The organism is Pricia mediterranea, from assembly GCF_032248455.1.
Classification (GTDB): Bacteria; Bacteroidota; Bacteroidia; order Flavobacteriales; family Flavobacteriaceae; genus Pricia; species Pricia mediterranea.
In genome coordinates this window covers 1535514-1593184 of the sequence record NZ_JAVTTP010000001.1, presented here as the reverse complement: position 1 = coordinate 1593184, position 57671 = coordinate 1535514, and the positions used below count along the sequence as shown (strand labels likewise).

Sequence of the window (57671 nt, the reverse complement as noted above, 5' to 3'; positions counted from 1 at the left end):
ATTATTTTTTTATGGTAATTTGAATTGTTCAAGTCATCTTTATTTCTTAGCCAATCTATGGTTTTATTAATCTTTTCTTTTGCGAAATCACCAAGAAGTCCATCTTCAACAAAAAATGAATCTGCTAATAAGTCTGTTATATTTGCAGCAAAGGATTTATTCGGATGTGATGAATCACTATATTCCAAAACTTCCGTTTCTTCCGTTATTGCATTTCTTCTCAAGTAAATAATGTTTTTGTTCGGTAGGTCAGACAGTGTTAAAGGGTCGTGAGTCGTAAATAAAATTTGAACTGTGGGGGAATTCTCGAGAGAACTAAAAAAATATGGAATTGTTTTAGCCATTGAATTAACAAATTTCTTTTTCCATATGGGATGAAACCCCAAGTCGGCCTCATCTAACAACAAAATGTAATTTTCAGCTTCATCTAAACTTTTAGTCTCACCACCTAACCTGTTAAATAGAAAATCATATAATCTAGAATAAAAATTTAATAGAGCCAGCTCTCCCGAACTCAGCCTTCTTCTTGATGGCATATAATTAATAAATCCATCAATTAAACTTCCTTTATTTATTTTCTTGCTTTTTTTGATAAAAGAAGAATAGTAGTTAATAACATTTATTAAGAATTCCCTTTGATACTTGAGTATAATCGCCGCCTGTTCATTGGACACGAAGAAAACATTGGTTTCAACTTTGCCTTCTTCAGAAATATTTTCAATTAGGGAATACAATTTTTCCAAAAGATTAGAAATTGGTATCGTTAGAAAAGGTTGTATCTCATCAGATCCGAATTTCAATTTTGAATTATTGATAAAGGTTAGAAAAGAGTTATAAGCATCTAAATGATTGCTATCCCGGGTAAATGTTGTGTATGAGAATTCTCCCTCCGATAAGTAATGATTTTGCTTCTCCATCTGTCTCTCAAGCACGGATAAAACATCTCTTAATATATGCCTTTTCAATAAATATTTATTTACCTCTATTTGATTTGAGACTCGACTCTGAGATTTAAATTTTCTTACTAGGTGCCAATCATCTAGTTCTTTTTTTAGTTTTTCCTTTATTATTTTAAGAGCTGGTCTAAATGCCCTGGGAGTATTCCATTCCCCACCAACCTTGTATCCGTTAATCAACAATCTAGCCTCGCCAAATTCTGGAAAATCAAATAGGTTTTTAAAAATTTTGTCCTTACTTACTAAATCTGAAGACAGGAACGCGATTTGACGTAGCGAATTTTTAAAAGTCAACTCCTGATTGACCGAATAGTTCAAACTGGATTCTGCGGTAGTTTTATTCTGTAAATCACGAATATCTTCTTGTAAAACTTTATCGAATGAGATATCGTAGTTATCAACATTATCAAATCTTGGATTGTAACGATAATCAAAGTGTGGAGAGTAATATATAGTTTTAAATTTGCTGTTTGACCTTTCTTGATTTATTGAAAAAGTATCGTCTCTGGTCACAAAACTTAACGTTTCTTGATCAACGTCCCAAATAGAACTCACCGTCTTCAATTCATTTCCGGTAGCCGTTTCAAAAAATAAGTATATATTGTTTGAAGGCAATGCATAAGGATTTTCAATGAACAATCTCCTAATGGAATCAAATATTGATGATTTGCCGGCCCCGTTTTGACCCACTATAGCATTTACGTTTAAAAGCTTAGAATCTAAATTGGTGACGTCGAAGAAGCCTTCTATATAATCTTCATTTAAGGTTCTGTCAACCTCTACTTTGTTTCCAGTCTTTTCAAGACTGTAGATGAATTGACCACCCAAATTGATAATTTGAGGTTTTTGAATTAAGTATTCGTGATAATCTAAATAAATTAATGCTAGTCGCATATCTAAAGGATACTTTTGATTTTTTTTGGTCCCTAATTCTTTCTAATTAACCTGTTAACGATGAATTCAGCACGGTTATACAATTCATCGTAGGTCAATATTTCAACATTTCGACTGTTCTTTCGGTAGAGTTCAAATGTTTTCTTCTTGATTCTGGCTTCCTGATAATTTTCAGCACTTTCTAATTCAGTCCAACTACCAACTATCAAAATAGTCTTAGAATCATATGCTTTTTCAACAATTAAATTTCCCTTGCTATCTTCCTGCGGTTTGTCAAACTTTATTAGTCCAGCCGCTTTTTGTTCTAAAATTTGAGAACAAGCGTTTTGTAAATCTCTAGAAAGTGACCAGGCTCCTGAACGATTCTTATCTTTTCCAAAAAGAGGTGTAGTAGGTTTTTTAAGCTCAATGAAGGTTACAAATTTAGAGTCTGATAGTAAAAAGTCTGTGATAACAGCATTGCCGCCAGACAAATCTTGTTCTGAAACATTCCCCTCTTTTTCTAGTATCCTTTGAAATTTATAGTCTATTCCCAATCCTAAAATCCATTGATTACGTTCGAAAAAGGCTTGCCAAGTGGTTTCTTCCTTTGCCTTCGGTAAGTCAATAAGATCTCTATACTCTTTCCAATATTCTGAATTTGATAGTAATTTCTCAAAATAGTCAAGGCCTCTTTTCCTAAATGCTACATTTACGATATCACGAGATGTGATGATTCCTTCTTCTATTACTGATTCAACGACCTGTTGACCGCCTTCTTTGGCAAGAAGTGTTTTTATAAGTTTGATATTTTCAGGGGTAAGTTCAGAATCGGCAATTTTGATTCGTTTCTCGGAAATCGCAGATAAATCAGTTTGATTCAAAAAACTCAAAAAAGCTTTGAGTTGAGCTAAATTAAATTTGCTAAAACCTACTTTCTGCTTCTTATCCTTTCCAATAAGTTTAATGATTTCAATTCCCTCAATATCATTTTTCTCTTTTATATATACGGCCTTAAGCATGGTTCTAGTGGACAGCCTTATTTCAAATCCTTCCTCATCTTCATGTACTACTTGAAAAAACCTTCCTTTCTCAAACTCATGACTGTACAAGTGATTTGGTTTTGAGTTATTGATAATGTCGTCCTCAGTAGGTACAAGACCAGTTCTTCTATTTCCTAACATATTATTTATGTTCAACAATTCTTATTTCCTCTTCAGTTAGTCCATAAAGTTCATACACCATTGCATCGATTTGTTGCTCAAGGGAGTCAATTTCGGCTTGCAGGTCTTGGGCCTTTTTCTTGTTTTGTTCGAACAGATCGAGCCATTCAAATTCATCAGCCCTTGTAAGAGTATCGACAGTAGGTTGATTTTCTTTTTGTCTATCCCTATTAGTTGTTTTTATGGCCTTGTTCAATTCCTTGATGAACTCCCCAAAATCCAAGTCTTGCCAATTTTCTAGATTTTTGGATGTCTTTATAATTTTGTACGAAGAAATAAAGTGTCGAATAAACTTATCGATTAACTCTTTATGTGAATTATGCGCATGTTGTAATCTATCAACAATAATCTCGAAGTCGTTTTTGGATTTATCATCTGGTAATGCTATTGGGATCAATGATAAATATTGATAGATAAACCTCAAATAGCCGCCTCTAACTTCAGGTGAAATACTTTTGTAGAAAAATGTTATCAGCTTTGAGTTTAGAATTCCGAGTAAATACAAATCTGCATTGCCGATTATGTAAGCAGTATTTACAAGGTAATAGTTATCAGACCTATCTAAAACAAAATTCCCTTGCTTTGAAATATCTGGTAATAATAGCTTTGGTTTATTAAATTCATCATAATAAGCGCAAGATCTTAGTTCCCACCAATAATCTCCTTGGTCTGATCTTTTTTCGGCTTTCTCTTTAAATGTTTCCAAGTGATTAGAAATTCCAGGGAAATTAGCCCTTAAATATTCCCAAGGATTAACATCTATTCTGTTTTCATTCGTCCAGCCACTAGGAATCAAAATGAGATATGTGTCTTTAAAGTCAACAGCATACCGCTTAATGTCTCTACCTGCCAAAAATGGTTTTATTAATTCAATTGCTTTGGAATTGTTACTAATAATCTGATTTTTCTGTTGCTTATCAATCACAAAAGCTTCGTTTAGTCCAGTTTTAATTCCATAGAAAATTTTAGAATCAGTGAAGTCAAGCAATTTTTTGCCTACTACCTTTAGTTTATTAGTTAGCTTACTGATAGACTCATCAACTAAAGACCAAGAGCTTTCAGATAGGTTATTATGTATAACATTAAAATGCGTTTGATCTACTAGCAAATTCAAATCAGGAAAATCTAAATTTTTAGGTAGTGTTACCCTAAACTTTTTGGTTGGACTTTCTGGAGCGATTGTAATGATACAGGGATAAGCAGCTACATTTTTAAAAACGTTTAAATCCCCGAAATCAATGATTTCAATGATGCGTTTCGTTCTTAACCAATCTCTTAATGGTTTGGCATAATTGGCCTGCATCCATTTATTTGCGACAATAATGCTATAAAGACCTTTATTCTTAACTAATTTCTCAACGCTCAACTCAAAGAAATATGTGTATAAATCTGCTGTCCCTTGATAGACATCATAATGCTTTTCTAAATAAGGCTTAACATCCTTGAACAACTCTTGTCTCACATAAGGCGGATTCCCAATAACCACATCGAAACCGCCGTTTATAAACACTTTTGGAAAAGCGTTTTCCCAATCAAAGGCTTTATCTCCGGCAACAGCTTTACTATTTATCAAGCTATTTCCACACTTAATGTTGCTGCTCAAATCATTCAATTTCCGTCGAGGTTGGGCTGTGCGCAACCAAAGTGAAAGCTTGGCAATCTCAACAGACTCTTCATTGAGGTCTACACCGTAAATATTGTTCTCTAAAATGGTATTTTCAATATCAGGGAATTGGAAACCACCACCTAAAACTTTTGCCTTAAGCTCGTCTATATATTGATGTTCTTTTATAAGAAAATCCAATGCTTGATTAAGAAATGCACCAGATCCGCAAGCAGGGTCACAAATAGTCAGTTGTAACAGCCAATTACGGTATTCATCTAAAATGCTGACCAACTTTTGAATAAAGAATCCCTTTCGATTTTTACGCCCTTTAAAATATTCTTCTTCCTTAAAATCAAGTTCTATTTTCTTTTCATCACACAGTTTACCTACCGTATTTTCTACGATGTATTTTGTGATGTATTTGGGCGTATAGAAGACGCCATCCTTTTTACGCTTGCTTTTTTGTTTGTCGAACTCGGCACCTTCGATCTCTGCGTTGACGCTTTCTATCTCGTTCAGCGAATTTTCGAAAATATGACCAAGTATGTTTACATCTACTTGACTCTCAAAGTCATATTTTGCCAGTTTTAACGTATGTCTGTACAACAGATTATCATCGATTTCTAGACCATCAAGAATCGTATCCGGTTTAAAAAGTCCACCATTATAGGCGTAGATTTCCGCCCTGCTAGATGTTCCCTTTCTACCAGTATCTAAATAGTTAAAATATTGTTTGAACAGATTATATAAAGGGCGTTCATCACCAAAGTCCATGTCGGCTTTCCACTTTTCCAGTATTTGTAGTGTAGAATTGGGCGTAAGCAATCCTCTATCCTCCGAAAAAAAGACAAATAGAAAGCGGTCTATCAGTTTTTGTGATTTCTTAAAGAGGGCCAGTTTTACATTTTTGTCAAGACTTTGTAATTCCTGTTGATAGGCAAGGTCGGTTGTTATCTCCTCTAGTTCCTGTTGTCTTGCTGCTCTAATTTTCTTGACATTCCGTTTTACCAAATCACGGAAAAGCTCCCTTTTAAAAAGTGAGTAGTCTTTGTAAAATTCCTCGGTTATCTGCTCCTCCTCGACCAAGGAGTCTTGTTTAATTTTAAGAGGTAAGGCGTTGAGCAAATTGTCTTTGTGCAAGCACAGATACAATAGGGCAAATCTTTCCTGTGTCAGTTGGAAGAGGTCGAAAGGCTCATGCTCTGTGGCATCATCAATATAAAACCTTAATTTTTCGAAATTAGAGGTAATCACATACCGGCAACCTTTATGGTTTACCTTATAGTCGAACGCCTGACGGCGTATACTTTCCAAATCCTTTGTATTAGTGCCCTTTAGTTCCACTACGGCAAGTGTTGTATCATCTTTCAGGATGGCACCATCTGCCTTGCGATTGTTCTTTTCGTTTTTATACTCGGTGGTTAGATTGTACTTGGGACTCGGATTTATGGTGTAGTCGAGCACATTCACAAACAATTCGGTAAGAAAAGTAGCTTGAAATTGCTCTTCCTTGCTACTACGTATATTTTCTTGTATCTCAGCGTTGAGAAAATATTTTGAGTATTTCCGATAAGCTTTTTCAACTGCTGTCGGATCCTGTTGAGATAGGTATTTTTTAAGTACCGATGTTTGAAATAGTGGCATTAATTTTTGGTCAGGTTTAGATTCTTAAAAATAGATTATTTTTCTGATTGAAGGAAAAATCTAACAAGAAACGGTTGTGTAAAATACCCTACGAACTAAGCGAAAAATTATTAACACTTTTTCTTATGAGGCTTATATTCGATTAAATAAGACAAAAAATATTGTTTATTTAGTTATATTTGAATGAAATAAGAAAATAATGATTGAAAAAATATCTAAATCACAAGTTTTAGAACGTATTCAGTTTGAAAATTACTGGTGGCGTAACAACGGTATTGAAGAAGATTATAATGCCATGCAACGCCGATTGTACTTTGATATTTTCAAACCTATGGTATTTGACCGATCCATTAACAGGGCCGTTGTACTAATGGGGCCAAGAAGGGTCGGGAAAACCGTGATGCTACACCATACCATTCAGGAGCTGATAGAAGAGGGTGTGCCCGCCCAAAAAATAATTTTCATTACGGTTGAGAATCCAATATATACGAACATCGCATTAGAAGAGCTTTTCAAATATGCCTTGGAAGCTATTGGAAACCAAAACCCTAAAGACTGTTTCGTGTTTTTTGATGAGATACAGTATTTGAAAGATTGGGAAATTCATTTAAAAACATTGGTGGACAGTTACCGCGGCACAAAATTTATAGTATCCGGAAGTGCCGCTGCGGCCCTAAAGTTTAAAAGCAACGAGAGCGGTGCAGGGCGTTTTACGGACTTTTTATTGCCCCCCCTTACTTTCTATGAATACATACACATCAACAACCTACAGCACCTGATGGTCGAAAGCAGTTTGCTATGGAAAGGGAAGGAACAAGACTTTTATGATACCGTAAACTCTCAATTGTTGAACGAGCATTTTGTGAAGTACATCAATTTCGGAGGGTATCCTGAAATCATATTCTCTCCTCAAATGCAAAAGAACCCAGGGCGCTACATAAAACAGGATATTGTGGATAAAGTACTGTTACGCGACCTACCTAGTTTGTATGGTATTAAAGATGTGCAAGAATTGAATAGGCTCTTCACTACTATTTGTTTTAATACGGCCCATGAGTTTGAATATGAAGAATTGAGTAGAACTTCTGGTGTAAAGAAACACCTGATAAAAACTTATATTGAATATTTAGAGTCCGCTTTTTTGGTCAAAAAAATTAGTAGGGTGGACCAGAGCGGAAAACGTTTCAAAAGAGAGGTAAAGTTTAAAATGTACCTCTCAAACCCATCCTTGTACGCCGCGCTATTTACACCATTGGCGATTACCAATGAAAAACGAATGGGCGACTTGGTGGAAACAGCAATTTACTCACAATGGATGCACCGTGATTGGTTTAATCCGTATTATGCCCGTTGGGGAAAAGGAGAGGTGGACATGGTGGGAATTGATGAAGGCACATTACAACCTATTTGGGCTTTGGAAATAAAATGGAGCAATAGATATGAAGAAAAACCTAGCGAGTTAAAAAGCCTTATTGATTTCTGTAACTCGAATAAATTAACTTCTGCATTGGTTACAACAATTGATGTCAAAACCCAGAAGGAGTTTCAAGGCGTAACCTTGCAATACGTGCCTTGTGCTACCTATGCGTATAATGTTGGAAAGAACACCTTGGACAAAAAGAAATAAATTTTAGAAACTGAAAATGGCAACAAACCACAAGGCGGTAGAGTGATATCGCCGACTAATTTTTCGCCCTTCCTGAAAAATCCGTCCTTTGCCAAGTTCTTTATACAATTTGATAGATTCGATGAATTGGGTTCGGGAATCCTTAATGTAAAACAAGTATATCAAAGCCTATTCGGGTAAAGACAATCCCCAGTTTATTGAAGGTGCTACGTTTAAAACTATAATACCAGTTACCGCGGTGGCAAATGCACTTACAAGTGATGACGGAGCTATTGTCGGAGTAAATGTCGGAGCAATTGAGGGAGCAATTGAAGGAGTAATTGAGGGAGCAACTGAGGGGGTAAAAAAACGTCTTGTTTCAGTAATATCTAAAATTTATGACAAACCCAGTATCAAAGCGGTTGAACTTAGGAAAACTCTGGATGTTTCAGAACGAACGATATTATCCGACCTTAAGCGATTGGAAGGTTATCTTGATTATAAAGGAAGTAAAAAAACAGGGGGATATCATTTGAAAAATAGCATTAAAAAATTACTCGATGCTGCCAAAAATTGATATTGGATAAATTGCAGGATAAATTGCAGGATAAATTGCAGGATAAATTGCAGGATAAATTGATTGATTGACTAATACTGTTAATCCCCAAGACCTTTTTCATAAAATATTCTTCAGGTTTCATTCTGGCTTTTCTACAAGTTTTAGTAAAAGCATAAATAATTGCTATTCTCTATTACAATTTACTGCCGTTAATCTGATATTGAATTTATGTACTTTTTGAGAATTTCCTTTTTACGTCTTCTATCAGCATATCGTAGCATTCGGCTTTCATTGACGGTATACTTTGAAATTGCTGCCATAAAAATCGTTCTCATTTCTGCTCCCTGTTGCGCAGAAAAAATTACGTCGTCACAAAATATATCTACCAACATTTTTTCTATTGAAGTAGTGTTCACTCCATTGATGGTTTGAGTAGGGGCTTCCGTTACTAAAGATGTAATGATTATTGAATCTTTATTATCGGGAAGATACTTGTCGAGTATGTCATTCGTCGGGTCAATGAATACTGAATAATTCGCTTCTTTTAGAAAGTAAAATACAGATTGCGTGGCTTCTTTTTCAACTTCAACCAATATATAAAAGCTGCCCGATTGGTGGGGCATAAATTCGTTCAAAGCTGAGGTGTTCCAAATACAAATTTCCAAATAAGGAAATTCCTTTTGAATCTTGGAATAAATCGATTTCAACTTCGAAGTAATTTCTGGGATATAATTTTTCCCTTCTCCGGTTTCAAACTTTCCCCTACCAATCCTATTAAGAACCCCCATTTGAACCAAGGAGTATACTCTCCAGTTAATGGTAGTCTGCTTTAATTCAGGCTCCAATTTTCGATAAAAGGCCGAAATATCGGCTGTTTTAAAAGCCTCATGAGTTTTGAAATGTTCCTGTAATTGGTCAATTTGTAATTTAGCGTTAGCGATGATTGTTTAATTTCGCATAAAAATACAAAACTATATTACGGCAGCAAAGCCAAAATACTGCCGATAATTGGTCAATAATTATATTCGATTACAAACAATAATCATCTATTTCTTCAAGTATTTGTTCTGAGCTGTATTTATCGATTAGAGATAAATCCAATTCCGTAGCAAAATTGATTAAAAAGTTCTTCAGCTCATGAATGGTGTCTTGTGTTAAATTGCTGTCGTTAGGTTCGTAAATTTTATAGGCTAACTCCCTGCCAAATTTTTTGTCGAATTCACTCTCGTTGAACGTGTTGTCATCACATTCAAATTCGTCTAAATAGCGTAGGTATTTTTGGTTCAGCACCCAAAAGTATAGAGCGGTACGTTCTTCTTTTTTGAGAGCTGCAAAGAAATTCCATACATACGCTGAAAGCTCAAGTTCAATTTCAGGGGGTTTGGTATCCATGCCATAGTAATTGACACTTTGAATTAAATCGGTGACAACTTCAGCTTGGTTCCCTGACTTAAAAGCAAATTTCATCAATAATTTTTTCAGGACTATTTTTTTGAGTGTAATCGATTACGACGGCATTCATTTCCTCTGTTACTAATAATTGATCGTCAATCGTAATCATGATACTATTGGTATATTTTAAAATTAACCTAGTGTGAAGATTTATATTTCTCAAACGAAGCTAATCTTTAATTCGTTCTAATCATCACTATTTGCAGCTTTCTTCGTGGGCTATAATACGCCAGAAAAGAGTTGACCTTATTTTACAACAGCCTGTTTTACTTCATGTAACAATTTTTGTAAATCAACAAGTTGAATTTTCAATTTGTCAGGCTGGTTTTGCCCCAAATGGGCTTTTTTGGTCAACTGGTTGATGTTGTTGCCCAATCTACTTAGTTCAACGTAAACTTTTCGTTCATAAGGGGAAACTTTAAACCTAGGTAATGGTTTACAAGTTATTCGCATCCGTATGTAATCTGCAATTGAGAGTCCACATGATTCTGCATTATGAGCCACAATAAGATAATTATCTACCGTAGTTCTAAAACTAATATGAATCGATTTTAGCGATTCTATGTCTTTTTTTGGTCTTGCCATATTTTATAATTGTGGGGAGAATACCCAACAAGCTTGCAAACAAAGTGCGCAGTTTTTGTATACAAAAACATGGCTTGCTACATGACCTCCGATTAAAATTTAGTTTGAACAGCATTTAGGTTTTTATTTGATGCCCTCAAGATGATATTCCCCTCATTTCTTGGATGAGTGTATCAATGTCATCAGGATGAAATAGAACCCTTCCACCAAGGGATATTTTTTTCAATAACCCTTTTTCTATCCAAGCGTATATTGTAGGTCTTGTTACCTGAAATTTCTTTACCAAGTCGGCAATGGTCAATAATTTATCTTCAGAAGGATTTTCCTGAATGGAATTTTCAACAGGAATAGAATTGCTCTTTTGAAAAAATTCAGCGGGTACATATTCTTTTATCCCGCTATCATCCATAATAAATATTCGTTTCATAATGCTATGATTTTAAGGTTTACTTTATTGAACAAACCTAGCAGTATTGAACGGTATTTTATCCGTTTGCCGTACATGCAATTATGTACGGCAAACAGATAGAAAGAAGAGTGTGAATCGGTCGGGGAATGTGAAAGATAGGGATGAAAAAGCCAAAAAGCTTTTTTATCGCTATCGTTTTTTTTCGAGGGGGTGGTCAAAAAACGATAGTTTTTTGACCACTTCCGCAGAAAGGATGTTGTTAGGGGAAAGAAAAGAAATTGGCTTTATGCCGGAAAGTTTGCGGATACTAAATCGAAGTTCTCCTTCCCCTAACCACAAAGGTCAGGTTTTAGAAAGCCAAGAATTGCAATATTGTATTATATATTGCTATAGTCATATGTTCATATGAAGATATAATCTTATATAGCATTGAAGCCATATAGCAATGGGAAAAGTCAAGAAGAAGATTTTGCTTACCGAATTCCATTGAAATTCAAATTGCAACGGCATATATTTCTTCTTGAAACGAATCGATATTGTCCCAAAAAAGGTCAATTTACGAGAATAATAAAAAAGACCACAAACGGGACTAATTGACAATGGATTTTTTAAAATGCGAAATTGCGATTAAAAAACGACCTTTTTATGAGACAGTTATTTTTTCGACCAATTCTTTGAAAGTTAAGTTGAATCATCATAGCTGCATAAAACACGTATATGTTTTATCCGCTATATTTGGTGCACAATGAACATATGTTTATTATGCCTATGTTGTCTCTCATTTAAATCAACCTATGACCAAGAAATCAAAAATCGCAAAACATAGTTGGTGGATTCTTGGAATCACAGGACTAATTCTCGGATTAATTAAAGGACAGGGAAATGAAACTTGGATTTATATTGGGGTTGTAAACGGAGCTTTTTGGGGTTGGATTTTGGGGTTGATTATGGACTACGTTTTAAATTCATACTTCTACGAAGAACCTAAAGAAAAAATATCACAACCAGTTTTCATTCGGAAAGACCAAACACCGAAAGTCCATAAACCTTCAAATCATAATAAATACACTCCCAAAACCAACGAATTTGAAACCAAAAAAACAATTACTGAAAAACAAACCGATTCTGTCGAAGAACCTAAAATAGAATATAAGGTAAAAGAGAATACTTCAGAAATAAAACAAACACCAAAACAAGTAGCAAAAGAAATTCTGCCAAGCCCTTCAAAAGAGGTAGAGTCGGTATTATCTAATGTTAAATATGTCAATTACAATTTAACCTTTCCAGAAAGCGAATCTAATTTTCCGATTATTAAAGTACCGACAGAAAATTGCGTTGTACGTTCTCATAGGTTTGGCTCAACCAAGAGACGTGGTTTTAAAGAAGATTCTTTTCAAAGAGCAATTGAGTATTTTTTTGCCGATAATTTTGATATTTCAGGCAATATCAGATTAAACACAGGACAAAAAACAAGACCTTTTGAACCAGATATTGCTCTTATTGGTCGTTCAAACCATAATATTAGAATTGATATAGAAATTGACGAACCATACGCAGGAATAACGAGACAACCCACACATTGCTTAGGCGATGATATAAATCGAGATAATTACTTCAAAGACAGAGGTTGGATTGTAATACGATTTTCAGAATATCAGGTTCATACACAAGAAAAAGAATGCCTAAAATATATAGCAGAAATTATTCACTCAATTAATCCAGAACTGAACATTCCAGAAGAATTAAAATTAACTGGGAAAATAACAGAACAGAAAGTTTGGGATATTGTTCAAGCCCAAAAGTGGGAAAAAGCAAAATATCGAGAAGAATATCTAAATCACGTATTCAAGATAACAGAGGAACAAACGGAAACATTAAAACGGGACTTTGATAACCAAGAAAGAGAAGAAGAAAAACTGGTTAATCCAACCTCATTTGGAAAGGAAGATATTGGTAAAAATATTAGCTTTAACAAAATCAATAAGCATCCACACGACAGCCGAATCAAGTTCTATTCTGAAAAGCACGTTTATACTATCGATGGAGTACCCGCACCATCGGCAAGCACAATAATTAGCCGATTTTTTCCTGAATTTGATTCGATCTATTGGTCTATACGTAAAGCACCCGAATTAGGAATGACACCTAGTGAGGTTGCAAAAATGTGGGCAGACAAAGGAAAAAAAGCGAGAGACGAAGGCACATTCCTTCACGAACAAATTGAAAATTACTACTTGGGTATTGACTATGAAGAAACAGAAGAATTTGACCAATTTTGGAATTTTATTAATGACCACGAAGGTTTACAACCTTATCGTTCAGAATGGAGAGTTTATGACGATGATTTAAATATTGCAGGAACTATTGACTTAATTGTTCATAATGGAATTACTCACGACATTTACGATTGGAAACGCAGTAAAAAAGTGGTAAACACTTATAACGGGCAACCTATTGAGCAAAATCAATGGCAACAAGGTGTAGGTGGTTTAAGCCATGTTGACGACACAAGCTATAACCGATATTGTTTGCAACAGAGTCTCTATAAATACATTCTTGAAAAAAATTATGGGATAAGGATTGATAGTATGTATTTGATTGTAATGTACCCTGAAAATGATAATTATTACAAAATAAAGGTTCCTTATCTTAAAGCTGAAATTGAACACATATTGGAAACCGTGTGAAGAAAAAACGAGAGATAACAATGTAAAAAAAATAGGGCAGGAAGGTGCTTAAATAATGTGTTGGGCGTATTTGCAAAGTCGCCAAAGATTTGGCTTTTAGAAAATTAAGGTAAAAACAAAATACAAAAGATTCGGCTTCTGGCGAAACGGAAAGAACATCGCTTACCACTTGTCCTACTTTTCTTATACGAGCGGTTAGCAGCAAGTTAAACTGACATTGCGTTCATAAACACATAATTATAGAATTTGAATGTTAACGTACGTTGAGCTTATAGAATTAAGAGACAAACTCATAAATAATGAGATTGGGATAGAACTTGCAAAAGAGCGATGTTGGAAAGACTTCAAAGAAGGACAACGTTCTTGGCATACAAAAGACTGGAAAGAAAGAAGGCTGAAATTCATTAAAGAAAAATGCCAAATATGCAGTAGTACAGAAACTTTAACGTTACAGCATCTGTCTCATCCAAAGAAATACAACGAATATTTAAGAGAGATAACTAGAACCTACACAAATCACTACATAAATAGCAATTCCGAAATTGATAAATCCCCATATAGAAATCACATATTAGACAATTATGAATATGTGCCGATTCCATTGTGTCCAAATTGTATGAATAAAAACCCGGGCGAAAGGGTAAGAAAAATTCCAAAATATCGATGTGCGGATTGTAAGCACGAATTTGAAGAAGCGATTTATAGGTCGGCAATCGAACTGATTTCTATTTTCTTCAAAGATGAGGACGCATATGAAGTGCGAGATAAGTGCTTTGTTTCAAATGATAAATGGAAAAACAAACATAACCTATCAAATATTAAGTATTGGTTTCAAAGAAATATAGCAAAGAATAAAGACGCTGAATCTATTGAAAAAAAAGCGTTTATACTTTATCTAAACGATAACATTAAATACCTGTCCTTTGAAGATACAATAACAGCTTGTAAAAAATGTGCTTCTAACTATGACTTGTACAAAATGGAATTATGCCCAAAATGTAAGGAGCACTACAAGGGAATTCAATATCCAACTTGTATTCAATGTTTGCCAGAAGAAAAACGAAAAGCGGTAGAGGAAAAAATTGAGTTCGGTAAACAATGGCGAGAAATGGAAAAAAGACTTGGAATTGACTAATAAATTAAAATTAATAAAACCAGTTGCTAATAACTATAAGTAATTGCTTGTTCTCGCCTACTTCTGAAAATCCTCACGGATTTTTAGCTTGGTGTGTACTTGCAAAGTTTATTGCTGACCCACGCAACTACTCGAGCCGAGGCCGTTAAAATCTTATTTTTATCAAAAGTGTTGTAAAGGGAACGTTTTACCGGGCTACTTTAAAAGTATAAGCAATTAAACCGTTCCAACACATCTAGGCTAACCCCCAAGCTTCCTTCAATTTTTGAGCAGCCTCATAATTGGATATTTTCAGGTAACGTCGAAAGGCCTTTTCAGACTTGTGCCCTGAAATTTTCATAATAAGTTGTACATCAATACCATTCAAATAGGCGTTGGTGCAAAATGAGCGACGACAGGTATGTGAACTTATAAGCTTATACTTTTCTAAAAGCTGCGCCTCTTTGATGGTTCCCCGTTTGTGTTCGATTTCAACTTTTTGGTGCAGCTCTGCCGCATCGCCCAATTCCTTTATTCGTCTATTAAAGGTGAAAGAATCAATATCGGGTGCATACCCCTCGTATTTTTTCAATATTGTTTTGACTTGCTTTCGAAGTGGTATCACAATTCGTCCAGAGGTTTTCTTTTGCCGGATATTTAAAAATCCTTCGTTGTCCAAATACTCAGGTCGGATTCTTGAAATATCCGAAAATCGAAGTCCGGTCAAACAACCGATGACGAAAAAATCTTTAACTTTTTCAAGTTCCTTCTCTTCTTTACAATCCACATTTGCAATAGCCTGAATTTCATCATCGGATAAATAAATATGGTCTACTTCTTCTTGAACTACCTTGAATGCCGATAAATCGATAGGCTGAATACGATTTCTGCGCATACGGTCGTTTAGAAAGGCCTTCAGGTTCTTGACCAATTTACCAATGGTATTGTTCTTCATGCCAATACCGCCGTTTTTTAATGGGGCATGATAAGCGAGGTAATCCGTCCATTCCTGGTAAAAATTATAATCAAAAGCATTAAAGTCAATGATGACGCCCGAGAACTCCTGAAATCCTTTTAGATGCTTTGTAAGGGAATTATAATCTTTAATGACATCTTTGACCACCTTACCCCTTTTACTTTCTAAATAGTCCTCGAATTCGTCAAAGAAGTCCTGTAGCGGTTTTTGGTTGATCGAGGGTTCGCCATCTTCGAACTGTTTTTTAAAGAGTTTTTTAGAAAGCGGTTTGTTTTGGTTTTGATAAGTAGAAACGATTTGGCTGGCCAAGCTGTCCATTTGTGTCAACTGAACAAATTCAGAACCCACTTCTTTTGACTTTTTAAGGAATGATTTTTCCTTGTTCCAATACTTGGCTGGAATCTCAATTCCTGTATCGATTTGAATTCTGGAATTGCGATTTTCATAGTATCGTAATTTGACACTATGGTTTCCGTTTAAGTTCGGTTTATCAGATATGTAAAACTTATAATTGTACATCAGCGTGCCGCATTCGTGCCGCATTTTTCATGAAAAGTAGTGTTTTATAGTGTAAAATAAAAATCTATATACATTTAATATACTGATAATCAGTAAAATAATGTATGTTAATGAAAAGTTAAATTGCTATGGAAGCATCCCGTCCAGACCGCCAAGTAAATAAAGGGCTTCCAAGAAATTGGAAGCTTTTTTATTTTTGGGTTGCACGCAGATTGCACGCGGTTTTTTGATCTTTTCTAGATTAATTATATTCTATTCCATCCCAATTCAAAAATCAGGCTTAAATATGGGACTAGCTTCGTTTGAAAAAATCATAGAACACTTTTAGGACTCACTCATCTAATTTTTCCCTATTAAAGTGGCGAAAAGGTTTTATTTAAAAGTTTTGGGTTAACTAAGAGAACACTTATACAAGCTCTATGCTAAGGATGATTCTTTCTATCAAGCCTTTTTTTGATACCATGAAACGAATGATCGACAATCCTAATTTAGGGCAGGCTTATCATTAGCTGGGTGAAACTGGTTTTTAAAAACTAAATTTCACTCAATATGTTCCAGCCATGCAGTTATTTCCTGGGTGTGGATACGGTAATTTACGATTTCTTGAGGCAAACTCTTTACATCGGAAAATTGAGAAATAAACTTGTTCGCTTCGGTCACCGAAGAAAAATAATCATTTTGAATAAGCTTTTTTGATAAAAGAGTGGCGATTTTGGCTAAATCGGAAGCTTTGAATTCCGGGTGGTACTGTACCCCAAAAAACGACGATTTTTTATAATCAAAAGTCAATGCCTGTACCTTAGAATGGGTGTTATAGGCCAAAACTACGCCGTTTTCGGGAATTTTTACTACTTCATCAAAATGAATGCAGAGTGCTGAGTAGTTTGAATTTCTTTTCGGAAAAAATGGACCGTCAGTAGCGGCTTCTGTCAGCATGATTTCCTTGGCGATTCCAAACTCCAATCCGTTTTCACCACGTTTTATCTCGCCACCTGCTACCGTTACGGCTATCTGTAATCCCCAACAACTTCCGTAAATAGGTGTCCCACTTTCAAAAACGGTCTCCGCAAAATCAAGTTGATCGGTAACCGAAGGTATATTTTCTGTTACGCTTAAAGCACTTCCGGTCCATAGAACCCCATCATATCCTGTTAACTGTATAGCAGTTGGTAAACTTTTGGGGCCGTCGGCGGGAAAGGCCACTTCTGTTTGTACGTTAGGACATAAAAAGTCGAGCATTTCCTTGAAAATAACGTGATAGGGCTTTATACCAAAAGCTTGCCTTTGCGCCCGTGCTTCTTTATTATTGCCCTCTACAATGAGTAGCTTCATGCTATAAAATGTTTAACTCGCCGTTTACCGCCGCTTTAAATAACTTCTCCAGATCATCCTCATTCAAAGGCTTGGCATTTGAAGGGGTAGAGGGATCTTTGAAAGCCATCTTCCCGATTCTTTCGGCTTCATCGTCGTTAATTCCGATCTCCTTTAGTGTATGGGGTATATTTAACTCTTTTCTTAGTTGTAAAATGTATTCAATTATTGCATCGGTACCCTGTTTCTTTAGTTCCAACACCTTGCTCAAGTACACCATTTTTTCTTCAATTGCGGATTGATTTTGCTTTAGGGCATAAGGCAATAAAATTGCATTGAGCAGACCATGTTCTTTGTTATATATCGCTCCCAATTGATGTGCGATCGAATGCACGGACCCCAGTCCTTTTTGAAATGCCGTTGCGCCCATAGAAGCGGCAACTAACATTTGGCCCCTAGCCTGGACATCGGTCCCATTGTTAAATGCCTTTGGTAAATACTTTGATATTATCCTAATAGCTTCGATAGCGATTCCTTCGGCCATAGGATGATATCCTGGGGCAATATAGGCTTCGATGGCATGTACCATGGCATCTACTCCCGTCCAAGCAGTAATATGAGGGGGCAGCCCAAGGGTCAGTTCGGGATCTACAATGACTGTTCCTGGCAACATTTTGGGATGGAAGATTATCTTTTTCGTCTGTGATCTTTTATCTAAGATTACAGAAGCTCTTCCTACTTCAGATCCGGTTCCCGCGGTGGTGGGAATGGCAATTATTGGGGCTATTCCGTCTATTTCGGCACGGGCCCAATTATCCCCCACATCCTCAAAATCCCATAGGGAGCGGGATTGTCCTGACATAAAGGCAATAGCCTTGGCCGCATCGAGTGCAGATCCCCCTCCAAATGCTATGACCCCGTCATGGCGATTTTTATTGTAGTGGAGTACCCCTTTGAGCACATTGGCTTCCGTAGGGTTGCCCTGTACCGAGCTGTATGTGGTAAAATCTATGTTCGCTTCCCTTAGTATTCGTTTAACCTCTTCAAAAACATCCAATTTCACCAATCCATTATCGGTAACCAAAAGGGGTTTTTTGATTCCTGATTTTTGACATGATAAAGGAAGGTCTATTATTCTGCCAGCTCCGAACCATATTGTAGTCGGAAAATTCCAATTTGTATTCATTAACTCCATTATTACCCCTTTGCTTAAACTTTCAAAAAAATTGAGGAATCCCTTCTTATTACTTTATTTCGCGAAAATGGAAAGATTTTACCTTGGTCAGGTGGTCGTATCCGAACTTCGAGAGAGTAACGCCTCTTCCCGAATTCTTGTAGCCGGTCCAGGCCAGGGCGGGATCTAGATAATCACAGCGATTCATAAATATAGTACCTGCCTCAACCCGGCCCGCTATGCTTTGTGCTTCGTCCATATCGTCTGTCCACAGGGAGGCGGTAAGGCCGTATTTAGAATCGTTCATCAATCCAATAGCTTCTTCATCATTCTTAACTTTCATGATTCCCACTACCGGACCAAAACTTTCTTCGGTCATCACCGCCATGTCGTGATTCACATCTACTAAAACATGGGGCGATAGATACGGAGTCCCTTTTTTGGAAGAAGGAAACAAGGTTTCGTCTATCAACGATCTTGCCCCTTTATGCAAGGCCCGTCCGATCTGTGCCCTTACAAAGTCGGCAGCTTCCGTTTTCACCATGGGCCCCAGATCGGTATCCTGCTCCAAAGGATTGCCCAGAATGTATTTCTTGGCCAAGCTAACAAAGCCGTCGATAAATCTATTGTAAACGGCCTCATGGACATAAATTCTTTCAATGCCGCAACAAGATTGCCCGCTGTTAAAGAACGACCCGTCCAACAAATTTTCGATACTGTGCTCCAAGTTGGCATCGGCCCTTACGTATGCGGGATCCTTCCCCCCCAATTCCAGTCCACAGGGGATGAACGAGTCGGTCAGGGCGTGCTGTATCGCTATTCCTCCTTTTACCGATCCCGTAAAGCAAACACCTCCTAGTTTGGGATCTGCAATCAGCCGGGCCGTATTCTCATGGTTTAAATGTAAAATTTGGAATACACCTTTGGGAAGGCCTGCCTTAATTGCAGCTTGGGCATAGCGTTCCGCGACCAAGGGTGTTTGAAATGAATGCTTTAACAGTACCACGTTTCCTGCCATTAAAGCGGGAACTATGGCGTTTACCGAGGTCAGGAAGGGATAGTTCCAAGGGCTCATTACGCCTATTATACCAAGGGGAACCCGTTCGACGAATCGTTTTCCCATGCTTTGCCCTTCCGGCACAAAGGGATGTAGAGCCTCTTCGGCGATTCCGATCATATAGTCGGCACGGTCCTTAAACCCGTTGATCTCCCCGGGAGACTGGGCGACGGGCCTTCCCATCTGCCATGTAATCTCGGTTGCGATATCCGCTTTGTCGGCCACGATCGCTGCTACAAAAGAGGTCACGAACGTAGCTCTTTCATTAATGGACAGAGCGGCCCAATCGGGAAATGCTCTGTGGGCCAAGCTGATAGCATTTTCGATGTCTCTTGTGCCGTGTTCGGTGGTAGAGCGGTATACCGAGCCATCTATGGGTGAAATAGTGTCCCTCATGTCTATATGATTTCAAAATATCGGTTCAGTTGCCAATCGGTTATGGCCATACGTTGCTGTCGGTCTTCCCATTCACGGGTGTACGCGTAATGGTCCACAAAGGCATCCCCGAATAGGTTACGGGCAGCCTTTGAATTTTTAAACTGCTCGGCGGCCTGGGTCAACGTTCTTGGCAGTTGTAGCTTATCGGGAAAGTTGACATCATAAGCGTTTCCGCAAACAGGCTCCAAAGGTTCTATTTTGTTTTCAATACCCCATAGGCCGGAACCTAAGGCCGCTGCGAGAGCCAGATGTGGATTAATATCGGCAGCGGAGACCCGGTATTCTACCCGTTGTGATTTTGCGCTTCCGGGAATGGCCCTGATTGCACAGGTGCGGTTATCGATTCCCCAGGATGCATCGGTGGGGGCCCAAAAGCCTGGGATAAGCCGAGTATAGCTATTACAGGTCGAGGCTACCATAGCCAAGACTTCGGGCATCAAATGTTGCTGCCCGCCGATGAACCAGCGCATTACATCCGACATATTATTGGTTTTGTTTTTATCATAAAATGCTGCTGTGCCATCCTTTCTTTGAAGAGAGATATGGATATGACCGGATTGTCCCGGATACCTTGGCGACCATTTGGCCATAAAACCGGCCATAATATTTTTTTGTTGCGCCCAGACCTTAATAAATGTTTTAAAAAGAACTCCGTTATCCGCGGATCTCAGAGCCTCGGAATGCTCAATGGCACCCTCGAAAACCCCCGCCCCGGTTTCCGTATGGAGTCCTTCCAAGGGCATTCCCATTTCCTCGGTCAGGGTCATTATTTCATGGTATAAACTGGCGTGGGAAGAGCAGCGTAGTACGGAATAGCCAAAATTGCCTGGGGTAATCGGTTCTAAATTGTTGTAATTTTTATCCCTGGCGGATTTTGGTGTTTCGTTGAATAGAAAAAACTCAAATTCAAAGGCGGCCGTAACCGAATATCCTAAATCGTCCAATCTGGACAAGGTCTTTTTTAGGATTGATCTGGGACAGACCTTGGCTGCTTCGCTATCCGAAAAATCCGCAAGAAGAATTACCGACTTGTTATCTTCGGTGGGAAGCATCCTTAAACTGGAGGGGTCAATTGTAGCCATTGTATCTGTAAAGCCGTCCTTCCACCCCGTGAAGGAATCTTCCCTGTACAACTCATCGTTGGAATCCCATCCGAAAACCACATTACAGAATCCAAAACCTTTATCTAAAGCAGATAGAAACTTGTTTTTGTTTACATATTTGCCCCGAAGCACGCCGTCCATATCGACGACGGCCAATTTTACATTTTTAATCTGATTGTCCTCAATATATTTCTTGACCGTTTCGATATTCATTCTTGGTTCATTTTTTTCATACTATCCGTGGTTTGCTAAAATGGGACAAATCGACCCATAACGGGTTAATTTTTCTCAAGCACTTTAATTTAGTTGTTTTTTTTGGTTCCATGCTCCAGCGCAAATTCCTCCTCAGGGGAAAGAATTAGACGATGTCTGCCTCTCATTGCAAAATATATCAGCCCAATTGCCAAATACGCCATGGCAATGAACACCGCCGTTCTGTAGGACTTGTCCTGGAGTTGAAAATAAATAATCAAGGCGGCCAGAAAAATAGTGACCCATGCCCCAAGATTACCGAGCGGACTTACGTAAGGTCGCTCCATATCAGGTTTTCTTCTTCGCAGTAAAATGAACGACCCACATTGCAGGATATAAGACAACATTGCACTAAAAACCGCTATATTCAGTAAGGCTCCGCCTATGAATACTCCGCTTTCCTCACCTGCCAGAAACCGTGTTATCAACAAAACTGCGAATCCTATGGCAGAACCTAAAATCAAGGCTGTATAGGGGGTTTTTCTTTTACTGTGTGTGACGGAAAAAAATACTGGAAAATAACCGGCTCTCGACAGGGAATAGATTTGTCTCCCGAACGCGAAGATTATAGTATGAAAAGATGCTATTAATCCAATAGAGGCTACAAGAGCCAGGATTTTGGCAATATTGTCGCCGAATAAAACCTTATAACCGTCTAACAGAGGTTCTCCCGATTGAGATAATGCATATGACCCTAGAGGAGTCGAAGCATTTAACCACAACATTAAAAATGCAGATATAATTAATGTTATAATGCCATAGGTTAGTCCTTTAGGCATGTCCTTTTCCGGATCCATGGATTCTTCGGCCGCCAATGGTAACTGCTCAATGGCCAAAAATAACCAAACCGCAAAAGGCATCGCCTTTAGGGCCCCCGACAGACCAAATGGAAACATTTCCCCTCCGCCACCTTCCAAATGTTCGGCTTGAGCGTTCGCTCCTGCTTTTATATCCAATGCGTACCGGGTAAAATCCACACTCCCTACAGCCGATACCCAATAGACCATAAGACAGGCTAATGCCAACAATGTTAGTGCCACGGTAAAGCGAAAAGACATCTCTACGCCCACTATGTTCAGACCGGTGAATACCAAGTAAAAGCCAAACCACCAGAAGGGCAGCATTTCAGGAGTGGTTCCGAAGATGCCGGACATATAATGGCTGAGAAAGAAGACGATTACCGCTGGGGTCAAAATAAATTCCAGGTTTTCGACCAAGCCGGTGAAAAAACCGCCCCAAGGGCCCATTGCCGATCTTGCGAACGAATAGGCCCCTCCGGTATGCGGCAGGGCGGGCGACATCTCGGCGACACTTTGGGTAAGACCGACATACATTAATGCCACCAAAATAGTGGCAACGAACATACCGCCCCATCCACCGGAAGCCAGACCAAGGTTCCATCCCGAAAAATGACCTGAAATGACTGCACCCACACCAAGGGCCCAAAGTGACCAGACCCCTGCATGGCGTTTAAGTTCTCTGGACTCAAAGTAGCTTTTGTCCATTTTCTTATACTTCACGCCTTTTGCCATGTTGGTGGTTTAAAAATTAATGGTCGATTATGGAATTGATTTTGGAAATCGGATTTTGACCCGACCGGTAATTAAAAAATATTTAATAGTCTAAGAATTCAAACTCTGGGCCCATCTCGTCTTGGTTTGTTTTCATGTTCAAGAGTTTTGTGACGGACGCTGCGATCTGGTTCGTATATAATTGTTCATTTGCAGTAATCTCTCCTTTTGCTGCCACTCCTTTCCCGAAAGCTATAACCCAGACTTCATCCGCTCCTTTAACGTCATCTCCGTGATGTTGCCACGTCTCTAAAGGATTGGTTCCGCGCCCGTGGTCCGTGGTAATAATGAACGTGGTTTTGCCATTGTAATAGGGATCGCTTTGGACAAACTGCCACAATTCTTCAATAAAACCATCCGTTCTGTGTGCCGACTCCAAATAGGCCTGATAATTTCCGTCATGTGCAAAGTCGTCCGTCTCCCCATAAGCAATGTAAATTAAATCGGGATGGTTTTTTTTCATTTGTTCCATGGCGTATCCATGGGTAAAGGCGTCAAGACGCACTGAGCCCCATGGACTTGGGACCCTAGTTTGCATCCGGTTCAAAAACTTTTCCTTTTCGGTCAAATCGGTGCCTCGAGCTGCTTCAAACCCTGCATTCACCGGAACCCCTGAGCGTTTCTCATTGATAATGTATGGGAAAACGTCCCAGCTACCGAAGGCACTGACCTTTCCTTTATACTCGGGAGTAGAATTCGCTTTTTCCAAGATGGTCATATTCGGATTGTCTATCTTATCATTGCTTGAAATCCTTTTATCATCGGCTTTCCCCGTCAATATTTCGTTATACCCTGGATAGGAGAACCAATGGGTATTTGTGAGGTTCATTTTGCTTTCCAGCCGTCTGTTCCCGTGTAACTGCCCATTTTTCTCAACCCAATCCCAAACGAAAGGCATTAATTTCTGCCTTCTTTTCGTTGCTGTTCCATGCCAATACTTATTTTTCAAATCTGTAGTATCGCTAACATATTTTTGGTTCGTGATAAGCAGGGAATCCGCTCCGGAAAACAGCTCTTGCCAACGAAATCCATCCAAGGTTATCAAAATGACCTTTGGGTTGTCATTGGTCTGCGCTTGTAATTCGGACAGTGGAAAGCTGCTAAAAAACAAAATACACGTTGCAAAGAATATTTTCATGGTCAGGGTGTGTCAGAATTTTAATTTAAAAAAAATAGGTTGCGCTTTACAGGCAGAGTTCGATAAAGACTCAAAAGGGTTCTCAATCAATAGTAAGCAAGGTGTTAGTTGCTATCCGTAGTATCCCACCAAAGCCTGGTGTTTAAATCATCTCCGCCAATTTGGTTTACGGCTTCCTGATAGTTCGCATTATTGGTGGATTTAACTTCATTGGGATACAGGAACCGCACGGGAACTTGTCCGTTATTGGCGGCGTCTTGACCGGGTACAATTTCTGGCATACCCGTCCGCCGCCAATCGGACCACGCTTCAAAACCTGTGTAAAAAAGCGAAATCCATTTTTGAAGGGCAATTTTTTCCAACCTTTCAGCCGTAGATCCTGCGTAAACCACATCGTTCTGGGCAATATAGCCATCAAGATCAAAGCTCTGAAGATTGGCCGCTATTTCGTTCCAACCCCCTGCGACTATCCTATCGGTATAATAGCCAAACGACGCTCGTATTCCTTTTTCATAATATTGTCCGGCCTCCCCCAAGGAAATAAAACCCCGCTCCCTCGCTTCCGCCAGAATAAATTGAAGTTCCGCATAATCCATTAGTATGGTCTGTGAGGCCGTAGGGGAAGCATTTTCCTCGTCGCATGCCCGACAAGTCAACAAAACTCCCAAACGGGAGATGTAATTAGAACCTGCCTCGGCCGGATTCCCGGACGGACTATAGGCCAGTGCAGCGGCATCGTCCAACCCGTTGGGCATCCCTACGTAGTCATCCAAATTATCCGAATAAATACCTTCTCCCGATGCGGATGTAGGCTGCGCGTATACGATCAAACGTCTGTCATTCAATTCCTTTAGACGCGTTTCCAAGGTCAAGCTCAGCCTAACTTCGTCAAAGCTTCCGGAACGGGTCTCGAATTTAGGTTGGGGGTCGTCCGAATTCCATTGGACGGCGGCATTATCTTCATTACCCTCAAAAACAGGGTAGGTATCCGGGTCATTGACTATCTCGTTCATACCAGCTACCGCGGTTTGGTTATCTACATTGCTTATCCGCATCAAATGTCTTAGTCGCAGTGAATTGGCAAATTTCCGCCATTTATTCACATCACCGCCGTAGAGAATATCTCCTGAAATATTGTCCATACCCGTTAAAATCTGATTCGCACTTTTTAGATCCGCAAGAATTCCGCTGTATATTTCCTGCTGTGGGGTGAATTCCGGGGTAATGTTACCCTCACTAATCCCTTTTGTGGCATTCGTATATGGTACGGCACCATAGGCGTCGGTCAAGTAGGAATATATCCACGATTTTACGATTAGGCCTACTCCGTAATAATTCTGCAAATTCGGATTTTCCTTAGTCTCCCTTAGAATGTTTTCCACGTCTCGCATACTGTCATAAGCATCGAAATATGGGTCGTTCGTGGGCGACCAGTTGTATCTATCTCCAGAAGTGAACTGAAGCCTAGCGCCGTACTGTACCACCGTAAAACCTTCATCCCATCCCTGATCGCCCCAGTTATAAGCCATTTGGCGGATGACGCCCGGCAATAAAAGCTCCGGTGAGGCCTGTTCTGGGAAATTCGGGTTTTGATTGATTTCTTCAAAGTCTTCAGTGCAACCCCAAAAAGTTACTACCGCCAATAGCACAATGAAAAATGTTCCGGTCCGTTTCTGTATGTTTTTCATATTCTTTGGTATTAGAAATCAATTTGTAAGTTAAAGGTGTATGACCTGGTGCTGGGATAGGACATGTTTTCAATCCCTGGTTGTAAAGTACCCCCGGCAAGGGCGGAGGTTTCGGGATCAAAGTGAGGGTTTTCCGTCCAAAGCAATAGGTTCCTTCCCGTCAGGGAAAATCGGGCCTTCGAAATAGGGAGTTTGTCCATAAAACGTTCGGGTAACGAATACCCTAAAGTAACCTCTCGCAGTTTGGTATAGGAGGCGTCATATTTGGCGGCTTCTATATTGTCCCGTTCGTAAAAACGGTTATTGTAGGTTCGGGCATCGACATTGATTGTGTTGGGCGAAAATACGCCCGGTGAAGTTTCCTGTACTCCTTCCGCCACTATTCCCGTCTCCCGCCCTTCCAGCGTTTCTTTTAACTGTCCCGCAGTGGAACCTATGATCTTTGTAAAAGAGGAAACGATCCCCCCTTGCCTGATATCGAACAAAAAGCCAAAATCGAAAGCTTTGTACTTAAAACTGTTCAGGATACCAAGTGTATAATCGGGCGCATAATCGCCTTGATAGACCAAATCATCGGTACGTAACGGAATACCGTTATTATCAATGATCAACTGGCCGAAATATTCGCTGTTCGGGTCTTCGACCCTTTGAAAACCCCGACCGTAAATGGCACTTATCGAACCGCCCTCCCTAGCTTGAATAAAGACATTATTTCTTTCGGTCAAGGTATAGTTTACGCCCCCTAAATCGGTAACCTCGCTCTTATTTTGGGAGAAGTTGAACATGCTGTTCCAAGTAAAATTATCGTTACGCACCGGAACCAGGTTCAAAATGGCTTCGAATCCATAATTGCGGACTTCCCCCGCATTAATGAGCTTGCTTGTATATCCACTGGAAATATCGGTGCTAATGGGAATGATCTGGTTTTTGGTCCTTCCATCGTAATAGGTCGCATCGAGGTTGACTCGGCTTTGAAACAAACGTAGATCCACGCCGAACTCATAGGATGAGGTGATCTCGGGTTTTAAATCAGCGTTCGGTATTAACCGCGATTCGGTCAATACCGGGTTATCGCCAAAAGGTGTTTCATTGGTAAAGAAGCTGGCCAGTCTATAGGGATCGGTATCGTTTCCCACCTCTGCATAGGCGGCCCTGAATTTGGCAAAGGAAACAAATTCCGGCATGTCAAAAATGTCGTTGGTAATGGCACTCAATGTTGCGGAAGGGTAAAAATAGGAGTTATTGTCCGTAGGCAATGTGCTGGACCAATCGTTTCTTCCGGTTAGATCCAGATATAGCATATCGTCGTAGGCGAAACGGGCGAAACCGTATAGACTGTTTATGCGTTTTTCGGTATTGTTGACCGATACTTCTAAGGGCCTGCGAGTGTTGTTGAAGGAATAGATTCCCGGATTGATAAGTTCGGGAGCTACTGTCTGCTTATAATCCTGATTACGTCGCATCTGGTTACCTCCCGCAGAAATGTTAATGTTAAATTTTTCATTGAAAGTTTTGTCATAGGACAACAGGAAATCAGAATTTGATTCCTCAAAAAATACATCATCCTCCCTGTAATAGCCCAAAGGGAAACGCTGGGTACTGAAAGCACGTTTTTTGGCTCTGAGTTCGCTATAGAAGTCCCTTCCCGTTCGAAGCATGAGATTCCAATTTTCATCGATCTTATAGTTCATGCTTACATTGCCATAAACCCTGTCCTTATCCTGTGAATTGGTGTTCTCATATACGTTGAAAAAGGGATTGTCATGATAATTGTAGTTGTAGTTGAACTGTTGTTGGTCTTCTTGGCCGACCATCCAGTAATCTCTTAGACTATCCGTATTCAATTGCCGTCCGTACCATATAAAAAGGTACATGACGCTTTCGGTACCATAGCTGATAGATGGTCTGTTTCCACTATCGGATTTAATATAGTTGATATTCGAATTTATAGTTACCTTATCGGTCAGGTTCAGACCGCTGCTCAAACTGAAACTGTTTCTTTTGAGATCGGTATTTGGAACGATGCCCTCCTGATCTAAATTCTGGTAGGAAAAACGGATATTACCCAAATCCCCTGATTTCGAAATCGCAATGCTGTTGGTTTTCGTAAATCCGGTATTGAAGAAATTTTTGGTATTGTCGGGCCTGGAGACCCACGGGGTGGCGGTGATCGGTGCATCGCTCACTAAATCTCCACCTCGGGTGCCGTCGGTACGTGGCGAATCAAATTGAGGTATCAATAGGCCTGTGTCCAACTTTGGACCCCAACTCTCATCAACACCATCGGCAGTGCCACCTCCACTACCGTCAACAAAAGCAAATTGCCCACTATTTCCTTGACCATATACATTTTGCCAGTCCGGCATCATCATTACGCTTTCTATAGTTACTCCTGAGTTTATTGAAATGCCAAGTCTTCCATTTTTACTGCTGCCTTTTTTTGTAGTGATAATAATCGCACCGTTTGCGGCACGTGAGCCATATAGAGCCGCCGCAGCTGGCCCCTTCAGTACGTTTATCGATTCTATATCCTGAGGATTTATTTCCGATGCTCCGTTGCCGTAATCAACATCTTGGGTGCCCGAACCGGAGGAACCTACGATTTCATTACTAATCGGGGTACCATCTACAATGAACAGAGGTGAGTTTCCGTTTATGTTCAAAGAGGCATCGCCCCTGATAGAAACTCTTGCCGAGCCTCCTACGCCGGAAGGGCTGTTCGTTATTTGAAGTCCTGCTACCTTGCCTGAAATACCGTTCAGTAAATTGGGCTCCCTAGCAGAGGTAACCTCTTCCGTGTCCAATTCTTGGGAGGCATAGCCCAAGGATTTTTTTTCGCGCTTGATGCCCAGGGCGGTAACAACCACTTCGCTTAATCCAGTTGCGCTTTCTTTCAAAATTATCTTTAGGTCTGTCTGACCAGCTACAGGAATCTCTTTTGTCGTAAAACCAATATATGAAAATACCAATGTAGCATTCTGATTGGCTATCATCAGTGAAAAATTGCCATCAAAATCGGTCTGCACCCCATTTGAAGTGCCTTTTTCGAGAACATTTGCACCAGGTAACGGCTGACCTGCTTGGTCTAAGACCGTGCCACTGACCTCAAATTGTTGATTCAAAGCAATTTCGAGAACAACATTATCGATATCCAAGTTACTTCCTGACGTTTCACCGGCTACCCCAATAGCGTGAACTTGCATCAAAGTAGCAGCTGCTAAAACTGTCGTGAGCTTTATTTTCAAAAAGAATGCTGTTAGGAAAGACTCGCATTCCCTGTGTATAAATAATGTTCTCATGGCTATAGAGTTTTAGTTGGTTAATCGATCAATTCAAGTAGATAGTTTAATACTGATATTTGATGCATTATCCGTACGAATATACCGTAAAATTGATTTATACGATATATTTATCCTTGTAAAATTTAATTTTTAGAAATAAAACTGAAATACGACTAATAAAACACTATATTTATTCTGTTCCCTATCAAAATAATAAAGTTTTTAGTTTAAAACTACTGAATAATGAAACTTGATGATAAAGACATTAAAATATTGTCGCTTTTACAGGAAAACGCCAACATTAGTAATAAAAAGATTGCAGAGGCTACATATCTTACCGTCACACCTGTGTATGAGCGAATTAAGAAACTGAACGCATCTAAGCTTCTACAGAAAAAGGTGTTCTTATTGAACAGGAAAAAAATCGGTTTAAATGTCATGGTATTGGTTATGGTGAGCATCGAAAAACATTCAGGTACGGAAGCTCAGAACTTTATGAATGAAATCAAGAAGATTCCGGAAGTAGTTGAATGTTTACATATTACAGGGGCATTTGATTTTCAACTAAAGGTTTACACGAAAGATATTGATCATTATCATGAATTTAACTTTAAAAAATTGGCGGCCATCAAGAGCATACGCCAAATGGAAAGTTACTTCGTGATGAAGGAAGTAGTGAATACCACAAGTTTGCCTCTTGATTTTGAACGATAGCCAACGAATATCCCCTTTTCGGGAACGGAAGGCACGGGAAACTGTCCAGGATGGGTGTATCCGCCATGGTCAAAAAGTATGCCGGCAGTGTCCGGAAGATCGATGCCAAACTTATACCTGCAGGTATGACGCCGTACTCGTTGCGGCATTCCAAGGCGATACTCATGATGAAGTCCGGGATCAATCTGATCTGCATCCGGGACTTTCTGGGGCACCGGTCCGTCGTTTCAACGGAGATATATGCGAGGATAGACAACCAACAGAAGCTCGAGGCGATCAACGCAACCTCCTTGGCACCCGACGATGATGGACTTCCTTCCTGGCAAAGGGACAACGGGCTCCTTCACTGACTCGAGCGTCTGGGCAGATAGGGCCATCGGAACATTATGTAAATAAAATGGGCATATCCTAGCTGTGAGCCAATAGGTTACGATCTAAAGTTTACATAATGTTTTTGTGCACATAATCCCGCGGCCTATATGCCCTCGTGGGCAGTACGGCCGTTTCGTAGTGCTCGGCAAAATCGGCGAAGGTCTCGTTGACCTTGGGTTCGTAACGGCTGCTCTTGGTAACGGCCGACTATAGGTTGTCGGTCACCAGTGCACGGGGAACCCCGCCATAGAACCACAGTGCGTTCTCGGTACAGCGCATGAAGCCCTCCAGTTTCTGGCTCGCGCAGGCCTCTACGTAGGTGTACTGGCTACTGCCCAGTAGGCACAGGTATACCTCGAGATCTTGGATCTCGCCCATATGCCTGTCCGTTATGCTGAGTTTCTTGCCCGAAAAATCTATGAACAGCTTGTCGCCCGCCTTATGGGTAAAGTGCATTACGGGGGAGGTTTCCTTTGCCCATTCGCGGTACCAGTACCTGAACGGCGATAGTTTGAACCCGTCGGGATGCTGCCTGTAATATTCCTCCCATAACAGTTGCTTGGTAACACCCGTCCTGCGAAGCTCCCTGTCAAAATAGGGAAAATACTTCTCGAGGGTCTTCAGCTGATCGCTCTTGGGCTTTTGGTCCGCCTTGAAGAGCCTGTGGATCTCCTCCAGGGTCATCTCCGACACCTCATAGGCCGTCAGCTTATATCGCTTGAAGAAGTCGATATACTTGGTTACCGTGTTACGGGAGATGCCCAGTTCTTTGCTGATACGCCGTTTACTGGCACCCTCTCCGTGTAGTTTGTAAATCCTTTTTGCCTTTCGCATGTCTATCTGTTTGTTCGCCATGTTGTTTTTTTACAAAACAACAAATGGCAACACTCAAATAGAATCGATTTTTTGGTGGCTCACTTTGGCCCGCCCCGGGTGGTTCAGTTTAACCCGCCCGCAGTGTATACTATGCCCGTTTTTTGCAGCGTACAGCAATTGGATATAACTTTCGGTAATGCCCAAGGTAATATCGTTCTTGGCCTCTTTTTCGAAAAGAGAATATTGATCTACCAAAAATTTGCTTCGCTTGATCTGGTTGTTGATCTGGTTTCCCTGGAAGAGGGTTATTTGGGAATTCAGCCCCAAACTGGTTGCATTGATCTGCTGGGAGACAAAATCGCTGGTAATAGGGTCTATGTAATTACCGTTCGTCAGATTTTAGGATGCATTGGCGTACAGATCGTGCCATCTTGATGATTTCTCCGCCATATAATCGGTTTCCGTACCGTTCTTTTACAGTTCCGCCTGTTTTACGGTGATGTTGTTTTCCAGGGCATAGGGGATGCACTCCTCCAAGGTCTAGGCCTTTTGGGGGGAAACGGTAGGCTCCTGTGCTTGCAGGGAACTTGTTAGGAAGGCGAACTCCAAAATGATGAGTTGCTTCATGATTATTTAGCCATTCAATGAAATTTAGACGAAATATTCAACGGATTGAATCGATACAAAAGTGAAATAGACTTTGTGGGAATTTGACTCGACGAAGACAGCAATTTTATCAATGGAATTTTTTAGGGCTGACATTTTTTTTCGTTTAGGTAATAGATATTTTGCATAATAAATCATTAATCGTAATATTGCAATGAAGGAATAAAGAAAAATGGGACTGGCCAAAACCGAAATGTTTACCGACCAACAAAATGAAATTGCCTTGTTCGCAAAGGCCTTTGGACATCCTGCCAGAGTAGCTATTTTACAGCAACTTTTTAAGATAGATGCTTGTTACTGCGGAGATTTGGTGGATGAAATCGGATTGGCACAACCGACAATTTCCCAATATTTAAAGGAACTTAAGTTTTTGGGCCTGATAAAAGGAAAGATAGAAGGAACAAGCGTTTGCTATTGTATCAACACCGAAAATTGGACGAAAATGAAAAAAACAATGTCGCAATTCCTAAATCAAGACATTTCCAATAACGAAGATTGTTGTTAAAAAATTTGAATCAATTAATCGTGTTATTGCGATTAAAGAAACTTAGAACAAAAAATAAAATATGAAACTCTCAGAAATCAAATCAAAGTTAAATCAATTGGAAACCATTACCTTTCAACTACCGGACGGTACGTTGGTACCCAATCACTTTCATGTTACCGAAGTAGGCAAAATCACGAAACACTTCATCGATTGTGGCGGAACGGTACGTAATGAAGAAGTCGTGAACTTCCAACTTTGGAACGCGAACGATTATGACCATAGATTGCATCCCGAAAAATTGACGAAAATCATTGAGCTTTCAGAGAAAGTTCTGGGCATTGGAGACCTGGAAATCGAATTGGAACATCAATCAGAAACCATCGGGAAATTCGGACTTGATTATGACGGGCAACATTTCTTGTTGACCACGAAACATACCGATTGTCTGGCAAAAGATCAATGTGTTATTCCTGCGGAAAAACCGAGGGTAAAACTATCCGATGTAAATAATGAACCCTGCTGTACACCGGGTGGGAATTGTTGCTAGAATAATATAACTTCAAAAACAATGACAACGACAAAACCGACCATATTTCAAGAAATAGCGAAGCAAATCAAGAATTTAAAGCCTGAAACTATTCCGGATGACCGCAAGGGCCTTTTGCGACCGCTTACCGAATTTATCCAGTCAAAAGTTTCAAATAACCAAGAAATCCGTATCAACTTCATTTGTACCCATAACTCACGCAGAAGCCATTTGTCACAAGTTTGGGCACAAACTATGGCCTACCATTTCAATATCAAAAATGTCTTCTGTTATTCAGGCGGTACGGAAAGCACGGCACTTTTCCCAATGGCGGCGGAAACGTTACGAAATTCTGGTTTTGAAATCAAATCGCTTTCCGAAGGCAAGAATCCTATTTACAGTATTAAATATTCCGATAACGAGCATCCAATAATTGGATTTTCAAAAAAACTGGATGATGCCTTTAACCCCAAATCCCAATTCATAGCGATCATGACTTGTGATTCGGCAAATGAAGCATGTCCTTTTGTTGCAGGGGCCGAAAAACGAATTCCCATAACTTTCGAAGACCCAAAGGCTTTTGATAATACACCGCAGCAAGCCGAAAAATACAACGAAAGAAGTCTTCAGATCGCAACCGAACTATTTTATGTGTTTTCTCAAATCAATTCTTGAAAATGACAACCAAAAAATTAAGCTTTCTTGACAGAAACCTGACGCTTTGGATATTTGTCGCCATGGCAATCGGCGTTGGGCTTGGATATTTTATTCCAACATTTCCCGATATTATAAATTCGTTCAATAGTGGAACAACCAATGTACCGATCGCTATTGGTTTAATTTTAATGATGTATCCGCCTTTGGCGAAAGTGAACTACGCTTTGTTGCCCAAGGTTTTCCGTAACATAAAAATCCTTTCGATTTCACTTATTCTGAATTGGATAATCGGTCCCGTTTTAATGTTCATTTTGGCAATTACGTTCTTGCGAGATTATCCTGAATATATGGTCGGACTGATTTTGATCGGTCTGGCCCGCTGTATTGCGATGGTCTTGGTTTGGAACGACTTCGCCGAGGGCAGTAGCGAATACGGTGCCGGATTAGTAGCGTTAAATAGTATTTTTCAAGTTTTTGCCTACAGCTTTTATGCTTGGATTTTTATAACCGTGCTTCCCCCATATTTTGGATTTGAGGGAGCCATCGTTGACATTTCAATCGGAACGATTGCCGAAAGCGTGGCTATTTATTTGGGTATTCCGTTTTTGATGGGCGTTTTAAGCCGATTGATTTTAGTAAAACTCAAAGGCGAGGAATGGTATACTCAAAAGTTCATTCCGATTGTTTCGCCGATGACATTGATCGCCCTATTATTTACCATTGTAGTGATGTTCTCGTTAAAAGGGGAATTAATCGTAGAAATCCCGATGGACGTTCTTATTATTGCCGTACCGCTACTTATGTATTTTACGTTAATGTTCATCATCGGTTTTTTCTTCACCAAGGCGATGGGCGCGGAATACGACAAGACAGCTTCCGTAGCATTTACCGCAGCGGGAAATAATTTTGAATTGGCCATTGCGGTCGCCATTGCAGTTTTCGGATTGAATTCGGGACAAGCCTTCGCGGGTGTAATCGGTCCATTGGTGGAGGTTCCGGCATTGATTCTATTAGTCAGGGTTTCCTTTTGGCTACGGAAGAAATACTATTTAACATAAAATGAACGTTAGATGATTTTGGTCATATAGCAGTGAAAATACCCATCGTAAATTCGCGTGGAACAATGATTTGAACGGAAGTCTTGACCTAACTACAATAAAAGTCAATGGTATGGACTACATTATTAAAGCGGAAACCATTGCGGGAAACGACGGGGATATTTCCATTAAGCAATCGAAAATCCCATTTGGAACAACTCCGAACAAGGCCGAAAGCCTGCCAAATCCCGCCGAATTGTTTTTAGGGGCTTTTGCTTCCTGCATCCTCAAGAACGTGGAACGTTTTTCGGAAATGATGAAATTCAGTTACAGTAAAACTTCCCTTTTGGTCAAAGCAACAAGATTGGAGAATCCGCCAAGAATCGATGAAGTTTCGTATGAATTAGTCGTTTACAGCCAAGACGAAAAGTTGAACACATGCTAAGTAAAAATCAAAATGGGTTTAGTTGATATTGCCTCCGACCGGAAGTCCGCTTGGAACCGTGTCAGGAATTTCCCTATCGAACCCGTTATCGTTCAGCGTGCCCAAAAAAGAAATAATCTGCGACATTTCCTTAACGCTCAGCTCGATTTCGCGGACAAAGGGGTCATATTTTCCTTTGGGCACATTGGCATTCCGTTCTTTTCCGTCGGAAATATCCTCGTAGAATTCCAGGACACGTCTAAGATTCGAGAGACTTCCGTTATGCATGTACGGGGCCGTAAACCGTAGATTGCGCAACGATGGCGTCCGAAAGGCGAACGTATCCTGCACCCCGGCATCTGGCACAGCTAGCTTATCGTTTTCCGGCACACCCAATACATGCATTTTATAGTCGGAGAACATCGGGCCGTTGTGGCAGTTGATGCAGCCAACGGACTTAAAGAGTTTAAGGCCCTCCTTTTCCGAAAGGGATATTGCATCCTTGTCGCCCCGCATATACTGGTCGAAACGGGAGTTGTTGGCTATGATCGTCCGTTCGAAAGCGGCAATGGCCTTGCCAAGGTTGTCGATCGACACCGCTTCCGAGTTCCCGAAGGCCTGTGTAAACAGTTCTTGATATGCCGGTATTTTTTTCAGTCGCTCGATGACCGTTCGGAGGATATCCGTTTCCCCATGTCCATGGCCCCGCATTTCCTCAAAGGCCTTGATGGGCTCCAAGGCCTGTAGTTCCAAGCTCTTGGCGCGGTCGTCCCAGAACATACTGGCCGTTTCGGGATCATGGCGACCGTAGGGGTCGATACCATTGAAAGCGGTATTGATGATCGTCGGGGCATTCCGCTTCATAAAAGGAATGTCGTTGTCGGGGTTGAATCTGCGCTTGCTGCCGAGGCCCTGCGCATTGGGCCCGATACTGATATCCAAAAACTCGGCATAACCATTGTCCGGGTGATGGCAAGTGGCGCAGGCGACGTCCTTGCCCCCCGAAAGAATCGGATCGTAAAAAAGGAGCCTGCCCAACAGTTCTTTTTCCGGGGTCGTAGGGTTGTCCTTCGGGGATTTTGCCTGTTCCGGAAGTGCGGTCAGGCGGGTAACGACCCTAGGTTTTTTCATCCCTTTTTTTTGCTCCGGTACCGAATCGCCGCAACCGACCGGAAGGAAGGACCAAAGAGGAAATAGTCCCGATATGATTACTTTTAGCATCCTAAGTCGGTAAACGGACATATACAAAATCATAGAATTTAAAAAGGCAAGAGGAAGTCTTTACAATTAGGCCGGCATCCCTTGGTCGCCGGCAAAATCAAAACAGCCTTTTTTGCATTTATGGTCATTTGTAGGTTGGGGTTAATTTTCTGGTACGGTATCGTTCGCTACAAAAAAAGCGTTGGTAGCCCGGTCAATGCCGTTATCAACGAGAAGGTCCGGTCTCTCTTTTTTCAATGACGCTATTCCTTCCTCGGACACTTCGGTCCTGTAAAGATACAGGCTTTTCAGGGCGGACATTTGTTTAAGGGCGGAAAGGCTTTCGTCGGTAATCGCCGTATCGTAGATTTTCAACAGGCTCAATCTGTTCAATGAGGATAATTTTCGCACATCGGAATCGCCGATCGGGGTCCTGTCCAGCTCGAGCCGTTCGAGATTGGCAAAGGTGGAAATCAAATCGATCTCGTCCTCGCCGATGGGAATTCCGCTCAAATCCAGGTGCACGATATTCTCCGCTACCCGTTCGAGTGCGAGAACGGTCTTCGGGTCGTACCCCGGGGGCGGAAAGAGAACGGCGCCCAGTGCCTCGGAGCCATCCGCGATACGTGAAATGCTCAGATAATCGGAGGCCATGGCCTGGAGGGCAGTGTCCGCCACCTTGGGAAGCTCTGCCCATTTTTCGGAGGGGTCGGGGGCCATCATTGCCTTTATCAGCGCTACCAAGGGCTCGGATTCGGACAGTTGGTCCAAACGTACCGTATCGGATGCTCCCGTTGCGATCCACTGTTCCAAAATGGCTATTTCGTTTTCCCCGAGTTGACTCTTTCCCTCCGGTGGCATATGCTCCTCGTCCCCCAACGGCAAATGTAACCTCCTTATCATTTCGCTCTCTACAAGGTTTCCGGCAACGAAGATATCGCCGTTTTCCCCGCCCCGCACCAGCTCGTCGAAACCGGTCATCACCAGCTCGCCCTTCTGTTTGTTGGGGTTGTGGCATGAAACGCATTTGTCGTCCAGGATACGCGCTACGATATCTTTATAGATTACCGGGTTCTCAGGTATCACGTCCCTCGATTCCTGCGCAGGAAATGCCAAGAACCCTTCGCCGTGGGTAACCATGCCGCCATAGTGCCCCGTAACCACGATCAGTCCCAATACGGCGACCTGAAGGATCTTTGAAAAAAGGGCCGCGGTCAATTTGTTTCTCTCCAGTGCGTACCACAAAGCCGCAATAAGCGCGGTAGCCCCGCCAAGCCATTGGTGCCAAAAGAGCAGTTCCCCCTTGATGGGCACGTCCTTGCCCAGGAAAAATCCCGAAACGGCGGTTATCAGAGCGGACAGTACGCCGGCGGTCAGCAGCAATTTGGGGATCGGCCTGTTGGTTAGTCCCAATAGAACGGCGACCAGCAAAAGGACGATGGGGAAATGAAGTACCAAGGGATGCAGCCGGCCCGACCAGGCCACTAAGTTCGGAAGCTCGATATAGGGTTCGAACAGCAGGCAGAAAACCAGAAAAATGGATAGCCCCAAAACGCCATAATCGGCCCAGCGGTATTTAGTCGGTTCTGTCATCTACGAGGAATGTCTGGGTGCCCAGAAGGTGTATGGTTCATGTACCGGTGGGCATATATTTTTGGTCATCAAAACCTATTGCTTGTAAACTGGTTCAATTGGTGCCGGCTTCCACTATCCAGCGGTCACTTACTTATAATTTGCTCGTCGACGCTCGGGACTGTCGATGTCTTTTTGAAATAATCCTCCCTTACGGTCTTGGCGGTCCGATGGTCGCCGGTATGGCTCCAGCCAGGTGGCATAAAGATATACATAAGCTTGTTCTTTAACCCCGGGGCGTTCCACACGTCCTTGGCCAGGGCAATGATCTCCCCGAAATATACATCGATAAAGTTACCCGAATCCATAGGCCGTGTGATGCCGTATTCTACCTTTACGTCCCTTTTTTCTTCTTGGTACGTGCCGAAAACGTGGTCCCAGATGTTCAACAGGTTACAGAAATTGGTATCCATATATAATGGGTTCCTCGCATGGTGCACGCGATGGTGCGAAGGCGTCAGGATGAATTTGCCCAGGGCGCCGAAGCGGGCATCCTTTATCATGTTTTCCCCGACATGTATGAAGGCCCCATAGGTTCCGTCTATGAACATGATGGCGAACAACATTGCCGGCTCCACCCCTGCCAGGATACAGATCGTGGTCCTGATGGTATCCGCATAGGGGGCCTCGAGAAAAAAATGGGCGTATGTTACCGATAGGTTCATGTTCTCCGGCGCGTGGTGTGTGGAGTGCAGGCACCAGAACAGCCGTACCTTATGGCCCCAATAATGGTACAGGAAATGTCCGAATTCCCAAACGATATAGCCGTATATGAACCAGTACCAGGTCGGGGAGGTCTGAAAGGGCGCATAGGGTTGTAGCCAGCCGATGATCAGGACTACCATCGCGATAGCGATAAAACGGCCTACGAACCGATTAAAGACATAAATAAGGAAGTTGACCTTATAGACCTTGGTGTCCGGTTTTTTATAGACAAGGCCAAGGACAAATTCCAAAAGCACCAACAATGGGATTATGGGGAGGATAAAAGCGGTAATACCCTCGTAAGTAGCAAGAACGCTATAATCGCCCCCCTGCAGTATTTCCCAGGCATTCCCGATGCCCAGAAAACCGATAATTTCCTCATAGAGTGTTTCAAAAAAATCCATAACGTTGAATAATTCCCCAGTGGGGATTCTAAGTTCTTAAAGTGTTCTGGTCTGAACCTTGTTGTTTGTTCTGCGTTCGGCCATATCATGCCAGGAGGTCCTCGACCACGTTGCCCGCCACGTCGGTCAGACGAAAGCGACGGCCCTGGTACTTGTAGGTCAACCGTTCATGGTCCAGGCCCAGGGCATACATCAAAGTGGCGTGGAAATCGTTGATATGGACCGGGTTTTCTATGACATTGTAGCCGAACTCGTCTGTCCGTCCGTAGTTCAGCCCGGGCCTGATGCCGCCACCGGCCATCCAGATACTAAAGGCACGGGGGTGGTGGTCACGCCCGTAGTCCTTGGGATCGAACTTGCCCTGGCAGTAGTTCGTGCGGCCGAACTCGCCGCCCCACACCACCAACGTATCCTCGAGCATGCCCCGCTGCTTAAGGTCCATGACCAGGGCGGCGGAGGCCTGGTCGACGTCCCTGGCCTGCCCGGCCATTTCGTTCGGAAGGTTGCCGTGCTGGTCCCAGCCTTGATGGTAGAGCTGGATAAAGCGGACGCCGTTCTCGGCCAGCCGTCTCGCCTGCAATGCGTTCGCCGCGTAGGTGCCGGGGACCTGGCAGTCCTCGCCGTACAGTTCGATGATGGATCGGGGCTCCTTGGAGATGTCCATCACGTCTGGAACGGACATCTGCATCCGATAGGCCATTTCGTACTGTGCGATACGGGATTCGATCTCGTCGTCCCCCGTCTCGACGTGATGCAACCTGTTGAGGGAGGACACCTCGTTCAACAGGTGTTTCTTGTCCGAGCGGGAGATGCCGTCCGGGTCGTTGAGATAGAGCACGGGGTCCTTGCCGGAGCGGAGCAGCACCCCCTGGTGCTTGGAATCGAGGAACCCGCTCGACCACAGTTTCGAGTACAGGCCCTGGCTGTTGCCCTTGCCCCGGGATGTCAGCACCACAAAGGAAGGCAGGTTCTTGTTCTCGCTGCCCAGCCCGTAGCTCATCCAGGACCCCATGCTGGGACGCCCGGACTGTTGGCTGCCGGTCTGGAAGAAAGTAATGGCCGGATCGTGGTTGATGGCCTCGGTATGCATGCTCCGCACCACGGTAATCTCGTCGGCTATTCCGGCGATGTGCGGAAAGTAGTCGCTGATCCAGGTACCGCTCTGACCGTACTGCCCGAACCCGGCCGCCGAGGGCATCAAGGGGAACTTGTCCTGGTCGGCCGTCATCCCGGTCAGACGCTGTCCGCCGCGGATCGATTCCGGCAGGTCCTCGCCCATGCGCTTCTGGAGGGCGGGCTTATAATCGAAGGATTCAAGTTGCGAGGGCGCCCCTGCCTGGAACAGGTATATGACCCGCTTCGCCTTGGGCGCAAAATGTGGGATGCCCAGGGCCTGGGCCGCCCCATCCTTGGTGCCGGCTCCCTTGAACAGATCGGGAATCAGCAATGAACCGAGGGCCAACGACCCGATCCCTACGCTCAGCTGCGAGAAAAAATGGCGGCGGTTTACCTTTAGGGGATTCTCGTCTTTCTTTTTGTCCGTTTCCATGATCTATTCCTTTGTTATCGTTTCGTCCAGATTATAGATGATCTGTGCCGTCAGCATGAGGGCGGCGGTCTTCGCGGGGTCGGTTTCCCGCTGTTCGTACTCCCCTACGGCGACCAGTTTTTCGGCATCCCCGATATTGCCCCGGTACAGCTCGACCGTATCGTGGTAGTAGTCGTTCAGCGTCGACAGTTCCTCTTCCCCGGGGGTCCGGATCAGAATGCGCCGGAACACGTCCCTTACCAGATCGGGACTGTCCGGTCCGGCCGTCAACATGCTTTGGGCCATGACCCTTGCGGCCTCCAGTACCTGAACATCGTTCTGCAGCACCAAGGCCTGTAGGGGCGTATTCGTTTTTTGGCGGTGTACCTCGGAGAAATCCCGTGTGGGGGCGTCGAAGATGGTCATGCTCGGCGGCGGTAGCGTGCGCTTCCAGAAAGTGTACAGCGAACGGCGGTAGAGGTCCTCGCCCTTGTCGGGAACGTATCTGGTCAGGATACCACGGTCCTCGCCGGCATTGGTCTCTTCCCAGAGCCCTGCCGGTTGGTAGGGTTTTACGCTCGGTCCGCCGATCTCGGGGTTGAGCAGTCCGCTGGTGGTCAGGATGTAGTCACGGATCATCTCGCCGCTCATCCTAAAGCGGGGCGCCCTTGCCAGTAGCCTGTTCTCCGGGTCGGCCGTTTCGAGCTCGGGCCGCATTATGGATTTCTGCTGGTAGGTCGCCGAGAGCATGATCTTTTTAAGCAGGTATTTGGTGTCCCAATCGTGTTCCATAAAGTCTACCGCAAGCCAATCGAGCAGCTTCGGGTGGGTCGGCAGGCTGCCCTGTACCCCAAAATCCCCGGAGGTTTCGACAATGCCCTTGCCGAAGAGCATGGCCCAAAGCCGGTTCACGTAGACCCTCGCGGTCAATGGGTTGTCTTTGTCGGTCAGCCACCGGGCAAGTCCCGACCGGTTTTTCGGGAATTCATCGGGAAAGGCAAGAATGGAGGAAGGTGTTCCGGGCTGGACGGAATCCGTCGGCCGGTCGTATTCGCCCCTGTTCAAAAGGTAGGTCGTTCTGGGCGCGGAATCGTTCATGACCATCACGTTGATCTTCTCCTTTTCCCCGAGATTCACAAAGGAGAGTACGCCCTCGGTATCCTCCCGCGAAATGGTCATAAAAGGGGGGTCCGCGAAAAACTTTTTGTTCTTTGCCTGCACGGCGTCCATCTGCAGCCCCTTCTCGTCGACCTGGTTGAAGAAGGCGAACATCTCGAAATAGTTCCTCTGGGTAATGGCATCGTACTTGTGGTCGTGGCATTGGGCGCATTCCAGGGTAATGCCCAGTATGCCCTTTCCCAGGGTATTGGTCCGGTCCAGCACGTAATTGGTGCGGTATTCCTCCTGTATGACCCCTCCCTCCTGCGTAATGGGGTGGTTTCTGTTGAAGGCGGTCGCCAGGACCTGTTCCTTGTCGGCACCGGGCAGGAGGTCGCCGGCGAGCTGCCAGGTCAGGAACCTGTCGTACGGCATGTTTTCGTTGAAAGCGTGGATGACCCAATCGCGCCAGGGCCACATAGTGCGGTAACTGTCATCCTGGTATCCGTGGGAATCCGCATAGCGGGCCACATCGAGCCAGGACTGTGTCATACGCTCCCCGTAGGCCGGGGAGGACAGAAATTCGTCGATCATCCTCGGAATATCGCTGTCGGCACCCTTATCGAGTAGTTCCCTGACTTTTTCCGGTTTGGGCGGCAGCCCGGTAAGGTCGAGGCTTATCCTACGGATCAAGGTCTCGTCGGACGCCTTTTCCGAGGGCCGAAGGCCGTTCTCCCCCAGTTTGGCCAAAACAAAGGCATCGATCTCGTTATTGCCCCAGTTTCCGGAAACCTCTTCGGCGGATTCCGCTTTTGGGACTTCGGATTTTTCGGGGGGCAGATAGGCCCAATGCTTCTCGAACGGCGCGCCCTGTTGGATCCATTTTTTGATCAACCTTTTTTCGTAGGCGTTCAGCGACAATTTGGAGTCGGGCGGCGGCATCAACTGGCCGGCATCCTTGGAAATTATATGCTGGTAGATCGAGCTTTTATTGGGATTTTCGGGGACAATGGGAAACCGTCCGGGCGATTCGGGGAGTTCCCCGAACGCGGTCTCCTCAAGGTCCAAACGCAACCCGGCCTTGCGCTTGTTGGCATCGGGACCGTGACAGGTATAGCAGTTGTCCGAAAGTATGGGCTTGATATGGAAATTATAGTCCACCGTCCCCGGCAGTTCCCTCTTGGAGTACCCATCATATCCATGGTCGAAACCACCTTTCTTATAAACGTAGAGCAAAGCTACCAGACCCGAGAGAATTAAGGCTAGGGCGATTTTTGATTTCATTTCGCGGAAAATTTTTTGTGTACTGGATCTGCCATCCCAAAAACTGTCTTCAAGAAACTACAAACAGGGCGTTCCAGAATTAACAAGGAAACAGTTAAATATATATAATTAATTTATCTATAGAGCTATAAAGCACCGTTTTAACCCTTAGCACTTTTCCGATAGTATTCTCAACTTTGAAAATTTTATGAAATGTATAGTGTAAGAATTCTCTATTCCCTCGAGTATACGTAATCAAATTTTTAAAAGGTCGAAATGATTTTTACCGCAGCATTATCAAAATTTTTGTGAAAACCCGTTCATGGATTTGGTGGCGAGCTTCATAGATTTCAAACTATTCTTCGGTCAGCAACGACCGGTCTAAATGTACGTAGCCGCCATCGACGAAAATAAACTGTCCTGTGGTGTGCGACGATCGGTCGGAAATTGTAAACAGGCAGACGTTCGCTATTTCATCGGTGGTGGTCATGCGTTTTTCAAGGGGGATCTTTTTGATGATAGATTTTAACTTCTCCTCGCCGTTCGGCAGGGTCTTGATCCAGGTATCATAGGATGGTGTCCAGCTCTCGGCGATGATAATCGCGTTTGAGCGGATACCGTAGGGAACCAAATCGACCGCCCACTCCCGGGTCAATCCCAAAACACCGCCCTTGGAAGCGGCATATCCCGAAGTTCCCCCTTGCCCGGTAAGGGCCACTTTTGAACCGATATTCAAAATGTTTCCCTTGGATTTTTTCAAAAAAGGAAGCGCATATTTTACGATCATAAAGTAGCTGACCACGTTCAACATTAAAGAATTCATAAATTCGTCGTAGGATGCATCCAATCCTACCCCGTCATTGACCCCTACATTGTTGATCACTACATCGATACGACCATATTTTTCGATGATGCCATCTACTGCCGTTTTAATTTGTTCGGGATCGGTGACATCGGTCTGGAAAAAGGAGGCATCTATATTTTGGTCCTGAAGTCCCGCGATATATTCGAACCCCCTTGCATTACGATCGATAACGGCGGGTATGGCCCCTTCCTTGGCCAATGCCTGCAGTATGGTTTCCCCGATACTGCCCTTCATCCCGGCAGCTCCGCTGATGGCGACTACTTTTCCCTTTAATCCTAAATCCATAGTGTTTTATTATTATTTCGTTAGTTTCTTCTACTTTATAATCAGGATGTAAACACTCCGAGGCTTGCCTCGCAATTCTAATGTTTTTTCTTTACGAAGGCCTCATGGCATTGCCGGGAGTAGTTGACTACATGCGCTTGCAGTTCGGAATAGTTTCCGCCTTCCTCCAGTTACGAGACCGGCAATTTGTGGGAACAAAAAAAGTCCAAAGTGCAAGCACAACACAATATTCTGTATAAATATAGGTGGATATAACGTTGCGTCCAACTTAGTTGATTGGCATGAAGCCTTGAAAGGCTACCATTTTTTCTTAAGGTTCTGGTTCGAAATAGTATATTATCGCGATAAATTAGCTCAATTTTGCACACGAACAAGTTGTTTTAAAGCCGGCCAGGATTACAATCGAACGACAAGAAAATCCCGTTTGGCGCGAAATCGTCTCGGGAGAAATTCCTAAATTGGGATTTTTCAAAAAATTCAACATCAAACTATCCCCTAAGACCAAATCTTGAAATAGCACTGGTTCGGAAGTTTAAAGTTAGTATATATTCCAGAGACATGGATAAGGAGGTTTTCATCGCAATTACATCCATCGAATAATAACATAAAAACCATACTATGAAATCAGGGTTTCTTACGATATACCTTACCTCCATGGCATCTCTTTTTACGATTGCGGCCCTGGCCCAAAAAACGGAGCTTCAACGAGCACCGATGAAACTTTGGTATGAAGAACCGGCCGATTCGTGGATGACGGAGGCCCTTCCCATCGGCAACGGCTATATGGGGGCCATGTTCTTTGGCGGAACGGAGGAGGAACACATTCAGTTCAACGAAGAATCCCTGTGGGCCGGCGGAAGGGGCGAATGGGACGAGTACAAGGGCGGCAATAGGGAAAATGCCCATAAGCACCTGCCCGAAATTCGAAGATTGCTCGATGCCGGAAAATACGAAGAGGCGCACCAACTTGCGAACAGGGAACTCACCGGAAAGATCAGGGCGGACAAGGGCAATAGTGTTTGGGAAGGTTTTGGTGCCTACCAAACCTTTGGAGATCTGTTCGTCAGGCCGGAAGGCTCGGGGCCGACCAAAGACTATCGAAGGGAACTTGATATTTCCGAGGCGGTGGCGACCATTGAATATTCGGTCAACGGAACAAATCATCGACGGGAATATTTTGCGAGCTATCCCGCCCGCACCTTGGTATTCCGGTTTGAAAACAATAATCCCAATGGGATTGACTATATCGTCAAACAAACAACGGTGCATAAAAACGCTACCGTCAAGTTTGATCGAGACCAGCTGATCATGTCGGGCCAACTGGAAAATAATGGAATGGGGTACGAGAGCCGAGTATTGATCGAATCCGATGGCGAAAAGGCTACTTTTCTAGATGGGGAACTGAGGATAAAATCCGCCAAAAGCCTTACGCTGTACTTGACGGCCGCTACGGATTATAAAAACGACTATCCGACCTACACGGGCAGGGACTACCGCTCATTAAATAAGGAGACTATTGACATGGTAGGCCAAAAGGGATATGACAATCTTTTAAGGGAGCATAAACGGGACTATTCCAAATTGTTTTCCAGAGTGGATTTTGAGCTAGAGGCGCGGGAGGGTGATTCCGTTCCAACGGATGAAAGATTGAGGGCCTATGCATCCGATAAAAAGGACCCGTTGCTCGAAACCCTTTATTTTCAATATGGGCGTTACCTTCTGATAAGCAGCTCGCGCCCCGGTACCATGCCCGCGAACCTACAGGGCAAATGGAACAACATGACGAATCCGCCGTGGGCCAGCGACTACCACTCCAATATCAACCTGCAGATGATCTATTGGCCGGCCGAGGTGACCAACCTACCGGAATGCCACGAGCCCTTGATCGAGTACATTGATAAGTTGAGGCCTCCAGGCCGTCAATCGGCAAAGGATTTTTTCAATGCAAGGGGCTGGATCGTAAATACCATGAACAATCCTTTTGGCTACACGGCGCCGGGATGGGGTTTTCCCTGGGGCTTCTTCCCTGGTGGGGCCGCATGGTTGTCTCGGCATGCATGGGAGCACTTCCAATTTACACAAGACCTTGATTTTTTAAGGGATCAGGGCTATCCCATTATGAAGGAGGCCGCACTTTTCTGGTTGGACTATTTGACCAAGGACGCACATGGGAATCTGGTGTCCTCCCCCTCTTACTCTCCCGAACATGGCGGTATTTCTACCGGGGCCTATATGGATATTGAAATTGCCTGGGACATCTTTAATAATTGTATTTTGGCAACGGATGCCTTGGGAAAGGATAGAGCGTTCAAAAAAGAACTGGTTGCTGCTAAAGAAGAGCTTTTGCCCCTGAAAATCGGAAAATGGGGCCAATTGCAGGAATGGAAGGAGGATATAGATGACCCGGATAACAAGCATCGGCACGTATCGCACCTATATGCCCTGCATCCCGGAAATCAGATCAATACGGTGCGGACCCCGGACCTGATCGATGCGGCCAAGATTTCTTTGGATGCCCGGGGCGATGACGGCACGGGGTGGTCGGTAGGTTGGAAAATAAATTTTTGGGCAAGGTTGCTTGACGGTGACCGGGCCTACAAACTATTGCGCAGGGCCATGCGACTGACCTCTGACGACGGGGTCAATATGATGGACGGGGGAGGGGTCTATGCCAACCTTCTATCCACCCACCCTCCCTTTCAACTGGACGGCAATATGGGCGCTACCTCGGGAATGGCGGAGATGTTGCTACAATCGCACTCAGGGGAAATCCACCTTCTCCCCGCCCTACCCAAGTCATGGCCTACGGGCAAGATCACCGGATTAAAGGCACGTGGGGCATTTGAAGTGGATATCGAATGGAAGGAAGGCCAGTTGACGAGAGTCCGAATTCAAACATCCATAGCCCAGCCCATCACCGTCAGGTACGGAGAAAAAACGGTAGCGATGGAGCTTACCGAAGGGGAAATTCTCACCCTTGATGATAGTCTGAAAAATAGGGATTGACATAGGAAGGGTAAGAAAATCGCAGATTCTGGGGTGCCTGTGGTCCATAGGCATCCACGTCACATCTTTACATTGCTTGATTCATTTTCTGAGATTTAAGGCCGGGTCTGCGTAATCAAAGGATATCCAATCGGCGTGGCCCATATTGCGCAATTTTTCTTTGGGATTTTTAAAAACGAGATATAGCGTGCCTTTGTCAACTGTAGGATTTACGGGAATCTTATAATACATCGTTTTCTCCTTCCCTTTATAGGATAAACGCTGTTTGCCGATGAGCGGCCCGTCGGAGGTACCTTGCCGTATTTCCAAAGTGCCATCGAACCGGTAATCGCCGGTATAGAAGGTGGCATATTTCAAATGCCGTAGCCCTTTCAGGTCCACGTTGTCGAACCTTAAAAAGGAATTGTGTACCATGCCGCCGACGACCCTGGACCGATTTGTGCTCCATGTGTTGATGCCCTCACTGATTTCTGCGGCATCCTCAGCCTGGATCTTTAGACTGTTGAACACGAACTGTCCGTTGGCGGTTAGTTCGGAATCGGGCTGATCGGGGTTGCCCTTATCGCGATAGGAAGCCATCAAGATATAGGTGCCTTCACTTTTGGAATCCAAGTGTCGGTCGAAGGTCAGGCTGCCCTCCAACGGCAGTGATTCCGACGCTTTTCCTTCCTTGGGCTTGAGCGATAGGATGTAGTCGACGATCTGGGTAACCTCTTCCACCTTAAGCTGTGGATGGGCCGACATGGCCCTTTCGCCCCATACCCCGCCACCGCCTTTGATGATTTTGGATACCAGATAGCCGGTATCGTCCTGGCCGTATTTCTTGGCAATTTCAAGGTAACTGGGTCCGTTCACATTTTCGTCGATGGCATGGCAGGCCTTGCAGTCGGAAGCATCGATGTGTTTTTTTCCTTCGGGAACCAGGTTGCGTTGATGGCCTATCGTAGCTTTGACCTTATCTTTTCCTTCAGGAATGTAGTCAAAAGTGACCTTCACGTCCCTGGCGTCTATCGAGCCGTCCGTCGTAGTGCCATCCTGTTTGTCGTTGACCGTTATTTTGTAATCGATGGTTTTGTCGTCCCAATAGAGTGAGTCGTTTTCGGCCACTTGAACGCTCAGGGTCGGCGGGTCGTTGCCCACCATGATCTTCGTATGGGCCGTAGAAGTATTTCCTTCGGTATCGGTGACCTTTAGGCGAACATCGTAGATGCCGTTTTCCTTAAAGACGAATTCGGGATTTTTTTCGGAAGACTGCGACGTATCGTCCGTAAAGTACCATTCGTAGCTTAGGGTATCGTCATCATAGTCCAGCGATTTATCCCCCGAAAATTTAACGGCCAAGGGGGCGGCGCCCAGGGCCTGGTCGTTTTCGATAATGGCCACCGGTTTCCGGTTGCCCGGCAGATAGGCAATACTGCTCAGGCGGGCATCCAAATTCTGGGAGTTCCATTTTTGTCCGTATTCCAGTAGGTAAAGATTGCCGTCGGAACCAAAGATCATATCCATGGGATGTGAGAATTCGGTGTTTGGCATAAACGCGTCCGCCTTTACATAATTTTGATCGTTGTCCAACGTAATGATATAGATCCAATCGCGCATCCATTCGTAGAGGAAGAGTTTCCCTTCAAAATAATCGGGAAAAGGGTTTTCGGCGTCGGGATGGTCGGATGCCCGATAGACCGGACCTGCCATCGGGTTGATGCCGCCGCTGCCCATCCATGGGAATTCCTCCGAACGGTAATAGGTCATCGGGATCATCGATTTTTGGGCGGGGGGCAGTTTCTTCAGTCCCGTATTGTTGGGCGAATCGTTTACCAGATGTTCAGGATCGAATTTGCGCCATGAGGTTTCGGCGGCAAAATCGAAATCGTTATAGGCTTCGTTGTAGCCACGGGTATAGGGCCAGCCCCAAAACCCCGCTTTTCGCGCCTGGTCGTACTCGCCCATCCCGCTAGGTCCGCGATTGGGGTCCGCCTTTCCGGCATCGGGACCGATATCGCCCCAGTACAGATAGCCCGTTCGGCTATCGATGGAATGCCGGAACGGGTTCCGGTTGCCCATGACATAGATTTCGGGCCTGGTATCCGGCATCCCCTTGGGAAACAGGTTGTCTTCGGGAATGGAATAGGTGCCATCGTCTTCTGGGGTTATCCGAAGAATTTTCCCTCTCAGGTCATCGGTGTTCGCGGCCGATCGCTGGGCATCGAAGGCCTGTCTTCCTTCCCGTTCGTCGATAGGCGCAAAACCGGAAGATTCAAAAGGGTTCGTATTGTCGCCCACGGTGATGAACAGGTTGCCTTCGGGGCCGAACTCCAATGCCCCACCGCTGTGGCAACAATGCCGGTCGGTCGGTATCTCGAGCAGGACTTTTTCGGAAGCCAGGTCCAATTCTTTGTCCTTCAAGGTAAAGCGGGAAACATGCTGTTTCGATTCCTCGCCGGCTACGGAATAGAAGAGATAGATCCAGTTGTTTTCTTCATAGTCCGGGTCTACGGCCAATCCGAGCAGTCCATCTTCATTACCGTAGAAAAGCTCTAATTGTGCGATGCTTTCCGTCTGCCGGGTCTCGAAATCATAGTATTTCAAGGCGCCCCTGCGTTCTACGAACAATATGCCCTCGCCCGGCAATTCGTCGAGTTCCATAGGTTCGTTGAGGTTAAAATCCAATACTTTCTTGACAAAGCGGTCCTCGGGGGGAACGCGGTCGGATTTGGACAGGCCGTAATCCAGTTTTCCGTCCCCCATGGCATATTGGATACCACCGAATAAATGGGCCAAAAATTTGGGATCTTCGAAGGTTTCATCGGTATGTCCCATTTCGGTGTAGAACGCTCGGCCGCCGTCGTATTCGTGATACCAGGAGATAGGATGATCTTCGCCGTTCGTTCCGCCCTCGTAACTCTGTTCGTCAATGGATATCAGGACGTTGATATTGGGATTTATATTTTTAAAGTTGTACCACTCGTCGCTTTTCGTCCATGCCGCATCCATGTCCTTGGTGGAGGGATGGCCGGTGTCGACAATTTCCAGTTTGGCCTCCTGTACCTTCGGATGGCCGTCAAAGACCGCCCCGACCAGTTGGTTGTACCAGGGCCAATCGTATTCGGTATCCGTCGCCGCATGTATCCCCACAAAACCTCCGCCCGCCTGGATGTAGCGTTCGAAGTCGGCCTGTTGTACATCGTTCAGGACATCTTGGGTGGTATTCAGGAAAACGACGGCGGAGTAGTTCTGCAAGGAGTCCTCGACAAAATATCCGGCATCTTCGGTAGCGGTCACCTTAAGTCTGTTCTCCGACCCCAGCCTGTGGATGGCCGCGATGCCGGCTTCTATGGATCCGTGCCGAAAGCCCGAGGTTTTGCTGAAGACCAAGATCTGTTTTTCGGTGTTTCCGCAAGACGCTGTCAGCAAGACCAAAATGGAAATAAGGATAAATTCGGCAACCCTTGACAACGGAAAATAGGGAAGAGAAAATCTTCTGACGGGTCTTGTTTGTGAAATGTATGTATTCATTGCTCGTGGGTGAAGGTATTAATCGAGGTAAACGGAAAAATGGTTTGGTCGGTTGCTTGAATAATTTTGCTACAACTTTGGTCAAAAGTAGCTTTATGAAAAGTTCATATCAAGTGAAAACTACACAAATCATGGCATTTTTTTGGAGAGTGTAAACTGAACTCTGTCTGAAATAAATTTAATCATTAATTTTATTCAGACAGAATCATGAGAAAAGGAGAACAAACGGAATTCGAGAAAAAGGTACTTGACCAGTTCATGTCGGGCAAGAACCTTTTCGGCAAGGGCGGCGCGTTCGCCCCCATGCTGAAGAACGTCATCGAGAAAGCGCTCGAAGCGGAGATGGAAGGCCATCTCGGCGAGGCCCAGCGTAACGTTGGGAACAAACGCAACGGCAAGGGCAAAAAGACCATCAAGAGCGGCTACGGCACCTTCGATATCGAAACGCCTCAGGACAGGCAGAGCAGTTTCGAGCCGGAACTGGTAAAAAAGCGACAGACCATCCTGGCGGACAACCTGTCCGATAAGATCATCGGGCTTTATGGCCTGGGCATGAGCTATCGCGACATCTCCTCGCATATAAAGGAAATGTACGACACCGATATCTCGCACACCGTGCTGAGCCAGATAACCGACAGGATCATACCCGACGTCAAGGCATGGCAGAACCGCCCCTTGGAACCGCTCTATTGTATAGTATGGCTCGATGCCATGCACTACAAGGTGAAGGTGGACGGGAAGATAGCCCACAAGGCACTTTATAACATCTTGGGCATCAACAAGGAAGGCCGAAAGGAAATATTGGGCATGTACATCTCCGAGAGCGAAGGGGCCAACTTTTGGCTGCAGGTGCTTACCGACCTGAACAACCGCGGCCTGAAGGATATCCTGATCGCCTGTACGGACAACCTCCGGGGATTTACCGATGCGATATTGGGCGTATTCCCCAAAGCGCAGGTACAGCTCTGCATCGTGCACCAGATAAGGAACTCGCTCAAATATATCGCCTCCAAGGACCAAAAGGAATTTATGCGCGACCTGAAACTTGTGTACCGGGCGTCGAGCAAAGAGGTCGCGGAAGACGAACTCCTGAACCTCGAAGTGAAATGGGGAAGCAAATATCCCGTGGTCATCGAGAGCTGGCAACGCAACTGGGAACAGCTATCGCAGTATTTCCAGTATACCGAACCTATAAGGAAGATCATCTATACCACAAATGCGGTGGAAGGCTTCCACCGACAGGTCCGAAAGGTGACCAAGACCAAGGGCGCGTTCACGAACGACATGGCCCTTATGAAACTGATATACCTGGCCACAAAGAACATTGAAAAGAAGTGGACCAGCCCATTGCATAATTGGAGCCTGACCGTTCAACAACTTTATATTAAATTTGGGGACCGAATACAGTTCGACCTGAGAACAGGGCCCAAAGAGAACGCCGCTGCCGCGGGGGCGCATTCCAAAACCCGTCGGATAAAAGATCCGACATGTTTTGAAATGGATGAAAAGTGAACCGGACAGAGTTTAAATTACACACCCTTTTTTTGCCTCAAACTCCGATTTACTACATAAGTAGGTGCTTTATACATTGATTGGCACCGTAACATTAACATGTGCCGGACTGGTCTATTCAAACGGATCATTATTCCTTTATCTCTTGAACTAATAATTTCCTTTTTTGAAAGTCCATGGTTACGTGATGTTAGTCTCCAAGTAATCTTTCTATATTTGTCTTATCGAAGTACGAAGTTCTTTCTATTCAATTATTGGTTAAATGCGTAGTTTAGGTTTATTCTTAAAACAAGAAATTTCGTATTTGGTTTCCGCCAAAAGCAAACTTTTGCTTATCGGATTCATTAGTTTGTTCTCTTTGGTCTTTATTTTGGTTTACGATCCGTTCCGCCTAAGCGACTGGAGCAAGGACCATTATCTCAATTTTATCTTCATCGGTGCCAGCGTTTTGTTACTGAGTCAATTTGCTTTAAGACCCATTTTCGGTCTGGGCAAATTTTCGGTGTATCAATTGATTTTTTGGTGCGTGTTCGAAATTCTCCTATTGACGTGTGTCTTTTATTTGCTCTATGGCCAGGAAACCAGTACCATGGCAGATACAATTTTTGAATTTTGGGACACGCTTTTTCAAGTGGGCCTGGTCGTAATCGTTCCCTATGCCCTATTCGTTTGGTATTCGGAGATAAAATATAGGTTTTCGGAGTTTGAGCATATTCAAGCCGATAAAAACGAGCCTAGTAACCATGACCCAAATAAGTTATTGGTATTTCACGATCATAGCGGAAAGATGATTTTCGCAATCAAATTCAGCCAGTTGCTATACGTTAAATCGGCCGGCAATTATCTTGAACTGTATTATCGCAAGGAAGACGAAACGCTAATGGAACTTATTAGGGCTAGCATAAAGGAACTGGAGGATAAAATAGTAGGTACCGACGTAATTAGAATACACAGATCTTTTCTGGTTAATATGGAACGGGTTTCTTCCTTTAAAAAGACTAGAAAGGGATATGCGGTGCAAATACAATACGCTTCGGAAATGGTACCGGTATCTTCCGGTTTTAAGACTGTTTTCGAAGAAATACTGCAACAAAAAGTGTCCCATTAGTCACAGCAGGACAACTTTTCGTAACAAAATCCCCCCGAGCCAGAGACGCCATCTTAATTTTTTGTTAATTCGACTCAGAGGTGAATTTACTTGGCTTCTGAGCTTTGTTAATAAAAAAGTCTTCGGCAGTTTATGGGTGGCAAAAGCATAGTTTTAAAATCTGGATTATCGGGAATAGTCCTGATAGTCGGCCTGTTTTTTTTCTTCCCTAGAACGCCTTCAGACAGCTACGGCAAAATCCCGATCCTGAACTCACAGTGCCCGCCCGGTTTTAAGAAAAACGCTAGCAACGAGTGTATCGCCATCAATCTGTACCAACAATACGACTCGCCCCATAACAAGGGGGTGGGAGGGTTGCAGACGGCATTACCGAAAATTCGTGACGGTTTCTCGCCCCAGGAAATCGATTTGGGCCGGTATCTTTTTTTCGATCCGGTTCTTTCGGGAGATGGTAGCATATCTTGTGCTAGCTGCCACAATCCGAAGAAAGGATTTTCAGACGGGCTTCCCACCAGCATTGGCAGTAACGGGAGCAAGCTGAAGCGGGCCGCTCCATCCCTATGGAACGTGGCCTATCTGAAAAAACTGTTTTGGGACGGTAGGGCCGCTACTTTGGAAGAACAAATGCAGGGATCCCTTTTTTCCGAAGAGGAAATGAACAATACCCCAGAAAATCTTTTACGCCGCCTCAATGCCATCGATACATATACCACAATGTTCGCGGAGGCATTTCCTGATAAAAATACATCCGAAGCCATTCAACTGAACGAAATTTACACCGCTCTTGCCGCTTTTCAATCCTCTCTGATTTCACTGAACAGCAAATACGATCGGTACGCTCACGGATATCACGAGGCCCTTAGCAAAAAGGAGATCGAGGGAATGAACATCTTCCGATCTTTTGTGGCCCGTTGTGCGGAATGTCATACGCCCCCACTTTTTACGAACCAGCAGTTTGCCGTCATAGGTACCCCCGAGCCTGACGGCTTACCGTTGGATCATGGCGCCGAAGAACCTTTTAATGATAAATCATTGCGCGGGGCATTTAAGGTGCCTAGCCTCAGAAATATCGAAAAAACGGCCCCCTATATACATTCGGGCGCTTTCAAGACGCTTCGGGAAGCTGTGGAATTTTATACAAAAGGCCGTGGCCATGCGGTTCCCGATGGCGAAGACCTGATCGTTCACTGGCATATCTGGGAACCTAATCTATCGGATCATGAACTTGATCGATTAGTGGACTTTTTAAAAACCTTGACGGACGAAACCTTTACACCACAAATACCGGAAAACTTGCCCTCCGGACTTAATCCTACTATTTAAAACCAAAGTATAAAAGATGAGATCAATAGTATTTAAAATTATCGGTGCCCTTGTATTGTTGGCCATAGGCGTGTTTTTGGGAAAATCATTTTCCTCCGGCCCAGAAGAAAACACCGTGCCGATGCCATCGTCGATCGGCTATCGTATGGCGGGCAGTTCAAGCGATACCCTCGTTGCCCAGACCGTCACCTATGACGGGGAAATTATTGAGGTTAGACAGGGTGGATCTATTCAGGAGGCGGTAAAAGCGGCAAGCCCAGGGGATTTGATACGGGTCTATCCCGGTACGTATTCCGAGAATGTGTACATAGATAAGGACAATATTGGCCTACAAGGGGTGGTAATACAAGGGGAGTGGCCCACTTTGGATGGGAAAAAGAAAATAAACGATGCCTTTTTGTATTCGGGCAACGGCATTTTAATCGAAAATTTCAAAATCATCAATTATAAAGGGAATGGAATTATGGGCCAGGCCGGAAACAATTTTGTAATCCGCAATAACTGGATTATCGACACAGGGGTGTACGGCATCTTTCCGCAATATGGAAAAAACGGATTGATCGAGCATAACGTATGCAGCAAAATCGAGGATGCCGCCATCTATGTAGGTATGTGCGACAACGTCGATGTACTTCACAATGAGGTCTTCGATAACGTGGCAGGTATCGAAATCGAAAATTCCAGGCATTGTTTGGTCGAGAACAATTATACGCATAATAATACAGGCGGCATTTTGGCCTTCGTGACCCCGGGACTGCCGATAAAGACCACTTTTGACGTAATCATACGCAACAACTTCGTAGTCAACAACAACACCGCCAATTTTGGGGCGCCGGGATCGACCGTAGCAGGAATTCCCGCGGGTACGGGTATTCTTATCATGGCCGCGGACGATGTCATCGTGGAGAACAATATCATCACGGGCAACAATAATACGGGCATTACCATTGTCGATCTTGCCACGGGAGCACCCAAGGCCAACGATCCCAACTCGGAAGGCAATCCTGATCGGACCATCATACTCGACAATATCATGTTCGATAACGGCAATGAACCCACCGGGGAAATAAAGGCGATCATGCTGACCCAAATGGATACCAAAGGCCCGGATATCTTTGCCTATGGGGGCGGAACGGGAAGTAGCATTCGGGATAAAAACCGGTACCGCACCTTTGGGTTAGATGATTGGGGAGCTGCACAAATAACGGACACCAAAGACGTTCGCACCTATATGCTGCCCGAACCGGTAGCGCCGCGGTCCGTCAGTACCGAAGAACTGGGCGAGCTCACCTATTACGGCGTATGTGCCGGATGCCACGCCTTTGGCAACCGATTGATAGGGCCGCCGACGGAAATCATCCAAGCGATCCACAATGGGGACCCACAGAGCATTGTCGATTACATTACCAATCCGGAAAACCTGCGGGACGACTACCCTGAGATGCCGCCCCAGGACTATCTATCGAACGAGGCCAAAATGGCCGTTGCAGAGTATATTTTGGCCATGGAACCATAAACCTGAGCAATGGAATTGCTTATAAACTACGACCAACCATCCGACTATGAAAAATTTTATATTCCTACTGTCCGTTATGGCCTTTTCCATTTCGGGTATCGCACAGACCTCGATTTCGGGTACCGTATTGGAAAAGGAAACCGACCAGCCCCTGCCCGGTGTCAGTGTGCTCGTTAAGGGTACAACTAAAGGAACGACCACCGATTTTGATGGCAGGTACGCCCTTGACGACATTGCAAACGATGCGGTTTTGCAATTTTCCTATCTCGGGTTCAAGACCTTGGAAGTTGCTGTAACCGGTCAAAATACGATCAACGCTTCCCTGGAGACCGATGCCGAACAAATGGACGAAGTAGTCGTTACGGCATATTGAGCGCGATAAAGAATCATTGGGCTATTCCATTTCGCAGGTAGATGCGGAACAGGTCAACGTGGCCCGGGAGAACAATGTCATGAATTCCCTATCGGGAAAGGTTTCCGGCTTACAGATTACCCAATCCAATACAGGGGTTGACGGCTCAAGCCGGGTTTTGCTACGCGGAGTAACCACCATCAACGGCAACAATAGACCCTTGGTGGTCATTGATGGCATACCTATCAGTAACGATGCCGGGGGGGCGGGATCTTACAGTGGCGGTGTCGATCGTGGCGATGCCCTTTCCGATATCAATCCCGATGATGTGGCCTCGATAAGCGTACTGAAAGGGGCGGGGACATCCGCGGCCTATGGCTCTTTGGGAATCAACGGCGTTATTTTGATCACTACAAAATCCGGTTCCAAAATGCCGGGCATCGGAGTTTCCCTGAATTCTTCCTTTACGTTTACCGATATCGCCCTGACCCCTGATTTCCAAAATCAATACGGAGTTGGGTTTTTCAATGATTTTCCTCCCATTAATGCGGATGGAAGACCTGTGCTCGACTATCCCCTTTCGTGGAGCTGGGGGCCGAAGATGGAAGGACAGTCCTATACCAATTGGTTGGGTAGAACGGATAGCTATTCCCCACAGGGAAATCCGTATAAGGACTTTTACCAGACCGGCTTCGCCATCGCAAACACGATAGCCTTTGAGGGCCGGTCCGACAAGGGTTCCTTTCGAATGTCGATCACCGATGAGGATGTTCAGGGCATCGTCAGCAATAATACCTTGGCCAAACAGACCTTTAATCTGCGGGGCAGTTCATCACTGACCGATAATTTTAGCATAGACGGCAAAATGACGTACCTGACCTCAAAGGTGAAGAACCGGCCCGATCTGGCCGAAGGGGGCGGAAACACCGCTCTGCAACTGGCCCTGATGCCTAGGGATATTACTTTGGAAGATGTGCGCAACAACACCGTAAATGCCGATGGCGAAGAGATCAAGTGGAATTTGGACAATACTTTTAATAATCCCTATTGGGCCCTGGAGAATATCAAGAACACCGATGAAAAGGATCGTTTTCAAGGATTTCTTGGCATCAAATGGGATATCGGCGAACATTTCGATATTACTGCCAAATCGGGGATGGACTATATCGTCTTCGACTATACCGGCCATGCCGCCCGGGGCGCACAGGCCGAGAGCAACGGTCTGGGCAACTATAGCCACGATAGCGGTAAGAGCAGGATCTGGAACTCCGATGTGTTGGCTACTTATACCACCGATATCGGCCGTTTGAAAGTCACCGGAAGTCTCGGTGCCAACTATCGCGATGAATTTGGCAGCAACAAAAGAATCAACGGTTTTGATAGCAAGGTCAGGGACTTTTACAACATCAGTAACTACAAAAATTCGTTCAGCAGCGAAAG

General features: G+C 43.8%; 42 protein-coding genes and 1 pseudogene (2 of these 43 cut by a window edge). 18 read left to right on the top strand and 25 right to left on the bottom strand.

From position 1 onward, the window contains the following. The 3 genes in view from RQM65_RS06655 to RQM65_RS06645 are tightly spaced (at most 32 nt apart) and all read right to left on the bottom strand, a layout consistent with a single transcriptional unit that may run on beyond the window. A protein-coding gene (locus RQM65_RS06655; RefSeq protein WP_314013606.1) for an AAA family ATPase crosses the window boundary here: on the bottom strand, positions 1–1850 show its 5' portion. It extends 157 nt beyond the left edge of the window; only the first 1850 of its 2007 coding nucleotides appear in the window; it begins with the start codon at positions 1848–1850; the stop codon falls past the left edge of the window. Between the two features lie 32 nt (positions 1851–1882). Beyond that, positions 1883–3013, bottom strand: a complete 1131-nt coding sequence (locus RQM65_RS06650; RefSeq protein ID WP_314013604.1) for a Shedu immune nuclease family protein — start codon at positions 3011–3013, stop codon at positions 1883–1885. Between the two features lies 1 nt (position 3014). Then, positions 3015–6302 carry an Eco57I restriction-modification methylase domain-containing protein gene (locus RQM65_RS06645; RefSeq protein WP_314013602.1) on the bottom strand — a complete coding sequence of 1096 codons (3288 nt, stop codon included), beginning with the start codon at positions 6300–6302 and terminating at the stop codon, positions 3015–3017. 199 nt (positions 6303–6501) lie between these two features. Between RQM65_RS06645 and RQM65_RS06640 the strand changes: the two genes are divergently transcribed. Both RQM65_RS06640 and RQM65_RS06635 read left to right on the top strand, forming a co-directional pair. Continuing rightward, complete coding sequence (locus tag RQM65_RS06640; protein ID WP_314013601.1) at positions 6502–7929, top strand: ATP-binding protein; 1428 nt, start codon at positions 6502–6504, stop codon at positions 7927–7929. A gap of 238 nt (positions 7930–8167) precedes the next feature. After that, positions 8168–8485 carry an HTH domain-containing protein gene (locus tag RQM65_RS06635; RefSeq protein WP_314013599.1) on the top strand — a complete coding sequence of 106 codons (318 nt, stop codon included), beginning with the start codon at positions 8168–8170 and terminating at the stop codon, positions 8483–8485. A 191-nt stretch (positions 8486–8676) separates the two neighbouring features. Here the strand turns inward: RQM65_RS06635 and RQM65_RS06630 are convergent, their stop codons facing one another. The 4 genes from RQM65_RS06630 to RQM65_RS06615 all read right to left on the bottom strand — a co-directional run bounded on the left by RQM65_RS06630 (position 8677) and on the right by RQM65_RS06615 (position 10931). Next, a complete protein-coding gene (locus RQM65_RS06630) occupies positions 8677–9312 on the bottom strand; it encodes a DUF6577 family protein (protein WP_314013597.1) in 636 nt (211 codons plus the stop codon). A 184-nt stretch (positions 9313–9496) separates the two neighbouring features. Further along, the gene (locus RQM65_RS06625) at positions 9497–9934 is read right to left on the bottom strand and encodes a hypothetical protein (RefSeq protein WP_314013595.1); all 438 of its coding nucleotides are present in this window, start codon (positions 9932–9934) and stop codon (positions 9497–9499) included. 231 nt (positions 9935–10165) lie between these two features. Then, on the bottom strand, positions 10166–10504 hold the full coding sequence (locus RQM65_RS06620) for a plasmid mobilization protein (RefSeq protein WP_314013593.1): 339 nt from the start codon (positions 10502–10504) through the stop codon (positions 10166–10168). A gap of 136 nt (positions 10505–10640) precedes the next feature. Next, a complete protein-coding gene (locus RQM65_RS06615) occupies positions 10641–10931 on the bottom strand; it encodes a helix-turn-helix domain-containing protein (RefSeq protein WP_314013591.1) in 291 nt (96 codons plus the stop codon). A 776-nt stretch (positions 10932–11707) separates the two neighbouring features. Here RQM65_RS06615 and RQM65_RS06610 point away from each other — a divergent pair. Beyond that, positions 11708–13600, top strand: a complete 1893-nt coding sequence (locus tag RQM65_RS06610) for a hypothetical protein (RefSeq protein WP_314013589.1) — start codon at positions 11708–11710, stop codon at positions 13598–13600. Between the two features lie 250 nt (positions 13601–13850). Then, positions 13851–14735 carry a hypothetical protein gene (locus RQM65_RS06605; protein WP_314013587.1) on the top strand — a complete coding sequence of 295 codons (885 nt, stop codon included), beginning with the start codon at positions 13851–13853 and terminating at the stop codon, positions 14733–14735. Positions 14736–14970: 235 nt separating this feature from the next. On the opposite strand, the gene RQM65_RS06600 is transcribed toward RQM65_RS06605, so the two are convergent. The 9 genes from RQM65_RS06600 to RQM65_RS06560 all read right to left on the bottom strand — a co-directional run bounded on the left by RQM65_RS06600 (position 14971) and on the right by RQM65_RS06560 (position 29240). Continuing rightward, positions 14971–16233: a site-specific integrase gene (locus tag RQM65_RS06600; RefSeq protein ID WP_314013585.1), complete on the bottom strand. Its 1263-nt coding sequence runs from the start codon at positions 16231–16233 to the stop codon at positions 14971–14973. A 516-nt stretch (positions 16234–16749) separates the two neighbouring features. After that, on the bottom strand, positions 16750–17448 hold the full coding sequence (locus tag RQM65_RS06595; protein ID WP_314013584.1) for a type 1 glutamine amidotransferase: 699 nt from the start codon (positions 17446–17448) through the stop codon (positions 16750–16752). Positions 17449–17542: 94 nt separating this feature from the next. Beyond that, the gene (locus RQM65_RS06590) at positions 17543–18706 is read right to left on the bottom strand and encodes an iron-containing alcohol dehydrogenase (RefSeq protein ID WP_314013583.1); all 1164 of its coding nucleotides are present in this window, start codon (positions 18704–18706) and stop codon (positions 17543–17545) included. Between the two features lie 58 nt (positions 18707–18764). Continuing rightward, positions 18765–20147, bottom strand: coding sequence for an aldehyde dehydrogenase family protein (locus RQM65_RS06585; RefSeq protein ID WP_314013582.1), 1383 nt, complete (start codon positions 20145–20147; stop codon positions 18765–18767). A 2-nt stretch (positions 20148–20149) separates the two neighbouring features. Continuing rightward, positions 20150–21505, bottom strand: coding sequence for a glutamine synthetase family protein (locus tag RQM65_RS06580; protein WP_314013581.1), 1356 nt, complete (start codon positions 21503–21505; stop codon positions 20150–20152). A gap of 89 nt (positions 21506–21594) precedes the next feature. Further along, complete coding sequence (locus tag RQM65_RS06575; protein WP_314013579.1) at positions 21595–23076, bottom strand: amino acid permease; 1482 nt, start codon at positions 23074–23076, stop codon at positions 21595–21597. Between the two features lie 82 nt (positions 23077–23158). Next, positions 23159–24253, bottom strand: a complete 1095-nt coding sequence (locus tag RQM65_RS06570) for an alkaline phosphatase family protein (RefSeq protein ID WP_314013577.1) — start codon at positions 24251–24253, stop codon at positions 23159–23161. Between the two features lie 104 nt (positions 24254–24357). Next, a complete protein-coding gene (locus RQM65_RS06565) occupies positions 24358–25941 on the bottom strand; it encodes a SusD/RagB family nutrient-binding outer membrane lipoprotein (protein ID WP_314013575.1) in 1584 nt (527 codons plus the stop codon). A gap of 11 nt (positions 25942–25952) precedes the next feature. Beyond that, complete coding sequence (locus RQM65_RS06560) at positions 25953–29240, bottom strand: SusC/RagA family TonB-linked outer membrane protein (RefSeq protein WP_314013573.1); 3288 nt, start codon at positions 29238–29240, stop codon at positions 25953–25955. A 225-nt stretch (positions 29241–29465) separates the two neighbouring features. On the opposite strand from RQM65_RS06560, the gene RQM65_RS06555 reads away from it, so the two are divergent. Both RQM65_RS06555 and RQM65_RS06550 read left to right on the top strand, forming a co-directional pair. After that, complete coding sequence (locus RQM65_RS06555) at positions 29466–29936, top strand: Lrp/AsnC family transcriptional regulator (protein ID WP_314013571.1); 471 nt, start codon at positions 29466–29468, stop codon at positions 29934–29936. After that, entirely contained in the window at positions 29933–30286 is a 354-nt protein-coding gene (locus tag RQM65_RS06550) for a tyrosine-type recombinase/integrase (protein ID WP_314016797.1), read from the top strand. Before RQM65_RS06555 ends, RQM65_RS06550 begins: the two co-directional genes overlap by 4 nt. A gap of 229 nt (positions 30287–30515) precedes the next feature. Here RQM65_RS06550 and RQM65_RS06545 read toward each other — a convergent pair whose 3' ends face one another. Together RQM65_RS06545 and RQM65_RS06540 are read right to left on the bottom strand one after the other, a co-directional pair. Beyond that, the gene (locus tag RQM65_RS06545) at positions 30516–31163 is read right to left on the bottom strand and encodes a hypothetical protein (protein ID WP_314013569.1); all 648 of its coding nucleotides are present in this window, start codon (positions 31161–31163) and stop codon (positions 30516–30518) included. A 33-nt stretch (positions 31164–31196) separates the two neighbouring features. Further along, a complete protein-coding gene (locus RQM65_RS06540) occupies positions 31197–31451 on the bottom strand; it encodes a hypothetical protein (RefSeq protein WP_489753096.1) in 255 nt (84 codons plus the stop codon). Positions 31452–31962: 511 nt separating this feature from the next. Between RQM65_RS06540 and RQM65_RS06535 the strand changes: the two genes are divergently transcribed. The 5 genes from RQM65_RS06535 to RQM65_RS06515 all read left to right on the top strand — a co-directional run bounded on the left by RQM65_RS06535 (position 31963) and on the right by RQM65_RS06515 (position 34942). Next, positions 31963–32295: an ArsR/SmtB family transcription factor gene (locus RQM65_RS06535; RefSeq protein ID WP_314013567.1), complete on the top strand. Its 333-nt coding sequence runs from the start codon at positions 31963–31965 to the stop codon at positions 32293–32295. A 61-nt stretch (positions 32296–32356) separates the two neighbouring features. Then, on the top strand, positions 32357–32824 hold the full coding sequence (locus tag RQM65_RS06530; protein WP_314013565.1) for a DUF6428 family protein: 468 nt from the start codon (positions 32357–32359) through the stop codon (positions 32822–32824). Between the two features lie 21 nt (positions 32825–32845). Beyond that, positions 32846–33478 carry an arsenate-mycothiol transferase ArsC gene (locus tag RQM65_RS06525; protein WP_314013564.1) on the top strand — a complete coding sequence of 211 codons (633 nt, stop codon included), beginning with the start codon at positions 32846–32848 and terminating at the stop codon, positions 33476–33478. A 2-nt stretch (positions 33479–33480) separates the two neighbouring features. Continuing rightward, on the top strand, positions 33481–34518 hold the full coding sequence (gene arsB, locus RQM65_RS06520) for an ACR3 family arsenite efflux transporter (protein WP_314013563.1): 1038 nt from the start codon (positions 33481–33483) through the stop codon (positions 34516–34518). Positions 34519–34630: 112 nt separating this feature from the next. Next, on the top strand, positions 34631–34942 hold the full coding sequence (locus tag RQM65_RS06515; RefSeq protein ID WP_314013561.1) for an OsmC family protein: 312 nt from the start codon (positions 34631–34633) through the stop codon (positions 34940–34942). A gap of 18 nt (positions 34943–34960) precedes the next feature. On the opposite strand, the gene RQM65_RS06510 is transcribed toward RQM65_RS06515, so the two are convergent. The 6 genes from RQM65_RS06510 to RQM65_RS06485 form a co-directional block, all read right to left on the bottom strand. After that, a complete protein-coding gene (locus RQM65_RS06510) occupies positions 34961–36052 on the bottom strand; it encodes a cytochrome-c peroxidase (RefSeq protein ID WP_314013559.1) in 1092 nt (363 codons plus the stop codon). Positions 36053–36283: 231 nt separating this feature from the next. After that, on the bottom strand, positions 36284–37714 hold the full coding sequence (locus RQM65_RS06505; protein WP_314013557.1) for a c-type cytochrome domain-containing protein: 1431 nt from the start codon (positions 37712–37714) through the stop codon (positions 36284–36286). A 125-nt stretch (positions 37715–37839) separates the two neighbouring features. Further along, positions 37840–38862 carry a sterol desaturase family protein gene (locus tag RQM65_RS06500; protein ID WP_314013555.1) on the bottom strand — a complete coding sequence of 341 codons (1023 nt, stop codon included), beginning with the start codon at positions 38860–38862 and terminating at the stop codon, positions 37840–37842. An 85-nt stretch (positions 38863–38947) separates the two neighbouring features. Next, positions 38948–40411: a DUF1501 domain-containing protein gene (locus RQM65_RS06495; RefSeq protein ID WP_314013553.1), complete on the bottom strand. Its 1464-nt coding sequence runs from the start codon at positions 40409–40411 to the stop codon at positions 38948–38950. 3 nt (positions 40412–40414) lie between these two features. After that, positions 40415–42772: a PSD1 and planctomycete cytochrome C domain-containing protein gene (locus tag RQM65_RS06490; protein WP_314013551.1), complete on the bottom strand. Its 2358-nt coding sequence runs from the start codon at positions 42770–42772 to the stop codon at positions 40415–40417. A gap of 334 nt (positions 42773–43106) precedes the next feature. Next, entirely contained in the window at positions 43107–43901 is a 795-nt protein-coding gene (locus RQM65_RS06485; RefSeq protein WP_314013549.1) for an SDR family oxidoreductase, read from the bottom strand. Between the two features lie 618 nt (positions 43902–44519). Here RQM65_RS06485 and RQM65_RS06480 point away from each other — a divergent pair. Then, a complete protein-coding gene (locus tag RQM65_RS06480) occupies positions 44520–46907 on the top strand; it encodes a glycoside hydrolase family 95 protein (RefSeq protein ID WP_314013547.1) in 2388 nt (795 codons plus the stop codon). 81 nt (positions 46908–46988) lie between these two features. Here RQM65_RS06480 and RQM65_RS06475 read toward each other — a convergent pair whose 3' ends face one another. Next, a complete protein-coding gene (locus RQM65_RS06475) occupies positions 46989–50420 on the bottom strand; it encodes a ThuA domain-containing protein (RefSeq protein ID WP_314013545.1) in 3432 nt (1143 codons plus the stop codon). 207 nt (positions 50421–50627) lie between these two features. On the opposite strand from RQM65_RS06475, the pseudogene RQM65_RS06470 reads away from it, so the two are divergent. From RQM65_RS06470 to RQM65_RS06445, 6 genes and pseudogenes are all read left to right on the top strand, one after another. Continuing rightward, positions 50628–51824 (top strand): annotated as a pseudogene (locus RQM65_RS06470) (IS256 family transposase); the annotation flags it as partial. A 697-nt stretch (positions 51825–52521) separates the two neighbouring features. Continuing rightward, on the top strand, positions 52522–53040 hold the full coding sequence (locus RQM65_RS06465) for a LytTR family DNA-binding domain-containing protein (RefSeq protein ID WP_314013544.1): 519 nt from the start codon (positions 52522–52524) through the stop codon (positions 53038–53040). A 132-nt stretch (positions 53041–53172) separates the two neighbouring features. Beyond that, the gene (locus tag RQM65_RS06460; RefSeq protein ID WP_314013543.1) at positions 53173–54363 is read left to right on the top strand and encodes a cytochrome-c peroxidase; all 1191 of its coding nucleotides are present in this window, start codon (positions 53173–53175) and stop codon (positions 54361–54363) included. A 16-nt stretch (positions 54364–54379) separates the two neighbouring features. Next, positions 54380–55879 (top strand): parallel beta-helix domain-containing protein, encoded by a 1500-nt coding sequence (locus RQM65_RS06455; RefSeq protein ID WP_314013542.1) that lies wholly within the window; start codon positions 54380–54382, stop codon positions 55877–55879. Between the two features lie 46 nt (positions 55880–55925). Further along, positions 55926–56252 carry a carboxypeptidase-like regulatory domain-containing protein gene (locus RQM65_RS06450; protein WP_314013541.1) on the top strand — a complete coding sequence of 109 codons (327 nt, stop codon included), beginning with the start codon at positions 55926–55928 and terminating at the stop codon, positions 56250–56252. After that, positions 56248–57671, top strand: the 5' portion of a protein-coding gene (locus RQM65_RS06445; protein ID WP_314016795.1) for a SusC/RagA family TonB-linked outer membrane protein. It continues 1333 nt past the right edge of the window; 1424 of the gene's 2757 nt are visible here — the first part of the coding sequence; the start codon lies at positions 56248–56250; its stop codon lies beyond the right edge, outside the window. Before RQM65_RS06450 ends, RQM65_RS06445 begins: the two co-directional genes overlap by 5 nt.

Excerpts from the sequence above, each read along its gene's own strand:
- RQM65_RS06650 (WP_314013604.1), bottom strand. The coding sequence starts at position 3,013 with ATGTTAGGAAATAGAAGAACTGGTCTTGTACCTACTGAGGACGACATT.
- RQM65_RS06645 (WP_314013602.1), bottom strand. The coding sequence starts at position 6,302 with ATGCCACTATTTCAAACATCGGTACTTAAAAAATACCTATCTCAACAG.
- RQM65_RS06640 (WP_314013601.1), top strand. The coding sequence starts at position 6,502 with ATGATTGAAAAAATATCTAAATCACAAGTTTTAGAACGTATTCAGTTT.
- RQM65_RS06625 (WP_314013595.1), bottom strand. The coding sequence starts at position 9,934 with ATGAAATTTGCTTTTAAGTCAGGGAACCAAGCTGAAGTTGTCACCGAT.
- RQM65_RS06620 (WP_314013593.1), bottom strand. The coding sequence starts at position 10,504 with ATGGCAAGACCAAAAAAAGACATAGAATCGCTAAAATCGATTCATATT.
- RQM65_RS06615 (WP_314013591.1), bottom strand. The coding sequence starts at position 10,931 with ATGAAACGAATATTTATTATGGATGATAGCGGGATAAAAGAATATGTA.
- RQM65_RS06610 (WP_314013589.1), top strand. The coding sequence starts at position 11,708 with ATGACCAAGAAATCAAAAATCGCAAAACATAGTTGGTGGATTCTTGGA.
- RQM65_RS06605 (WP_314013587.1), top strand. The coding sequence starts at position 13,851 with ATGTTAACGTACGTTGAGCTTATAGAATTAAGAGACAAACTCATAAAT.
- RQM65_RS06600 (WP_314013585.1), bottom strand. The coding sequence starts at position 16,233 with ATGCGGCACGAATGCGGCACGCTGATGTACAATTATAAGTTTTACATA.
- RQM65_RS06595 (WP_314013584.1), bottom strand. The coding sequence starts at position 17,448 with ATGCTCGACTTTTTATGTCCTAACGTACAAACAGAAGTGGCCTTTCCC.
- RQM65_RS06590 (WP_314013583.1), bottom strand. The coding sequence starts at position 18,706 with ATGAATACAAATTGGAATTTTCCGACTACAATATGGTTCGGAGCTGGC.
- RQM65_RS06585 (WP_314013582.1), bottom strand. The coding sequence starts at position 20,147 with ATGAGGGACACTATTTCACCCATAGATGGCTCGGTATACCGCTCTACC.
- RQM65_RS06580 (WP_314013581.1), bottom strand. The coding sequence starts at position 21,505 with ATGAATATCGAAACGGTCAAGAAATATATTGAGGACAATCAGATTAAA.
- RQM65_RS06575 (WP_314013579.1), bottom strand. The coding sequence starts at position 23,076 with ATGGCAAAAGGCGTGAAGTATAAGAAAATGGACAAAAGCTACTTTGAG.
- RQM65_RS06570 (WP_314013577.1), bottom strand. The coding sequence starts at position 24,253 with ATGAAAATATTCTTTGCAACGTGTATTTTGTTTTTTAGCAGCTTTCCA.
- RQM65_RS06565 (WP_314013575.1), bottom strand. The coding sequence starts at position 25,941 with ATGAAAAACATACAGAAACGGACCGGAACATTTTTCATTGTGCTATTG.
- RQM65_RS06560 (WP_314013573.1), bottom strand. The coding sequence starts at position 29,240 with ATGAGAACATTATTTATACACAGGGAATGCGAGTCTTTCCTAACAGCA.
- RQM65_RS06555 (WP_314013571.1), top strand. The coding sequence starts at position 29,466 with ATGAAACTTGATGATAAAGACATTAAAATATTGTCGCTTTTACAGGAA.
- RQM65_RS06545 (WP_314013569.1), bottom strand. The coding sequence starts at position 31,163 with ATGGCGAACAAACAGATAGACATGCGAAAGGCAAAAAGGATTTACAAA.
- RQM65_RS06535 (WP_314013567.1), top strand. The coding sequence starts at position 31,963 with ATGGGACTGGCCAAAACCGAAATGTTTACCGACCAACAAAATGAAATT.
- RQM65_RS06530 (WP_314013565.1), top strand. The coding sequence starts at position 32,357 with ATGAAACTCTCAGAAATCAAATCAAAGTTAAATCAATTGGAAACCATT.
- RQM65_RS06525 (WP_314013564.1), top strand. The coding sequence starts at position 32,846 with ATGACAACGACAAAACCGACCATATTTCAAGAAATAGCGAAGCAAATC.
- arsB (WP_314013563.1), top strand. The coding sequence starts at position 33,481 with ATGACAACCAAAAAATTAAGCTTTCTTGACAGAAACCTGACGCTTTGG.
- RQM65_RS06515 (WP_314013561.1), top strand. The coding sequence starts at position 34,631 with ATGGACTACATTATTAAAGCGGAAACCATTGCGGGAAACGACGGGGAT.
- RQM65_RS06510 (WP_314013559.1), bottom strand. The coding sequence starts at position 36,052 with ATGAAAAAACCTAGGGTCGTTACCCGCCTGACCGCACTTCCGGAACAG.
- RQM65_RS06505 (WP_314013557.1), bottom strand. The coding sequence starts at position 37,714 with ATGACAGAACCGACTAAATACCGCTGGGCCGATTATGGCGTTTTGGGG.
- RQM65_RS06500 (WP_314013555.1), bottom strand. The coding sequence starts at position 38,862 with ATGGATTTTTTTGAAACACTCTATGAGGAAATTATCGGTTTTCTGGGC.
- RQM65_RS06495 (WP_314013553.1), bottom strand. The coding sequence starts at position 40,411 with ATGGAAACGGACAAAAAGAAAGACGAGAATCCCCTAAAGGTAAACCGC.
- RQM65_RS06490 (WP_314013551.1), bottom strand. The coding sequence starts at position 42,772 with ATGAAATCAAAAATCGCCCTAGCCTTAATTCTCTCGGGTCTGGTAGCT.
- RQM65_RS06485 (WP_314013549.1), bottom strand. The coding sequence starts at position 43,901 with ATGGATTTAGGATTAAAGGGAAAAGTAGTCGCCATCAGCGGAGCTGCC.
- RQM65_RS06480 (WP_314013547.1), top strand. The coding sequence starts at position 44,520 with ATGAAATCAGGGTTTCTTACGATATACCTTACCTCCATGGCATCTCTT.
- RQM65_RS06475 (WP_314013545.1), bottom strand. The coding sequence starts at position 50,420 with ATGAATACATACATTTCACAAACAAGACCCGTCAGAAGATTTTCTCTT.
- RQM65_RS06465 (WP_314013544.1), top strand. The coding sequence starts at position 52,522 with ATGGCAGATACAATTTTTGAATTTTGGGACACGCTTTTTCAAGTGGGC.
- RQM65_RS06460 (WP_314013543.1), top strand. The coding sequence starts at position 53,173 with ATGGGTGGCAAAAGCATAGTTTTAAAATCTGGATTATCGGGAATAGTC.
- RQM65_RS06455 (WP_314013542.1), top strand. The coding sequence starts at position 54,380 with ATGAGATCAATAGTATTTAAAATTATCGGTGCCCTTGTATTGTTGGCC.
- RQM65_RS06450 (WP_314013541.1), top strand. The coding sequence starts at position 55,926 with ATGAAAAATTTTATATTCCTACTGTCCGTTATGGCCTTTTCCATTTCG.